Source organism: Tsukamurella sp. M9C, assembly GCF_020169415.1.
Taxonomy (GTDB): Bacteria; Actinomycetota; Actinomycetes; order Mycobacteriales; family Mycobacteriaceae; genus Tsukamurella.
Genome location: NZ_JAIULG010000001.1, coordinates 1 through 57671, shown reverse-complemented (window position 1 = coordinate 57671; position 57671 = coordinate 1). Strand labels below are relative to the sequence as shown.

Here is a 57671-nt window from a genome sequence, read left to right as displayed (position 1 = left end):
CTCGATCTCGACCCGGATGCCGGTGAGCATCGGCAGCGTGTCGTCCTTGCCGGCGGCGATCGCGACCTGCGCGATCGCCTCGGCGAAGGTGCCGCGCTCGATGGCGCCTGTCTGCTGCGGCAGCTCGGGCAGCTGCGGGTAGTCCTCGACGGGCATCGTCGGCAGCGAGAACTTCGCGCTACCGCAGGTGATCGCGACGCGGGTGGTGTCGAGCTGCACGTCGACGGGCTTGTTCGGCAGCGCCTTCGTGATGTCCGCGAGCAGGCGGCCGGAGACGAGGGCCTGGCCCTCGTCGGCGACCTCGGCGCCGACGCGCACCTGCGCGGAGACCTCGTAGTCGAATCCCGACACGGTCAGGCCGTCGTCACCCGCGGTGAGCAGGACGCCGCCGAGCACCGGCACCGGTGGGCGCGAGGGCAGGCTGCGCGCCACCCACGCGACGGATTCGGCGAACTCCTCGTGCGGGACGCGAAACTTCATGCCGACGGGGCCTTTCGGTGGGGGTCGTTCGGGGACGGCGTGGCGGGCACGACCGTGAGGTCTTCGATGCTATAGGAGCCGGAGTGATCCGGTGGCGTTCAGGTGGCCGCTGGCGCGAACTACCGGTTCGGGCCGGCGGAGTCCGCCGGACCTTCACTGCGCCTCTTTTCAGAAGAAGTATCTAGGGAAGAAATATGTCATCGTCATAAGGCCTGTGGAGGATGTGGAAACTCGCCGTCCGCGCAGCGCGGGTGGCGTGTCGGGGTGTTGACGACGCGCCGCAGCGATTGTGGAACTACATCCGTGTGATTGGTGAGGAACGCCGCCTGTGGAAACCTGTGGATGAACTCTCCCCAGGTCACTCCTGGGATTTCGGGGATCTATCCACAGGCTGTGTGCAGTACTGGTGAGTAACTCACAGTTCTCCGGCCGCCGCCCGGCGCGTACGGTGTGACCATGGGATATCCGGATCCGCAGCGCCCGGGAGAGCACCCCGGCGGCCAGAACTACCCCGTCGGCCCCGCCGCGCAGAATGTGCCGACACCGACACGCGAATACGAGCGCCCCGGTGACGGACCGGTAGATCCGGGCGCACCGCAGGGCCCGCAGGCACCCGTCGGAGGCCCGGTGGGGCCCGCCGGGCCGGGGCCGCAGGAGCCGCCCACGCAGCAGTACGACGGTGGCTATCAGCTCGGCTACGCGCCGGGCGCGCCCGGCGCGTACGGGGATCAGTACGGCCAGTACGGCGCGCAGCCGCCGCAGGGTCCTCCCCCGGGCCCCGGCGGCCCGGGCGGTGGTTCGGGCGGCGACGGTGACGGCTCGGGCGGCAACCGGAAGCTGCTGTGGATCGCCGCGGCGGCGGTGGCCTTCGCGCTCGTTCTCGCGGTGATCGTCGCGCTCGTGGCGACCAGCGGCGGCCCGTCGAACACGACGGCCTCGTCCGAGACGCCGACCGCTCCCCCGACCACGACCACCACGAGCACCAAGCCCGGCGGCATCACGCTGCCCAGCGGCGTCCCGTCGGGCATCTCGATCCCGCCCATCTTCGGCGGCGGCTCGAGCACGGGGCCCGACGCCCGTCAGTGGCGGGTGGAGGTCACGGGCAGCGGCTCGGCGCAGCTCGTCACGGTGGGCGTGCCGGATACGGGTCTCTTCGGTACGCAGCCGCTCCCGTGGTCGAAGGCGTTCACCTCGGACGCGCCGCTGGTCACGGTGACGGTCCTCGGTTACACCGGCGACGTCGGCTGCTCGATCACCCGCAACGGCAAGGTCGTCTCCGAGGAGAGCAGTACCGACGGCTCGGGCGGACCGCTGATCTGCACGGCGGGTCGTTCGTAGGCGCGCCGCCGATGTGATCGCGGGTCGGGCGCCGACGGGCGCCGGCCCGCGGTGGCGTTCGACTACTGGCTGCGGCGCTTGATGCGCGTGGTGAGTTCCTGCACCTGGTCGTAGACCCGGCGCCGCTCCGGCATCTCCTTGCGGATCTTCCGCTCGGCGTACATGACCGTGGTGTGGTCGCGGTCGAAGATCTGCCCGATCTTCGGCAGCGAAAGCTCGGTCAGCTCGCGGCACAGGTACATGGCGATCTGCCGCGCGTGCGTCACGGCCCGCGCGCGCTCGATGCCCTTGAGGTCCGCGACCGAGATCTCGAAGTACTCCGCCACCACGGAAAGGATGGTGCTGGAGGAGATCTCGATGGTCGTGGTGTCGGGCACCAGGTCGCGGAGCACCATCTCGGCGAGCTCGTACGTCACGTCGGTCTGGGTCAGCGAGGCGAACGCCGTGACGCGGATCAGCGCGCCCTCGAGCTCGCGGATGTTCCGGTCGATGCGTGTCGCGATGAGCTCCAGCACGTCCGGCGGCACGTGGATCCGCTCCATCTGCGCCTTCTTGAGCAGGATCGCCATGCGGATCTCCAGCTCGGGCGGCTGGACGTCGGTGATCAGGCCCCACTCGAACCGCGTGCGCAGCCGGTCCTCCAGTGTCGCCAGCTGTTTCGGCGGGCGGTCGGAGGAGACCACGATCTGCTTGTTCGCGTTGTGCAGGGTGTTGAAGGTGTGGAAGAACTCCTCCTGGATACCCAGCTTCCCCTCGAGGAACTGGATGTCGTCGACCAGGAGGATGTCCACGTCGCGGTACCGCTGCTTGAACTGGACCTGCCGGTCGTCCTTGAGCGAGTTGATGAAGTCGTTCGTGAACTCCTCCGTGGACACGTACTTCACGCGCATCCCGGGGAACAGGCGGCGGGCGTAGTGGCCGGCGGCGTGCAGCAGGTGGGTCTTGCCGAGCCCGGACTCGCCCCAGATGAAGAGGGGGTTGTACGCACGGGCCGGGGCCTCGGCGACGGCGAAGGCGGCGGCGTGCGCGAACCGGTTCGAGGCGCCGATGACGAAGGTCTCGAAGGTGTACTTCTGGTTCAGGCTCGAGCCGGACGATCCGGTCATCGCCGTGCCGTTGGTCGCCGGGCCCGTCATCGGCGGGGGCAGGTGGACCGACGGTGACGGTGCGCCGGGCGCCCCCGCCGCGATCTCACTGACGGGAACGGTGAGGTCCGCCGTACTCGGGCCGGAGGGGCCCTCGTCCACCGCGACTGCGACGGGGGCGGGCGGCGCGGCCGGCGGCGTGGCGTCGGGCGAGATGCGCACGCCGAGCTCCACGTCCTGCCCCAGCCGGGTCGAGAGCGCCGCCACGAGCGGCTCGCGGAGGCTGCGCTCGATCGCGTCCTTCATGAGCTGGGAGGGCACCGCCACGAGCGCGAAGCCCTCGGTCAGGGTCAGCGGCTGGACCAGCTTGAGCCAGGCCTTCTCCTGCTTGGTGAGGGTGCGGTCGGTGTTGTCTCCGCAGAGTTCGTCGACCACGGCGGTCCACGTCTCGATCAGCGGATCGACGGTCATCAGGTCCTCCACACCGGGTTTGAAAGCCTTCGGTCTCCGGCTTCCGACCGGCGTTCTCGTTCGCACGTTCACACGTTCCATGTCGGGCTGTGCATAACAGCACCCCGCCCGACCTGCGGATGAACTGTACTCCACAGGTTCATCCACAGGTGTGGAGGACTGCGGGTACAGGTGTTGTCAGCCGTTGGCTTCGGCTGGGAACGACGAGGTCGTAGAACTGCGGGTCAGTGCTCCGGTCGAACCGGATTACGGTGCAGCACCGAGCCCGCTACACGCCCGGTGCCCTTCGGCCCGAAGCTGCCGTGCTCGGGGTCCACGGGGTGCCGCGGCCGTGCTCAGCAATCGCATTCGGCAAAGTTAACAGAGTGGAGCGCGGTCCTCAACACAACGCACATTCCCGCAGGATGCGGTGGGATGTCGGAGGCGCTCGGCGTGTCGCCGCGGACGGATTGTGAGGCTCGTCACGCCGTCCCGCGTGCCTCGGTTTGACCTTGTCAGTGGGGATAAGTAGTCTTGACCGGTCTGTGCGCACACCGATTCCTCGGGCGAGTTCGACCTCAAGTCGAGCTTCACGTGCCGCCGAAGATTTCCGTCCACCGAACGGCGGCGCATGAGCGCCGCCCATTGAACAAGGAGTGTCACCGTGGCCAAGGGCAAGCGGACGTTCCAGCCGAACAACCGTCGCCGCGCGCGGGTGCACGGCTTCCGTCTCCGTATGCGCACCCGTGCCGGGCGCGCGATCGTCGCTTCGCGTCGGACCAAGGGCCGCGCGAAGCTGACGGCCTGATTTCCCCTCTCGCGTAGCGCCACCGCGTACCGGTCCGCCCGGTCGCGGTGGCGCTGCTGCAAAGGCGATGGAGAAGGCAGACCACTGACGTGCTACCCGCCCGCTACCGCATGAGTTCGTCGCGCGACTTCGCCGCGGCGGTCAAAGGCGGTAGGCGTGTGGGCCGCCGCTCCATCGTGGTGCACGTGGCGACATCGACGAAGACGAGCCCGGTCCCCGCTTCCGAGGGGGGACCGGGCCTCGTCGTGTCCACGGACGATCCGGTGACGCCGGCGCCGAGGGTGGGCCTGGTCGTCTCGAAAGCCGTGGGCAACGCGGTGATTCGGCATTCCGTCGCGCGCCGGCTGCGCGCCGCCGCCGCCTCCGTGGCCGGCGAGCTGGACGACGGGGCCCTCGTCGTGATCCGCGCGCTGCGTGCTGCGGCGGACGACGACGCGAACGAGCTGACCGCACAACTGCGTTCGGGCCTGACGAAGCTGGGTGCGCTGTGACCGCGGCCCCACGTACGAGCGCCGGGAGCACGCTGCGCGCTGTGCCCCGGCGGGCATTGATCTCTCTGGTGCAGCTGTACCGGACATGGATCTCCCCCGTGCGGCCGCCGACGTGCCGATTCACTCCCACCTGCAGCGAGTATGCGGTGGAGGCGCTTTCGGCGCACGGCGCCGTCAAGGGCGTGTACCTCAGTACCATTCGCCTGCTCAAGTGCGGGCCGTGGCACCGCGGCGGTTGGGACCCCGTCCCGGAATAGCCGCCGCCGCCAGCGGCTTCCACCCCCCGATGCGCGAATCACCGCGCCCACGAACCTGTTCGAAATAGATCGGCAAGGAGCACAGCCCCGTGTCAAGTTTCAATCCGATGTCCTTGGACTACGTGTACTACCCGGTGTCGGGCATCATGTGGGTCTGGCACAAGGTCTTCTCCATCGTGCCCGGCCTCGGCCCCGATAGCGGGATCACGTGGGCCCTCTCCGTGATCTTCCTGGTGCTCACCCTGCGCGCCATCCTGTACAAGCCCTTCGTCCGGCAGATCAAGACGACCAGGCAGATGCAGGAGTTCCAGCCGCAGATGCAGGCGCTGCGGAAGAAGTACGGCAAGGACCGGCAGAAGCTGGCCCTGGAGATGCAGAAGCTCCAGAAGGAGCACGGCTTCAACCCGCTGCTCGGCTGCCTCCCCGCGCTGTTGCAGGTGCCGGTGTTCATCGGCCTGTTCCACGTGCTGCGCTCGTTCAACCGGATGAGTGGCGGTACCGCGCAGATGTTCGGCTCGCCGGACATGAACGCGTACGAGACCCGGCACACGGCGAACTACTTCTTCTCCGCGACCGACGTGCAGAGCTTCCTCGATGCGCGCCTCTTCGGCGTGCCGCTGTCCTCGTACGTCCAGGAGCCCGTCGCGCAGTTCCAGGCCTTCATGCCCGTGGGTCCGGACCTCGCGTACATCGAGCCGAACTTCCAGAAGTGGTGGATCATCGCGCTCTCGGTGCCGCTGATGATCGTCGCGGCCCTCGCCACCCACTTCAACTCGCGCGCGTCGATCGCCCGCCAGCCCGTCGCCTCGCTGGACAACCCGCAGACGGCCATCATGAACCGCCTCATGCTGTGGGTCTTCCCCATCGGCGTCCTGGTCGGTGGCTTCTTCCTGCCCGTCGCCATCCTGATCTACTGGGTCACCCAGAACATCTGGACGTACTGCCAGCAGCACATCGTCTTCGGCAAGCTCGACAAGGAGGACGAGGAGAAGAAGCGGCTGGCACAGGAAAAGCGGGCCGAGAATGCCCCGAAGCCCGGTGCGAAGCCCAAGAAGGCCGGCACGGCGACGTCCCTCACCAAGGCCGCGGAGACGGTGTCCGACGACGCCGAGGACGCGGCGGAGGAGGCGGCACCGTCGAAGCCGACCCCCGGAGCCAAGCCGAAGCCCCAGCACCCCTCCGCCAATGCGCGGCAGCAGCAGCGCAACCAGCAGCAGCGCAATCGGAACAAGAAGCGCAAGCGCTGAGCGCGGCCCCACGAACCCCTGATGATCGAATTCCCAAGGAGTACCCATGCCTGACGACGTGACCGTCGAGGAGGAGCAGACCGTGACCGAGGCCATCGCCGAGGTCCCGGCCGAGAGCCCCGCCGACGAGAGCCCCGCGGACGAGGTCGACGAGCTGGTCGAGGAGGGCGAGATCGCCGCCGACTACCTCGAGCAGCTGCTCGACATCCTCGACTTCGACGGCGATATCGACCTCGACGTGGAGGGTGGCCGCGCCATCGTCGCGATCGACGGCGGCGAGGACCTGGCGAAGCTGGTCGGCCAGCGCGGCGAGGTGCTCGATGCCCTCCAGGAGCTGACCCGGCTCGCGGTGCAGCAGTCCACCGGTGACCGCAGCCGCTTGATGCTCGACGTCGCCGGGTGGCGCGCGGGCCGGCGCACCCGCCTCTCCGGCCTCGGCACCGAGATCGCGCAGCGGGTCGCGGAGTCCGGCGAGAAGGAGTCGCTCAAGCCGATGACGCCGTTCGAGCGCAAGATCGTCCACGACGCCGTCGCCAAGGTCGACGGTGTCCGCTCGGAGAGCGAGGGCGCGGAGCCGAACCGTCGCGTCGTGGTGCTGCCCAGCGCCTAGACTGGACGTAGGTGAACGATGGGTCCCGGGCCGTGCGCCTGGGGCCCATCGTCGTTTCCGGGCACGGATAGCCCGAAACTGGTGTGTGCGATTGTTACAAGAGAGGTTTCACGTGGAACGGCGCGACGAGGTGGCGGAGAACCCCGCCGACGACGAGGCGAGTGTGGACGCGCTGCCCCCCGCTCCCCCGGTCGCGCGGGAGGTCTTCGGCGATCGCCTCGGGCTCGCCGAGGAGTACGCCCGGGTGCTCGCGACCGACGGCGTCGTCCGCGGGCTGATCGGCCCGCGTGAGGTTCCGCGGCTCTGGGAGCGGCACGTGCTGAACTGCGCCGTGCTCGGCGAGCTGCTCGAGGCCGGCGAGACCCTCGTCGACATCGGGAGCGGCGCCGGCCTGCCCGGCGTGCCGGTGGCGATCGCCCGGCCGGACGTCGAGGTGATCCTCGTGGAGCCGCTGCTGCGCCGCGCCGTGTTCCTCGAGGAGTTCTGCGGGCCGCGGCTGCCGAACGTCCGCGTGGTCCGAGGTCGCGCCGAGGAGCGCTCCGTCGTCGAGGCGGTCGGCGGTGCGGACGCGGTGACGTCGCGCGCGGTGTCCGGCTTCCCCAAGCTAGCCCCGTGGTCCGCTCCCCTGCTCCGCGACGGCGGGCGGCTGCTCGCGCTCAAGGGCTCGCGCGCGGCGGAGGAGATCGAGGAGCACGGCGCGATCCTGACGAAGGCGGGTCTGCGCGATCCGGAGGTCGTGTTGTGCGGCGTCGGCATCGTCGATCCCGCGACCACCGTGGTGCGTGCCGTCCGTCGCGCGCCGGTGAAGAAGAAGCGTGCCAAGGCTCGACGCTAGCCCGAAACCGGACATTTACGGCGCGGTTTTCGCGCACCCGACCACCCACGGGCTGTTTCGACACGTGACACCAGCCGGATTCTGACGGCCCCACAGCGCGTCCCTCGGTGGCCTATTTGGCACGATCGTACGAGAAAATCGCCGTGGGACGATCGGCCGCGATGGGATCTGCGTCCTTTCACCCCCACTCCCCCGACACCGAGGTCACCGGTCTCGGCGCGAGTCCCCGCCGCGGGCGGGCCGGCGCCGGCTCCCCGTGAACCGCGACGGTGAGCCCGCGGCCGCTCGGGATCGGCCGGCCCGGTCGCGCCGCCGGGCCATCACCTGACCGTCTGACGGAGCGTCGAGCGGGCTCGTTCGTCGGCGAGCTGAGCCTCGATCCGGAGGCCCAGGCGGAGTTGAATGAGGGCGCGTCCGAGCACCGTCGGCTGTCATTCGCCGAGGGCGAGTCACTCGGGCGGCGTGCGACCGGAGAGGCTGCCGGGCGCCCGGGACCCTGCGGACGAGTCATCGGGTGCCCCGTCCTCGGTTCGGGAGTGGACGACTCGGGAGCCCGGCCGGGTCGGGGCCGCCGCAGCGGGCGCGTGAGTCCAGCGCCGAGACGGGATCTCCGGACAGTGACCGGACAGTGATCTCGACCCATCCCATCGGTCCGGCGGAGAAGCGCTGGTGCGCCGAGCGGCTCGAAGCGGAGCGCGTGCGGCGCCGTCCGCCGGGAGCCGCTCGCCCGATCGTCTCTCTCTGGGGGCGGGCCGCCCTGCCCCCGCGGTGAGTCGCCGCCTCGTTGGCGACGGCGGAGCCGGCGGTACTCGGGGTAGGCACGCCGCGTAGGGAGCGATCGGAACCGGGGTGCGGGCGGCGTGCAGCGGACGGCGCGGCGCAGCGCGAGGCGGCGCTGGGCGGTCCTGGGCGCGGCGGCGGACTCGTGCGGCGGGTAGGGCTGCTCCTTCCCCTGCCGATTTCGCCTGCCGACCGGGGGCGAGCCACAGAGTCCCTGGAATCGGCTGCGACGGCGGTCCAGGGTGAGACTTGCACGGCCCGTCGTGCGGTCGTTCCCGAGCCCACGGCGAGGAGGGACGAGCCGGATGCACACGCCGTTCCCCAAGGGCTACTCCCCGAACCGGCGCGGGCGGCCGAACGTGGGAAGCGGGATAGCGCTGCGCCGCGGTCGGTGGGCTCACGCGGCGGTCCGAATGGGTCGCGGAGTGGAGTAGGCGCCTGGCCGGCCGGTCTGCCCAGGTGTTGATGGCGGCGCTGGGTCGGGCTCTGCGGGCGTCGACTGGACCGGCACGACCCACAAGAAGTCGGCGGGCGAGGAGTTGTCCCGACGAATGAACCGGGGCCGCGCTCGCGGCATTGGCCGGAGAGCTCGCACCGCGGATCACCGCGCACCGGAGCGATTCGCGACTCGCTGTGTTTCACGTGGAACGGCAGACCCGTCGGCGTCCTCGCGAGGAGACATGGCCGACATCCGGTCGTGTGTGCGTGAGCGGCGCAGACGCTCGCGCGGACGAGGGCGCGTTTCACGTGGAACCGCAGACCTGTCGGCATCGGGCCCGCGGGAGACGTGGCCGCTATGCGGTCGTGCATGTGGGAGCGTCGCAGATACTCGCGCGGACGAGGCGGCGTTTCACGTGGAACGGGCGGAGACATGGTTCGGCGGACCGGCGTCGGGGTGGGGTACCGCGGAAAGCGCGAAGCGGAACGGGATGGGACGCCGACGAGGGGACTCGCGGGAACGGAGGACGGTGCGACGTGTGACGAGAACCGACGGCTTTGTGGGTGGGGTGAGGGAAGGCCGGCGCATCGCGGGACGGTGGGACACGGCGACGGTGCGCCGTGTGCGAGCAGGCTCCGGTGCACGGATGGACGGGCGCATCGGCTCACGTGGAACAGGCTGCCGGTCGGCGTGGCGTAGGTGCGTGAACGGTCGCGCTGATTCCGGTGCCAGAACAGATGGGCGGGACGTTTCACGTGGAACGCTCCCGATGGCGCGGCGTCGTCTCGCCGCCGAGGCGATGAGCACGGAACGGGCGCCCGTAGAGCGCAGCATTCGTGTGGCCGGATCGCCTGCCCCGGCGAGCGCCGCAGTGAGGAACGGAGTGACGGGCGGGCGGCGAGACACGAAAACGAGAAGTAGCCGGCGAGGTGCTGACACGGACGTGCGACGGCGGCATGAAGACCGTCCCGAGCGACACCGGCGCGGAGCGCACCGACTCTGCCGACCAAGAGACCGCCCTCGAGCCGTGCGCGCGCCTTGGACACGCCACCGGGCGCTCCTGTCGCGACGCGAGGCGACGCCGCGGCGGCCTGCGGATCGCGGGCGATGGCCGACGGCACGAAGCACAGACCGATGCCGGCGCGGGGACTGGACGATCGGGAGCGCGCAGTCCGCGGCGTTGACTCCGCGGCACGGGGCCGATCGACGCCGCGGGGTAGCGCGACGTGGCCGACGATGGGCACACCGCCGCTCTTGCCGGCGCCGTTCCTGACGTCGCCGTGGCGTCTGTTTCACGTGGAACGTCGACACCGTGTCTCGACTCGGCGGCGACCGCGGCGGGCCGGTCTTCGTCGAAGTGACGTACGGGACCCCGTCACCGCGGACCGGCTGGGCGCTCGCGCCGTCAGCCGAAGGCGGCGGGACGACCGAGCGGCGGTACACGCCGCGACGGCACCGGCCGGCCCGCTCCCCCGGATATGACGACGACGCCGCCGCCGCGACAAGAATCCGCGTCGACGCGCCCGGCGGGGTCATCGGGATCAGGCGTGCCACGTCGCTGGCGCCGAGGTGCCGGACACAGCCGTGCCGGCACCGTCGGCGGAGGGACGTGCGTCGACGACGTGGCGACGTTTCACGTGGAACCCCCGCGTGGCGACGGGCCGCGGACGGAACGGGTCGTCCTCGCGGAGGCCGGGCTGACGCACCCTCGCGGAGAAACTAGGATGGGGTCAACAGCTGAGGAGAGCGCGTGACTGATCACGAATCCGGCTTCGACGTTTCACGTGGAACCACTGAAGATGACACCCCCATCGCCGCGGCCGCCCGCCGTGCCAGCCAGGTCCTGACTCCCGGGGCGGCGGGCACCCTGCCCAAGCCGTTGGAGCGCCGCGTCCTGACGATCGCCAACCAGAAGGGCGGCGTCGGCAAGACGACCACCGCGGTGAACCTCGCCGCCGCGCTCGCGCTGCAGGGGTTGCGCGTCCTCGTCGTCGACCTGGACCCGCAGGGCAATGCGAGCACGGCGCTCGGCGTCGACCACCGCTCGGGCGTCCCGTCGACCTACGAGCTCCTGCTCGGCGAGACGACGCTGGAGGAGGCGATGGCGCAGAGCCCGCACTCCCCCAATCTCTTCTGCGTGCCCGCGACGATCGACCTCGCCGGCGCCGAGATCGAGCTCGTCAGCATGGTGGCCCGTGAGACCCGGCTGAAGAACGCGCTCAGCGTCGCGGCGGCGGAGGACATCGACTACGTCTTCATCGACTGCCCGCCGTCGCTGGGTCTCCTCACGGTCAACGCGCTCGTCGCGGCGAAGGAGGTGCTCATCCCGATCCAGTGCGAGTACTACGCGCTCGAGGGCGTGGGGCAGCTGCTCCGCAACATCGAGCTCGTGCAGTCGCACCTGAACAAGGACCTCCACGTCTCGACCGTGCTCCTCACGATGTACGACGCGCGCACCAAGCTCGCCGACCAGGTGGCCGCCGAGGTGCGCAACCACTTCGGCGAGCGGGTGCTCGGCGCGACGATCCCGCGCAGCGTCAAGGTCTCGGAGGCGCCCGGCTACGGCACGACGGTCCTCGACTACGACCCGGGCTCCCGCGGTGCGATGAGTTACCTCGACGCGGGCCGCGAGCTCGCCTTCCGCGGCGCCGGGCAGGCGGTGTAGTCATGGCCGCGCAGAAGAAGGGCGGCCTCGGCCGCGGACTCGCCGCACTCATCCCCACCGGCCCCGAGGAGGGCCCCCGGCTCGGCAACGCCGCAGCCGACGTCATCATCGGTGCGCGGCCGGCGACCCCGGCCCCGGAGGACCCGCGCGAGCGGCCCGCGCGGCAGGCCCGGCCCGCGACGGAGGAGCCGGCACCGTCGGACCTCGCGGAGTCCGGCGCCGTGTACCGGGAGATCCCCCCGGCGGCGATCCAGCCGAACCCGCAGCAGCCCCGTTCGGTCTTCGACGAGGAGGGGCTCGCCGAGCTCGTCCATTCGATCCGCGAGTTCGGGCTCATGCAGCCGATCGTGGTTCGCCCGCTCCCCCGGCCGCAGGGCGAGCTGCGCTACCAGCTCGTCATGGGCGAGCGGCGCTGGCGCGCCAGCCAGGAGGCGGGCCTCGCCGCCATCCCCGCGATCGTGCGTGAGACCGCCGACGGCGACATGCTCCGCGACGCGCTCCTCGAGAACATCCACCGGGTGCAGCTCAACCCCCTCGAGGAGGCGGCCGCCTACGCGCAGCTGCTCGAGGAGTTCGGCGTCACCCACGACGAGCTCGCCACCCGCCTCGGGCGCTCGCGGCCCGTCGTCACCAACACCATCCGGCTGCTGCGGCTGCCCGTCGCCGTGCAGCGCCGCGTCGCCGCCGGGGTGCTCTCGGCCGGTCACGCCCGGGCGCTCCTCGCCCTGGAGGCCGGCGCCGAGGCGCAGGACCTCCTCGCCGCGCGGATCGTCGCCGAGGGCCTGTCGGTGCGGGCCACCGAGGAGGCGGTCACCCTCGCGAACCGCGGCGACGGCACCGTCGTACCCGCGGCGCCCAAGCGTCCGCAGCCGGCCGACCCGGGCCTGCGCGAGGTGGCCGACCGGATCGCCGATCGCCTCGACACCAAGGTCACCGTCTCCATGGGGAAGCGGAAGGGCAGGATCGTCGTGGAGGTCGGCTCCGTCGACGATCTCGAGCGCATCGTCACCCTGCTCGCCGAGAAGTGACGCGGCATGGCGCTGACGATCGTCCCCCTCACCCTGGGCGGCTTCGACGACCTGCCGCGGCACATCCGCCGCTGCGTCTACTGGGAGGTCGCGCCGGACGGTGAGACCCTCACCGACACCGAGTTCGACAAAGAGGCGTGGCTGTCGATGCTCATGCTGGAGTGGGGCTCCTGCGGGCAGGTCGCGATCGACCACGCCGTCGACGGCACCGAACGGGTGGTGGGCGTGGCCTTCTACGCGCCGCCCCGCAGCGTTCCCCGGGTCGCCGACTTCCCCACCGCCCCCGTCAGCCCCGACGCGGTCCTGCTCACCTGGGCCGGCGCCGAACCGGGCATGGACGTGCGCGTCAAAGAGGAGCTGGTGACCGCCGTGTGCACCGACCTGGTGCGCCGCGGCGTCCGCGCGGTGGAGGCCTTCGCCCTGCTCACCCCCGTCGGGATGTTGACGGAAGACGTTGTGGCGCAGATCAATTGCGGTCCGTGCGGGTGCAAGACCCCGCCCCTGACCGACGCCGACTTCCTGGAGCAGATGGGCTTCGAGACCGTCGCGCCGCACCACCGCTTCCCGCGGCTGCGCCTCGAACTGTCCGAGGGGCTGGGCTGGAAGGCGGGCGTCGAGCACGCCCTGGAGCAGCTGTTGGCCGCCGGCGCCGCCGAAGCGGCCCTCAGGACCGCGCTGGAGGGCACGGGGGACGCCGCGGCACCCGTGGGGAGGGCCGGGGAGCGCTGACGCCGCACGGGGCCGCTCAGGCCCCGACGGTGCGCTCCCCCGTGCCGGGCGCGCGGGCGGCGGACCGTCAGGCCCGGTTCTCGGCGTTCTCCTCGAGCTCGAGGAGCTCGGCGAAGGTGTAGGTGCCGGTGGGGCGGTCGTTCTCGCCCAGCAGGTACAGGCGCTTGACCGCCACGAGGATGGCCTCGGCGATGGTGTCGCGCATCTGCGGCGAGGCCAGGACGGCCGCGTCGTGCGGGTTGGTGGTGTAGCCGATGTCGATCTGCACCGTGGGCATCCGCGTCAGGCGCACGATGTCCCAGGTGCGGCCGTGGTAGTGGCAGTCCGTGAGCGGCGTCCGCGCGACGATCTCGCGCTGGATGAAGCCGGCCAGGTTGCGGCCGATGTTGGAGCTGGCGCCGTGCGTGTTGCCGAAGTGGAACGAGGCCACGCCGTGGGCGCGGTCGTTGCGGTAGTGCGCGGTGCGCAGCGCGATCATCATGTCGGCGTCGAAGGTGTTCGCCGTGTACGCGCGGGTGCTGTCGTCGGCGTCCATGCCGCGCGGGCGCGACAGGTAGGTCTCCATGCCGGCGGCGGCCATGCGGCCCTCGAGCCGCGAGCCCAGGTCCCAGAGGATCTCCTCCTCCGTGATGGGCCGGCCGTCGGGCCCGCGCACGGCGACGCCGCGGTCGGGGCCGCCCAGGCCCGGATCGATGACGATGCGCTTGCCCGACAGCCGCGGGCCGGAGCTGCGGACGTGCTCCTCCTCGCGGATGGCGTGCGGCGAGCCGCCCGTCACCCGGGAGCCGAGGAAGGTCAGCGAGCGCAGCGTGGCGGGCCCGCAGATGCCGTCCGCGACGAGGCCGAACTCGCGCTGGTAGGCCGAGAGGCCCAGGTGGGTCTGCGGGCCGAAGAGGCCGTCGATCATGCCGGCGTAGAAGCCGAGGTTCTGCAGGCGCGCCTGCAGGGCCGCCACGTCGTCGCCCGACGGGGGCGCGGAGGCGATGTAGCTCAGCGTGCGCGCGCCCAGCTGGTAGGTGGACTCGCGGAGCGCCCGGTACGTGGCGGGGCCTACGACACCGTCGACCAGCAGGCCGCGCTGCTGCTGGAAGGCGCGGGTGGCGCGGTCCAAGCGGCGGTCGAAGACGGCCTCTGGGACGGTCCACCCGCCGACCACCAGGTCGGTGGGGGCCACGTAGTCCCGGAGGAAGCCCTGGTCGGCGAGGATGCCGCGGATCTCCGCCACGGCGCCACCGTGATCACCGAGGCTGATGCGTGGCATGGAGGACCCTTCGGTAGCTTCCTGCGGGCGGGCGGCCCGCAGGACGGGAAATCGAGTACACGATACGGCCTCGGGGCCCTCCGACCCAACGCGACGGCGCGTCACACCAGGCCGTCGAGCTCCTTGAGGATCGCCGACTTGCTCTTCGCACCCACCAGCTTGGCGGTCGGCTTGCCGCCCTGGAACAGCATCAGCGTGGGGATGCTGAGCACCTGGTAGTCGCGGGGCGCGGTGGGGTTCTGGTCGACCTCGATCTTCGCGAAGGTGACCTTGTCGCCGTGCTCGGCGGCGAGCTGCTCGAGCACGGGTGCGACCACCTTGCACGGGCCGCACCAGGTGGCCCAGAAGTCGACGAGGACGGGCTTCTCGGACTGCAGGACCTGCTCGATGAAGGTGTCGTCGGTGAGGGTGACGATCTCGGCCATGGCGGTACTCCTCGGTGCGGTTCTTCGGGGGACGGACTACTGGGCGACGGCGGCTTCGCGGTGATGCGCGAGCCAGCGCTCGGCGTCGATCGCGGCGGAACAGCCGCTGCCGGCCGCCGTGATGGCCTGGCGGTAGGTGTGGTCGACGAGGTCGCCCGAGGCGAAGACGCCGGGCACGCCGGTGGCGGTGCTACGGCCCTCGACCTGCACGTAACCCTCGTCGTCGACGGTGACCTGGCCCGCGACCAGCGCGGACCGGGGGTCGTGGCCGATGGCCACGAACAGGCCCGTGACCTCGAGCGTGGAGACGGCGCCCGTCACGGTGTTCTCGACGAGCAGCGACTCGACCGACTTCTCCCCCTGCACGGCGTTGACCTTGGCGTCGGTGAGGAAGCGGATCTTCTCGTTGTCGCGGGCGCGGTCGAGCATGATCTTCGAGGCGCGGAAGTTCTCGCTGCGGTGGATCAGCGTGACCGACTTGGCGAACTTGGTGAGGAAGATCGCCTCCTCCATCGCCGAATCGCCGCCGCCGACCACGGCGATGTCCTGGTCGCGGAAGAAGAAGCCGTCGCAGGTGGCGCAGGCGCTCACGCCGCGGCCGAGCAGGGCCTCCTCACCGGGAATGCCGAGGTAGCGGGCGGCGGCGCCCATCGCGAGGATCACGGCGCGGGCGCGGTAGGTGCCCTCGGCCGTGACGACCTCCTTGATCTCGCCGTCGAGCTGCACGGACTCCACGTCCTCCATGCGCAGATCGGCGCCGAAGCGGATGGCCTGCTCGCGCATCTCGTCCATGAGCTGCGGGCCCATGATGCCCTCGCGGAAGCCGGGGTAGTTCTCGACCTCGGTGGTGGTCATCAGCGCGCCGCCGAAGTTGGTGCCCTCGAACAGGATGGTGCTCAGCTCCGCGCGACCGGCGTAGACGCCCGCCGTGTATCCGGCCGGACCCGATCCGATGATGATCACGTCCGCGATATCGGTGCCCGCTGCAGTCATTACCCACCCAACCTGTTGAAGAAGCGCCCGGTCGTCCCGGGCCGACATGTGTGCCAACGGCGCCGGACCCGACAATGTTCCCGCGCCGCCTCCTCCCAGATTACGGCGTGGCCGCGCGGCCGGCCCCGCCACCGGTGAGGACGCGGTCGACCAGCACCGACGAGACCTCCCCCCGGGCGCACGACGGGGTCACCGCGAGCAGCCGCAGGTCGCCCAGCCTGCCGCCGGGCAGGAGCAGCACCGTCGCGCGGTCGTCCCGGACGTGGACGGGCCCCGCGCCGAGCAGGGTCCGCTGTGCAGCGGGCACGGACGCCGTGTCCAGGCAGCGGGCGAGCGCCGTAACGTCGGCGAAGGGACCGCGGTCGCCGCCCGGCGTCGCGGCCGCGAGGAGCACGCCGCTCTCGGGCTCGGCGGGCGCGTCCCGCACGGTGCTCAGGGCGACGGTGCCCGCCAGCACGCCGACGGCGGCCGCCGCGGCCGCCAGGGAGTACCGCAGCCGGCGACGCGGCAGGACCGGCGGCCGAGCGGCGCGGATCGCGGCCGAGATCCGGCGGTCCCCGAGCGGGGAGTCGGCGGTGAAACCGTCCGGCGCGGACCACTGCGCGAACGTGCGGTCGCGGTACTCCGCCAGCGCCGCGTCGAGCCGCGCCTCCTGTGCGCGACTGAGCGGCCGGTCGTCGTCCTCGCCGTCCGCCGGCGGTACTGCCTTCCCCATCGGAAACCTCCTCTCATGAATTGGACGCACCAGCCCGCCGATCGGTTCCCATCGATTTCAATACTTGTTGTGCGGCTGGCGAACGACCCGCACGCAGGGCCGGGAAACGGCCGGATCAGCGCAGCAGTCGCTCGAGCCGGACGCGGGCCCGGGCCCGGCGGCTCTTGACGGTGCCCGGCGCGACGCCGAGCTGCTCCGCGGCCTGCGTCACGGACAGCCCGTACATGTCGACGGCGACCACCGCGGCCCGCTGGTCCTCGGGCAGCATCCGCAGCGCGGCCTCGACCGAGAGGCGGCGGTCCAGTTCCTCCGCGCCGCGGCCCTCGTCCGAGGCGAGGCCGCTCAGGTCGTCGGGCATGGGCAGCGACGTGCGCACCTGATTGCGTCGCGCCCGGTCCAGGCACGCGTTGACCACGATGCGGTGCAGCCAGCTCCCCACCTTGCAGTCCCCGCGGAAGCTCGGCGAGAGCTGGAAGGCCCGCAGCATGGCGTCCTGCAGGCAGTCCTCGGCGTCGGTGTAGTCGCGGATGGTGCGTAGCGCCGTCGCCCGCAGCTGCCGGGCGTGCCGTTCGAAGAGCTCAGCGAAGGCGTCGCCGTCGCCGCGGGCGGCGTCGGCCAGCAGCTTCTCGTCGGAGACCGGGGCGTGCCCGGCGCCCGACGCGTGCCCGGCGCCCGCCGGGGCCGCGCACGCGGCGTCGTGCGGCGTATCGGTCACCGGATCCCCCGACCCGGCCGACCGCGAGATGGTGTTCCCCCACTCGGTCATGCACGGGATCGTAGAGGGGCCCGATACCGTTCCGAGACCATTTCTTTGCTATTCAATCTTCGACACGGAATACGCCGGCGGATTTGCGATAGCGCATGGGGCTCGCGGATTCCGTGTGAGCGGTATTACACTCGCGTCTAGGCCAGGTGGCGCACCCGTCGCTGTGGATTCTCCATTCACCGCGCGAGCTACTCAGGAGGCCTCTCATGGTCGATTCGTCACGTCCGTCCGCTCCCCTGCCGTCCTTCGGCTCTCCCGGCGCCGATGCCGCGGGTCCCGACGGCACCCGCATCGTGGACGCTGCCGTCGCCCGGGCGCAGCGATGGCTGCGCACCAGCCGCGGGCCGCGCCCGGCCGAGGTCGGCCGCCGGGAGGCCGCCGCCACCTCCAGTCTCGCGGCGCTGCTGCACGATCCGAGCGGCGTCGAGTTCACGATGGGCTTCGTCGACCAGGTGGCGCGCCCCGAGGACGACCGGGTCGCGGCGAAGGCGCTGCGGCGCCTCGTCTCCCCCGCCGCCGGTGGCGCGCCCGGGCGGGCCTTCATGAGCCCCGTCGACGCGGCGCTGCTCCGCGCGGGCACCGTCGCCGCGGGGATCGCACCGTCGATCGCGATGCCCGTCGCGCGGCTGCGGCTGCGACAGCTGGTGGGCCACTTGGTCTTCGATGCCGACGGCGACCACCTGCAGCGGCGCCTGCGCCGCGCCCGCGAGACGGGCGTGCGGCTCAACCTCAACCTGCTCGGCGAGGCCGTGCTGGGACAGGGCGAGGCCGATCGCCGGCTCGCCCGCACGCACGAGCTGCTCGCCGACCCGGCCGTGGACTACGTCTCCATCAAGGTCTCGTCCGTGGTCGCCCAGCTCGTCCCGTGGGATCTCGAGGGCAACCGCGACCGGATCGTCGAGCGGCTGCGGCCCCTGTACCGGACGGCCCGCGACGGCGGGAAGTTCGTCAACCTCGACATGGAGGAGTACAAGGACCTGCACCTGACGATCGAGGTGTTCACCGCCCTGCTCGACGAGCCCGAGTTCCGCTCCCTCACCGCCGGAATCGTGCTGCAGGCCTACCTCCCCGACGCCATGGGCGCCCTCGCCCGGCTCACCGACTTCGCGCGTCGCCGCGTCGCCGCAGGCGGCGCCCCGATCAAGGTGCGGCTGGTCAAGGGCGCCAACCTCGCCATGGAGCGGGTGGACGCCGAGGTGCACGACTGGCCGCTCGCCACGTACGGCAGCAAGGCCGACGTCGACGCGAACTACCTGCGCATGGTCGACACCGCGCTGCGCCCCGAGAACGCCGACGCGCTCCGCATCGGCGTCGCTTCGCAGAACCTCTTCTCCGTCGCCTACGCGGTGGAACTGGCGGAGCAGCGGGACGTGCAGCGCCAGTTGGACATCGAGATGCTGCAGGGCATGGCGCCCATGGAGGCCGCCGCCGTGCGCGCCGACGTCGGTTCGCTCATCCTCTACACCCCGGTGGTGCACTCCGGCGACTTCGACGTGGCGGTCAGCTACCTCGTGCGCCGGCTCGAGGAGAACGCCTCCAGCGACAACTTCCTGTACTCCATGTTCAGCCCCGACCCCGACGCGATCGCGCTGGAGGAGAGGCGTTTCCGCACCGCCTTCGCCCGACGTGCCGCCGTGCAGGACGGCCCGAACCGGGTGCAGGACCGCACGACCGCGACCGCGACCGGGATCACGGCTCCGGGCGACGGGCCGTTCGTCGGCGAGCCCGACACCGACCCCTCGACCCCCGCGAACCGGGCGTGGGCGCGCGCCGCCCTCGCGGCGCCGGACACCGTCGAACCGCCTGCGCGGGTGACGGATCCGGCTGCCGTCGACTCGGCCGTCGCGACCGCGCTGACGGCGCAACGGGCCTGGGCGGCGCTTCCCGCCGACGAGCGGGCGGCGCTGCTGCGCCGTGTCGCCGACGAGCTGTCGCGCCGCCGCGGCGAGCTGCTCACCGTCATGTCGTACGAGGCGGGAAAGACCGTCGCCGAGGCGGATCCGGAGATCTCGGAGGCCATCGACTTCGCCCGCTACTACGCGCAGAGCGCCCTCGAACTCCGCGACGACGAGGCGGCCTTCACCCCGCACCGCCTCGTCGTGGTCACCCCGCCGTGGAACTTCCCCGTCGCGATCCCCCTCGGCGGCGTGCTCGCGGCCCTCGCCGCCGGCGCCGCCGTGATCATCAAGCCGGCGCCGCAGGTGCTCCGCTGCGGGACCGCGGCGATCGCCGCCCTGCACGCCGCGGGCGTGCCCGCCGGCCTCGTGCAGCTCGTCAACGCCGACGAGGCGGATGCCGGGCGCCGCCTGGTCACCCATCCCGACGCGGACGCGGTGGTCCTCACCGGCGCGAGCGAGACGGCGGCGCTGTTCCGTGGCTGGCGGCCCGAGCTCGAGCTGCTCGCGGAGACCTCCGGCAAGAACGCGATGATCGTGACGCCCGCCGCAGACCCCGATCTGGCGGTGAACGACCTGGTGCGCAGCGCCTTCGGCCACGCCGGGCAGAAGTGCTCCGCCGCCTCGCTGGGGATCCTGGTCGGCAGCGTCGGTTCCTCGCAGCGGTTCCTCGGGCAGCTGCAGGACGCGGTCCGCACCCTCGTCGTGGGCGAGGGGCACGACCTCGGCACCACGGTGGGCCCGCTCATCGAACCCGCCTCGGGCAAGCTGCTGCGCGGGCTCACCGAGCCCGCCCCGGGCGAGCGCTGGCTGGTCGCACCGCGGCGGCTCGACGAGACCGGCCGGTTCTGGGCGCCCGGCGTGCTCGACGGCGTCGCCGAGGGCAGCTGGTTCCACACCACCGAGCTCTTCGGCCCGGTGCTCGGCATCATGCGCGCCGCGACGCTCGACGAGGCGCTGCGCCTGCAGAACTCCACCGGATACGGCCTCACGGCGGGCCTGCACAGCCTCGACCCCGACGAGATCGACCACTGGCGCGAGAAGGTGGAGGCGGGCAACCTCTACATCAACCGGCACATGACCGGCGCCATCGTGCAACGGCAGTCCTTCGGCGGCTGGAAGCGCTCCTCGATCGGCCCCGGCGCCAAGGCCGGCGGCCCCAACTACGTCGCCCAGTTCGGGCGCTGGGCCGACACGGCCGTGCCCGCGGCGCCCGAGGTCGCGCCCACCGTGTTCAGCGAGCGGATCATCGCCGGCGCCCGGGACCTGGCCCCGGACGACCTGGCTTGGCTGCACGCCGCCGCCGCGTCCGACGAGCGCGCCTGGGACGCCGAATTCGGCGTCGAGCACGATCCCACCGGCCTGGCGAGCGAGACGAACGTGTTCCGCTACCGGCCGCTCCCCCACCTGGAGGTGCGCGTGGGCGCCGGCGCCCGCCCCCGTGACCTGGTGCGGCTGCAGCTGGCCGCCGCCCGCACCGGGACCCGCCTCGACGTGACGGTGAGCCCTGAGGCCCCGGCGATGCCCTTCGAGGCGCCCGAGCACACCGCGCGGGACTACGCCGACGGCCTGGCCGGACGCGCCGAGCCCGTCCGGATCCGCCTGCTGGGCGCGCCGGAACCCGAGGTGGAGGCCGCGGCGGCGCAGCACGGCCACAGCGTGCTCCGCGGACCGGTGCTACTGTCCGGCCGGCGCGAACTGCTCAGCGTGCTGCGCGAGCAGGCGGTGAGCACCACCCGGCACCGGTACGGTCACCTCGCCGGCGGGACGGGCCACTAGGGCCCGGCCGCCGGGCGGCGGTCACCCCGTCCACACCCCCGAGCTGCCGCGGCGGTGGCTGTCCACGAGGTGATCGTCGACGATGCCGACCGCCTGCATCAGCGCGTACATGGTGGTGGGCCCCACGAACCGGAAGCCCCGGCGCCGCAGCTCCTTCGAGAGCGCCACCGACTCCGGGGACGTGGCGGCCACCTCCGCCATCGTGCGGGGCTCGGGGGTGCGCTCGGGCCGGAAGGACCACACCAGGTCGACGAGGCCGCCGTCCTCCCGCAGGGCGACCACGGCCCGGGCGTTGCCGATCGTGGCCTCGACCTTCTGCCGGTTCCGGATGATGCCGGCATCGGCCAGCAGGCGCTCGACGTCCCCCTCGTCGAACGCCGCCACCGCGTCGGGGTCGAAGTCCGCGAAGCCCGCGCGGAACGCCGGGCGCTTGCGCAGCACCGTCGCCCACGACAGGCCCGCCTGGAAGCCCTCCAGGGCGATCCGCTCGAAGAGCCCGCGCTCGTCGCGGATCGGCATGCCCCATTCGGTGTCGTAGTACTCGCGCAGCAGCCCGTCGGCCGCCCAGGCCGGCCGGGCCAGCCCGTCCTCGCCGATCACCACGCCGTCAGTCGGTTCCGTCATCTCGTCCCCCCTCGAATCGAGCGCGCCCGGCGGGCGCCGTCTCCGCACCGTAGAGCACCCCACCGACAAGTCCGCGACAAGCGCCCGTTCAGCACCATGGACGAGGATCCGGTCATGTCCGACAGTGCCGTGCCGCTCCGGCTCATCCGCGCCCGCTGGCGCCTGCTCGCGGCGGCGCAGCCCGTGCTCGCCGCGGCCGGAGCGCCGCTGCCCTTCCGCGTCACCGTCGACGGCGGGACGCGCGGCGTCGCCCGGTACGACTCCTCGTCGACGGCCGGCGCCACGCTGGCCTGGTTCGGGCCCGACCGGGCCGTGCTGTCCTGCGGCGACCTCGGCTGGCGCGTCCCGGGCGCACCGGGACCCGCGGAGCGCGTCGCCGGCGGACCGCCGTGGCTCGAACACGTCGCGGTGCTCGATCACCGGGTCTGTGCCGGCCGGTACGCCTGGACGGGGATCTGGGACGACGGTGCCTTCGCCGCCGAGGCTCCCCTGCCCGGCGCGCCTCTTCCCCCGGTCGGCACGTCCGCGGAGGTCGCGGCCGCGCTCGGCGGTCGCCTCGAGCACGACGAGGCGCTGCATCACCTGGTGCGGATGTGCGAGTACGAATGGCTCGACGCGCCGACGTGGTGGGCCGCCTTCGGCGAGCTCGCGCCGGAGCGCCTCCTCGACGAATCCTGGAGCGAGCTCAAGGAATCCGGCCTCACCCAGTGGACGGGCGACGGCCCGCGGTACGACGGGGTGCCCGGGCGGACTCCCGAGGAGGCGCGGGCCGCCGCCGCGGACCACGCCCGCTCCCGCGGGCTGCAGATCCCGGAGGACGTGCGCGTGGAAGCGGCCCTGCGCACGCGCACCGGTTGGCTCGTGCGGTTTCTCGACTACCGGGACGTGGGAACCGCTCGGCCGCTGGTGATCTCGATACCTGACGAGGGACCGGCGAGGGTCGAGGCCGCGACGGCCGACGCCGCGGACGTCAGGAGCCCTGGAACGACACCTGGTTGATGGTGGAGTACCAGTCGTTGCCGGACTGCTTGGTCAGCCCGGTGATCCAGACCAGCACGTAGCGGGCGCGCGGCGCCACGGAGCTGACGTGGAAGTCGTTGGAGCCCGGACGCAGCGAGCCGGACCACACCAGCGAGGTGTCGTCCAGCGACTTCACGGTGTCCTTCGTGGAGGTGCGGACCTCCACGGTGGTGCCCGCGCTGGGCGAGACGATGGTGCCGCGGGTGAGCGAGACGGCCTTGTCCAGCGTCACCAGGAAGCCGACGCCCTTCTTGAGATTGCCGAAGACCGGGCCGGCCTTGTAGGTGTCCGTCTTCCACGGCGGGTTCTTGCCGGTGAGCACGTTCGGCAGGTTGGTGGCCGAGTCCTTCGAGGAGGAGAAGTCCACGAGCGCGACATCGGTCGACTTCACCGGGGACCCGACGCCGGGAGCCGGTGCGGGAGCGGCGCTCTCGTTCGCCGTCGCGCTGGAGGTGTACAGCGAGCCCACGCCCGACTGGGTGTCCTTGCCGCCGGTGAGGCTGCTGATCAGCAGCGTGAGCCCGATGATCACGAGCAGCGCCACCGCGCACGCCGCGATGACCAGCAGCGGCACGTTCTTCTTGCCGCCCGAGACGCGCTGCAGCAGCGTCTGCTTCGACTGGATCCGCTTGGCCGGCGTGGGCTGCTGATCCAGCGGCACCGAGGGCTGCGCGGGGCGCGCGGCGGCCGCCGCCGGGGCCTGGCGCGGAGCCTCCCGGGGGGACTCCTCCCGCACGGGCGCGAGCAGGTCGGTCTTCACGTCCACCACGGAGGCCTGGTCCAGCAGCTGCTGCACGGTGGCGGCGGTGCGGATGCCCTGGCCGCCCTCGAGCGTGCGGGTCGCGACCGCGGAGATCTCGAACGGGATGTCGCGCTTGGCGTCCCGCGGCTCGACGGGGTTGCCGTTCGCGTCGGCGTCCGCCTGCTGGATCCCGGCGACGGTGCCCGTCCCGGTGGTCACGATGCGGCCCGTCGCGTCGTCGAGCGGCCACCGCTCGAGCAGCAGCGCGTAGAGGACGGCGCCGAGGCCGCGGACGTCCGACTCCTTCGAGGCGTCCGCGAGGGTGCCGGGGAAGGCCAGGAAGGCGTGCCCGTCCTGTGAGATGCGCACCCGGTCCGGGTGATCGATGGACAGTGCGGCGCCGGCGCGGTGCGCGCCCTCCGCCGCGCCCGCGAGGGCGCGCACGGCCTTCGCCGCGCCGATCGCGGACGGATGCGTGCCGGCCACGTCGGCCAGCGAGCTGCTGGGGATCCACTCGGCCACCACGATGCCGCCAGAGCTGCCGCGCACCACGTCGAGCACCCGCGCCAGGCCGTTGGAGTGCACGCGACCCAGGCGCAGGGTGCGGGAGAGGATGGACTGCGGGCCCTCACCGCGGAGGCTGATCTGTGCGCCGCGCTCGGGGACGGGCGCGGTCTGCTCCGAATCGACGAAGGTCAGGGCCACGTCGCGGTCGAGGTTGATGTCGCGCGCCTGCCAGAACTGCAGCCCGCGGATGCCGCCGAAGTGCTCGATGAGGCGGTACCGGCCGCCCGCGACGACCGCGCCCGGGATGAGCTCGGGACCGCGCGGGGCGTCGTCGTCCCACGCCACGGGATCGGCGGGCTCGGACGCCGCCGGAAGGCCCGCCTGCTGCTGGGACGGCAGTCGCATCTGACCGGTGCTGGGTGCCTCGTGGCCGGACATGCGTGCGGAGTCGTCCTCGGTCACTGCGAATGCTCCTCTTCTGCGGTATCGAAGGCCCGTGGTCGGTAGTTCTGCGCTCGCCCGCGGACGCCGGGGAACATGGCTTTGACCAGCATACGGGAGGCCGATGTCGTCGGCGATCCGCGGCAGCTGGGCGGTGATCTCCTCGCGCCGGAGGCTCGCGTAGGCCTCCAGCTCGTCGAGCCGCAGCTCCCGGGTGTCGGGGGCGCGGGAGGCCGCGCGCTCCGGCTCCGACGGTGCGCCCGGCCGCAGCGCCGGGACGAACCGGCCCGCGATGCGCCGCAGGGGTGCCAGGATCGCCAGCACGTCCGGTACTCGCCACAGGGCGAGCAGCGCGTAGATCAACGTCATGCAGAGGGTGCCTGCGATTGCAAGGTACAGCAGTGCGCCGGCGGGCCCGCTGCGATCGATCGCCTTGAGGACGGGCAGTCGCATGACGAGATAGATCGTCACGGTGACCAGAACGGACACCGTCGTGGTCTGGACCAGAGTGCGAGCGACATTCGTCAGGTGCAGCGGGCCGAGCGTCCGGCGCAGGAGGTACCAACCCATGATCGCGCCGGCGGTGTACGCCAGGCCGCGGGCGGTGCCGACGAACTCGACGATCCGATGGTCGTCCTCCACGAAGACCGGCACCAGGTACGACAGCCCGATCTGCACGGCGACGATCGCGATCACGATCCCCGTCGGGATCCACGCCCGCTCCTGGGCGTAGAAGACCCGCAGGTGGATGAGGACCATCGCGTAGGGGACCAGCACGAACGCCGAGAACGAGATCGCGGTGCCCAGGAAGTTGGCGTCGTCCTGGGAGAATTGACCGAAGTTGAACAGCGCCCGGCCGATGGAAGGTCCGAAGACCGTCATGAAGGCCACGATCGGGATCAACGCCACCATCGTGAGGCGCGTCGCCACGGAGAGGTCATCGAGTACCGCGTTGCGGTTGCCCTCGGCCGCGTTGCGCGACAGGCGCGGCATCACCGCGGTCAGCAAGGCCACGCCGATGACGCCGTACGGCAGCTGGAGCACCATCCACGCGTACTGATAGATCGCGGGGCCGCCGTCGGAGGCGTGGGAGAGGATCGGCGTGACGGCGTACCAGCCGACTTGCGAGATGAAGACGTAGGTGACGATCGCGATGCCCATGGTGCCGAAGTGCTTGAGCCGGGTGTCGACGCCCCAGCGCAGGCGGAGCTTGATTCCGGAGCGGCGCATGGCGGGGATCTGGATCAGTGCCTGCAGCACCACGCCCAGGGTGCTGCCGATGCCCAGGACGAGGAGCTTCGGCTGCCCCATCGCGGTCGGGTTCAGGGTCAGCTCGCCGGGCATGAGGTAGAAGGTCACCAGGGTGGCGATCTGCACCGTATTGCACGCCACCGGCGCCCACGCACCGGGTTTGAACTCGTCCCGCGTGTTGAGCATCGCCGTGAACAGCGCGGAGAGCCCGTAGAACATCAGCTGTGGCAGGAACATGATGACGAGCGCCTGCGTCAGGCCCTCGTCGACCTTGGAGCCCCCGACCAGCAGCCCCACCAGCACCGGGGACAGCGCCAGCGAGACGACCAGAGCGACGCCGAGGATCGTCAGAGAGAGCGTGAAGAGGCGCTCGAAGAAGGCCTGGCCGCGGTCCTTGTCCTCCATCTCCGCCCGGACCAGCACGGGGATCACCAGAGCGGTGAGGACCTGACCGAGGACGAGCTCGGAGACCTGCTGCGGCATCGCGTTGGCGATGCTGAACGCGGAGGCGACGGCCGGCCCGAGGATGGCCGCGAGCAGCACGGTGCGCAGGAAGCCGGTGATGCGCGAGGTGAGCGTGGCGACCGCGACCGAGCCGGTGGAACGCAGCAGGCTGGCTGTGCCGCCGCCGTCCTTCCCGCCGGCGGCGGGACTGCTGCTCGGCGGGATGTGCCGGGGCTCGGCGCGGCTCATGTGTCCTTCGGTTCCGGATTCTCGTGCGATGCGGTCGGTCGATGTGCAGCGTAACTGTTCGCGATCCGCTTCTCGTGCTCGTCCGCGGGGGGACGGTCCGCGTCCGCGGGGTCCGGCCGGCCGCGGAACCGGCGCCACAGGCGCCGCCCCGCGAGCAGGACCAGCAGGATTCCGACGCCGCACGTGATCCAGAACAGCGATTGGCCGTACGCATTGGAGTGCACGGACACGGAGATCGGATCGCCCAGCGGCATGTTGCTGCTCGACCGCAGCGTCAGCTGCACGGAGATCTGCCGCGAGTAGTCGACGGTGGTCGGCAGTTCGATCTGCCGCGTGCCGCGCGCCGGCAGCTCCTGCACCTCGGAGGCGTCGATCGTCACCCCCTGCGGGGCGGACCAGTCGATCACGGTGCGGATCGGCAGCGGCAGGTCGTTGCGCGCGACGATGAGTAGCGGCGACTTGTCCGAGGCCAGGGTGTACGCGCCGCCGGGGCTGACGAAGCGCACCGAGGCGAGCTGCGCCGACATCGACGCCCGCGCGGCCGTGAGCCGGATGGAGGCGTCACCGTCGACCGCCTGCCGCGACGGCGCCCAGCGCAGCGCGCGCACCGCGTCCTCCCGCAGCGGCGAGGTGTACATGCGGGGCGTGAGCGGGGTCTTCGGCAGCGGGAGGAGGGCGGCGCCGAGTTGGTCGACCTGCCGCACGTGGGCGGCGGCGGCCGTGACGATCCGGTCGGGGACCCGCGAGGCCGTCGTCTCGGGCGGCTGCCGCAGCGTCCAAGGCGCTGCGTTGCGCGCCGGGTCCCGCCCCGTCGACTGGGCGGAGGCGACCACGTCGCGGAACGTGCGGGGGCCCGCGAGGCCGGCCCCGAACTGCGCGGAGACGGCGTCGAGGACCGCGCGGGCGTCGTCGGGGCCCGCCGCCCACACCTGGGGCGGCACGATCAGCGTCGACCGGCCGGTCACGCGCGCGACGGGATCGGTGGCGGTGCTCGCGGCCCACCCGTCGGGCGGGGCGTAGCGCTGGGTCGGGTCGAGCGCGGCAGCGGTCACGGCGCCGACCGCGGCCTGCCGCCGCATGGCCGCCGACTCCTCGGACATGGTGAACGTCGAGGAGGTGGGCACGGTGCCCGTCGGGCCGGGCGCGACGCCGTCCTCGGCCCCGTCGGTGGTCCTCCCCATCGCGGCGAGCGCCGCGGAGACGCTCGGGTCGAAGACGGCCGCGCCGATGCCCTGGCCCACCGGGACGATGCCCGACGGGGTGCCGGCGCCGCGGTCCGGCGCCCGCACCGCGGTGGCGGAAACGACGGTGGCGGCGACGTCGGAAGCGCGGAGCTGCCGCGCACCGTCGGACAGGAGCACGCCGGAGGTGGGGATGGCGACGCCCCGCACGGACTGCACGCCGAGGATGGAGTCGATGACGTCGGACGGGGTGTCGAGGGCGGCGCGCTGCAGCGAGGGCTCGGCGGAGCGGCCGAGGGCCTCGAGGTCGACCTGGCCGAAGGGCAGCGCGACCACGCAGGAGTCGGCGGCGACGCGCCGCAGCTTCTCCAGCCAGGCGCTCGCCTCGTCGCTGCCGGTGCCGGCGGTGCTGGGGCCGCGCGGGTCGGCGGGATTGCGGGAGACGCGGTACGGCGCGGTCATGGCCTGGACGGTGACCAGCAGGTCGGGGTCGATCGCGAGGCAGGCGGCCGTCCGCAGGGCGGTGCGCCGCGGGTCGGGGCCGCGCGTCGCGTCCTCGTAGGCCGACAGCAGGCCGTCGAGCCGGCCGCCCTCGCCGAGCGACCCGGCGAGCGCGTCGTCCACGAGCCGCACCGGGGTGTCGCCGCCGCCGGGCACGCCGCCCGCGAGCTTCGGATTGTCGGCCAGCGGCCACAGCAGCGTGACCTGCGCGGGCGAGGTGGTGACGGCCTTGTCGACGCCGCCGGGGGTGTCGGCGCTCCCGTCGGGCAGGCCGAGGACGGGAAGCAGGGTCCGCGAGTCGTCGAGCCGCGCGGCGCCGCCGTACGCGGGCTTGCCGTTGAGATTGAGCAGCAGCGGGTAGACGCCCGGCCGGTCGATGCCGAGGGTGGCGCCGCGCGTCGTGGGCGAGGGCCGCACGGGGATGGCGACGTTGAAGGACGTCTTCTCCCCCGGTTTGAGGACCTTCGAGACCGGCTCGAACCGGCCCAGGGTGTCGTAGACGTTGTTGTCGGCCACCAGGTCGGAGCGCAGCTGCGCGGAGGTCGACACCGCCGGCGCCCGCTGGATCCGCAGGTCCAGGTCGCTCACGTCGCGGTCGCCGAAGTTCTCGACGGTGCCGCGCACCACCACCTCGTTCGGGGAGGTGTCGGTGATCCGCGAGGTGACCTCGTCGACGTTGATCCGTACGAACTGCGCGTCCGGAAGGCCGGCCCCGCTGGGCGCGGGCAGGCCGGTGATCGCGATCAGGAGCGTCAGCACGCACAGGAGGCGGGCCGACCGGGTCACGTCTGACCGCTCCCGCCACCACCGCCGCGGCGCCCGCGGGAGCGCCTCCCGCCGCGCCGGCGGCGGGGCTTCGGCGGATCGTTGCGGACGGCGTTGCGCTCGGCCGCGGCGCGCTCGTACGCCGTGGGCTCGCTGCGCGGGGCGGCGGCCAACCGGGTGGCCAGCTCGTCCGGGTCGGCGGTCAGGTCGTCGATGACGGTGCGCGCGGTGGCGACGAGTTTGCGCTCGTCGGAGTAGGTGAGCCGGGTCGGGAGCTCGGCCAGCGGCACCCACGCCACCTCGGAGACCTCGTAGTCCTCGGTCGAGAGGTCGCCGCTCTCCCAGGACAGCAGGAAGTGGTGCACCGTCTTGTGCACGCGGCGGCCCTCGACGGCGAACCAGTAGTCGATCTTGCCGATCGGCGCCAGTACGGAGCCGGTGAGGCCCGTCTCCTCGGCGACTTCGCGGATCGCGGTGAGCTCGGCGGTCTCGCCCGTCTCGATGTGCCCCTTCGGCAGCGACCACAGGGTGCGGCCCCGGCGGTCGACGCGCCCGATGAGCGCGGCCCGCAGCTCGTCGGCACCGTCGAGCCCGGCCACGACGAGGCCGCCCGCAGAGGTCTCGCGGACCGTGCGGATGCGCGGGTCGGGGCGGGCCCGCCCGGGCACGGGACGCTTGGCCTTGGACGTGGGGGTGCCCTGTTTACGGGCGGGCTTCGCGGCGGGGGCGGGCTCCGACGGTGCGCCGTCGGCCTCCGGTTTCGCCTGCTGATCGGTGACGGCCGAGAGCTGGCCGCGGCCGCGCCCGCGGCCCCCGCGGCGACGCCGACGCCGCGGTCGGGAGGGCGCTCCGCCCGCGGAGTCGCCGACGGGACCCGGGCGCTGCGGGCGGCCCGAGGAGTCGGCGGATTCGGCGGAGGTCACCCCCCGATGCTACTGGCCGGTTGCGCTCCCATACGCCACCGTCGCGTTTTCCCCCGGCAGTAGACTGGTCGGTCGTGACCGAAAGCTCTCCCGCCGGCCCGGCGGACGTGCGTGCCGAACGCCGCACCCGCCTGCTGGCGGCGGCGCACATCTCGCTGCGCGAATTGTCCGACGTCCTGGCCCCGCTGGGCGTCCGGTTCGCCGACGCGGGTCACGAGTTGTACCTCGTGGGCGGCTCCGTGCGCGACGCGCTGCTCGGCCGGCTGACGACCGATCTGGACTTCACCACCGACGCCCGCCCCGAGCAGGTCCAGGCGCTGCTGCGCGGCTGGGCCGACGCGATGTGGGACACCGGCATCGAGTTCGGCACCGTCAGCGCCGCCTTCGCCGACCAGCTGATCGAGATCACCACCTACCGCGCCGAGGCCTACGACCGGGTCACCCGCAACCCCGTCGTGAAGTTCGGCGAGAACCTGCGTGACGACCTGGTGCGCCGCGACTTCACCATCAACGCGATGGCCGTGCGCATCGGCCGCGACGGCGCCGAGGACTTCCAGGACCCGCTGAACGGCCTCGACGCGCTGCTCGCGGGCGAGATCGACACGCCGGCGACGCCCGAGGAATCGTTCTCGGACGATCCGCTGCGCATGCTCCGCGCCGCCCGCTTCGTCTCCCAGCTGGGCTTCTCCGTCGCCGAGCGGGTGCAGCGCGCCATGACCGACATGGCGCCCGAGCTCGACCGGATCACCGCCGAGCGGGTCCGGGCCGAGCTGGACAAGCTGATCCTGGGCGAGCACCCCGTCGACGGGATCGTGCTGCTCGTCGACACCGGGCTGGCCGAGCGCGTGATCCCGGAGATCCCGGGCATGAAGCTCGCGATCGACGAGCACCACCAGCACAAGGACGTCTTCTGGCACTCGATGACCGTGCTGCAGCAGGCCATCGACCTGGAGGAGTCCGACCCCGACCTGATCCTGCGCTGGGCCGCGCTGCTGCACGACATCGGCAAGCCCGACACCCGCCGGCACGAGCCGAACGGCGGCGTCTCCTTCCACCACCACGAGGTGGTGGGCGCGAAGATGGTCCGCAGGCGCATGCGGGCCCTGGCCTACCCGAAGGCCGTGACCGAGGACGTCGCCCAGTTGGTGTTCCTGCACCTGCGGTTCCACGGCTACGGCGACGGGCAGTGGACGGACTCGGCGGTCCGCCGCTACGTCACCGACGCGGGGCCGCTGCTCTCCCGCCTGCACAAGCTGGTCCGCGCCGACTGCACGACGCGCAACAAGCGGCGCGCCGCGCGGCTGCAGGCCACCTACGACGGGCTCGAGCGCCGCATCGACACCATCGCGGCGAAGGAGGACCTCGCGCGGGTCCGTCCCGACCTCGACGGCAACGCGATCATGGAACTGCTCGGGCTGCAGCCGGGACCGGACGTCGGCGCGGCGTGGAAGTTCCTCAAGGAGCTGCGCCTGGACCGCGGCCCCCTCGATCGCGACGAGGCCGAGGCCGAGCTGACGAAGTGGTGGGCCGAGCGCCAGGGCTCCTAGCGGGGCGCGGTGTACGGCGTGCGCGGTCCCGGGATCGCGGCGATCCGCTTGTCCAGCTCGCTCGGGAGCTTGGACAACGCCGACCATCCGCGCGGCTCGGGGTTGTCGACGGTGGCCTTGAGCACCGCTCCGTCCGTGGTGCGCACGGTGGCGGAGACGATCCAGCCGTCGAAGATCTGCGCCTTCCGGTCGTACTGCGGCTGATTCCGGAGCACGCGCTCGGTGATGGCGCGCAGGTCCGCGACATCGGCGGGCTTGCCCTGCAGCTGGACGAGCCGCGACCCGGGCGCGACGGCCTTGGTGATGATGCGTCCGTCGGCGTACACCGTGGTCCGCGGCGGGGCCTCGCTGGTCAGGAAGACCGTGGTCCGGACGTCGACGACCACCGTGTTCCCCGGCTTCGGCGCCGGCGTGGGCGCGGCGGTGGCGGGGCCCGTGGCGGTGATCAGCGACGTGGTGAGGAGGGTGGCCGCCGCGGCGGTCCGGACGGTCTTCCGCATGCGGCCAGCGTATCCGCCGCGCACAGGAAGCGAAAGATCTGATTCCTACTGCTGCAGATCGGTCGCGCCGTCCGCCGTCCCGTCGCCGTCGGTGTCGAAGAGCAGGACGTCGGGCGCACCGTCGGCGTCCGTGTCGGCGACGGCCTGCCGGGCCGGCTGCCCCGGTTCCGCGGGCACGGGCACGACCCGAACCGGCTTCTCGGGTCCGGGGGCCTGTGCGCCCGTGACGCCGGGGATGGGGCAGGCCGACGGTGCCGCCCGCGCCGGTGTTCCCGCTGCACCGGGCGTCCCGTCGGCACCGCCACCCGGCCCCGTCGACCCGGGTCCGGGGCCTGAGCCGGGCGCCGTCGTGGGCTGCGCCCAGCGGCCCGAGCCGTCGTCGCGGAAGGCTGCTTCGCGGGTCCCGTCGTCGTCGAGATCGAGCGCGGCCACGTCGGCCCGGCCGTCCCGGTCGAGATCGACCATGGCGTCGTCGATCCGGCCGTCCCCGTCGAAGTCGAGCAGGACGGACCCCTGCACCGCGGGCGAGGTCCAGCGGGTGACACCACGGTCTCCGTCGCCGAACCAGTACTCGATCAGTTCGTCCCCCATATCAATTGGACGCGCCGGCGGCCTCCGCGGTTCCCGTTCGTCGGTACAGGAGGACCACGACTCCCACGGCGACGGCGTACAGCAGTGCGCCGAAGGCGGCGAGCGGGCGGCAGACGCCGTCGAACGGGACCACCGCGGCCGCGAAGGCCACCGCGCCCACGAAGGTGACGTTGAACAGGGCGTCTTGGAAGGCGAAGACCTGGCCGCGGCGCTCGTCGGGGACGTCGAGCTGCATGGCCGCGTCGCCCGACAGTTTCACCACCTGACCCGCGAGGCCGAGCACCGCGGCGGCGACGACCAGCATCACGAAATTCAGGGAGAGCACCGTGAGCTGGGTGAGGCACGCGACGACGAGCGCCCCGACCACGGTGTTGCGGCGTCCCCACCGGGCCACCGCGAAGGGCGTGAACACGGCGGCCACGAACATGCCGAGCGCGGTCGCGCCGGCCATCGAGCCGAAACCGGCGAGGCCCAGGGTCCCGTCGGTGAAGTGGTGCCGGGTGAGCAGGAGCAGCATCATCGTGTTGAACCCGAAGACGGTGCGGTGCGCCCCCATGCCGGTCAGCGCCGCCGTGACCGACGGTGCGCGCCACGCCGCGAGGGCCCCGTGCGCGAGGCCGGCCGCGACGTCGCTGAGGGCGGTCGCGGGCTTCTCGTGCTTGCCGGAGACGTCGTGGTCGGGGCCGAGGACGCCCACGGGGAAGCGGGTGGAGAGCGCCGCGCCGAGGACCGCGACGAGCACGGCGACGGCGAGGACGCAGGCGCCGCCCCCGTCGTCGGAGCCGAAGATCGCCCGCAACCCGACGGCCGTGCTGGCGCCCACCGCGGTCGCGCCGGCTCCCATGGTCGTGGTCAGGGAGTTGATCGCGACGAGTTGCGGCCGGTCGACGACGTGCGGCAGCGCGGCGGAAAGGCCGGACGCCACGAAGCGGCCGGCGCCGCCGACGGCCAGCGCGACGACGAAGATCGCCGTCTCCCCCGCCCCCGACGCGAGCACCCCCGCGCACGCCGCGATGAGCAGCGCGCGCACCAGGTTGGCCACGATGAAGACGCGGCGCCGGTCCCAGCGGTCCAGCAGGGCGCCCGCGAAGGGCCCGATCACGGAGTACGGCAGCAGCAGCACGGCGAGGCCGGTGGCGATCGCGGCCGGGGTGGCGTTGCGCTCGGGGTTGAAGACGATGGCGGTGCCGAGCCCCGCCTGGAACAGGCCCTCCGCGTACTGGCTCAGGAGGCGGACGCCGAGCAGACGCAGCAGGTCGGGCAGGTCGCGGAAGGTCCGCCACGCCGGCTTCGCAGCGGCGGCGGGCGCATCCGTTCCGCTGGTCGTCACGGGTTACAGCGTATCGGCGCGGGCGCTTCCGCGTCGGCGGACCCCGATGGTGGTCGACGTGCGATGATGGGGATGTGGGTCCCGATCGTTCGAATGAGCCGACGCAGGGTGGCGCGTCCTCCGGCGAGTCCGGGAGCGCGGGCTTCGAGGTGTCGTCGGGCACGCTGCTGGTCGCTTCCCCGGAGCTTGTCGAGCCGACGTTCTCGCGCACCGTCGTCTACCTGATCGAGCACAACGAGTCGGGCAGCCTGGGCGTGGTCCTGAACCGACCCAGCGAGTCCGCGGTGCACGGGGTGCTCCCCCGGTGGCACGATCTGGCGGCCAAGCCGAAGGCGGTCTTCGTCGGCGGGCCGGTCAATCAGTCCGCGGCGCTGTGCCTGGGCGTGGTCAAGGCCGGCGTCGACGTGAACGGCATCCGCGGCCTGCAGCCCGTCACCGGCCGCGTGGTGCTCGTGGACCTCGACTCCGACGTGGAGATGATGGACGAGCTGCTCGACGGCGTGCGTGTCTTCGCCGGGTACAGCGGCTGGGGCATGGGGCAGCTCGACGATGAGCTCGAGCGCGACGACTGGATCCCCTGCGGATCCCTGCACACCGACGTACTGGTGCCCGCGCGGGTGGACCTGTGGGGCAGGGTGCTCCGCCGCCAGGGCCTGCCGACCGCGCTGCTCGCGACCCACCCGGTGGACGTCTCGGTCAACTGACGTCAGTCGCGCGGCGCCCGCTGTGACTCGATGATCCGCCACAGCGCGGATCGGCACACCTCGACGTCGTCCCCGAGGAGCCGGCCGAACTCCTCGTCCAGCGAGACGGACCGGCCGAGCATCGCCGCGGTCAGCTCCTCGCCCTCGGGCGTCAGCGTCAGGATGCGCGCGCGCCGGTCGTTCTCGTCGACGGTGCGCGCCACGTAGCCCCAGGCCACGAGCTCGTCGACGGTGGGCGCGACGGTCTGCTTGGTGGTTCCCAGGTGGGCCGCCACGTCGACGATCCGCACCGGTTCGGCGTCGATCAGCGCGAGCACCCGCATGTGCCCGGTGCGGAGGCGGGAATCGTGCTGATGGACCTCGTCGAGGAGCTGGTCGGCGACGATCGCGCCGACCCGGCGGGCGAGCAGGTGGATGCGCGCCCCGGGTCCCGGATCGACGATGGTCAGCGCATCGGTGGCGGATCTCCCCCTGGACATGATGGTCAGGTTAGCCGGACGATTGTCGGACTTGTCACTCCGACGTGCGTGACAACAGGTGTTGTCGTATCTTGGTCAGGTCGGACTGACCAAATAAGGAGCGACGAGATGACCGTCGTCAAGCGCGCACTCAGTGGGCATCCCCCGAGCCGCCTCCTGCTCGCCGGGCTCCTGGCGGTGGCGGCGTTCGTCCATCTGGCCCGGATCGGCTCGTTGCCCTGCGCCGCGGACGACGCGTCGTGCGCCGGCCTCGGCATCGTGTACCTGGTCCTCCTGGGCATGGTGCTGCTCGGTGAGCGATGGGGGTATCTCGCAGCGGCGATCTTCCCGTTGATCGGGCTGATACTGCTCGGCGACTACCGATCGTTCGCCTACTACGGGAATCCGATCGACGCGATGGACCCGGTGGTCGACCTCCTCGTCGTTCCGGTTGCCGTGTTCGTGATCCGGGCGACCATGCGGGAGGAGTGCTGCCGGTAGGCCGCGGGCCGCGCAGCTCGCTCGACCGGTCTGACAGCAGTAGTCGTCGTAGCATTCCGAGCACGGTCTTTCGGAAAGGAATCGGCGGATGGCAGTGGTCGACGGGTCACGTCCGCGCCCCCGGCTCGCGAGGGTGACGCTCGGCCTGCTGCTGACGGTCGTGACGGTGGCGCACGTGGCGCAAGCGCTCGAGTCCCCGGTGACGAACACGTCGGCCGGCTCCATCGGTGCGGCGCTGGCGTACGCCGTGATCGCCGTGTGCGTCTTCCTCGGGCGTCCGCTGGGATACATGGCGGCCGTTGGGCTTCCGCTGGCCGCGTTGTTCTACAGCGACCACGGCCTGTTCTCGGCCCGGACCCCGGTCGGGGTCCTGTACTCGGTGTTGTTCGCGGCCGTCATCCCGTTGGCCGCCTACCTCTGGTACCGATCGGCCGCCACTCCGAGAGGAGATTAGGCTAGTCTTACCTTCCTATTCGATGGAGGGTGTCATGAGGCGGTTCAACTCGGCGCTCGTCGCCGCGGTGGCGGTGGTCGGGCTGGTCACGACGGCGTGCGGTGGATCGGGCTCCGACGGTGCCGCCCCCGCGGCGAGCACCGTCACGATCACGCAGGTCAACGGGGTCACCGAGTTCCCCGTCGGCCCGACCCGCATCGTCGCCACCGGGTACTCGATCGACAACATCCTGGCCCTCGGCATCAAGCCCGTCGCCGTGGTGGAGGGCGGGCTGCCGCTGCCCGCGCCCTGGCACGGCAAACAGCTCGACGGCATCCCGATCATCAAGTCCCCGGACAAGAAGTCCATGCCGGTCGAGGAGATCGCGAAGTACCGCCCCGAGCTGTTCGCCGGCGACAACTACGTGGTCGACCGGCCCACCTTCGAGCGGCTGTCCGCCGTCACCAAGGTGCTGGGCGGCATCAGCGAGAACGGGACGAGCGCGGCCTGGGACGTCCAGCTCAAGGCCCTCGGTCAGATCCTGGGCAAGCAGGACGCCGTCACGAAGATCCTCGCGGACGACAAGGCCCGGTTCGCCGCCGTCCGCGAGCGGCATCCGGGACTGCGGGGAAAGTCGGCGGTCCTCGCGCAGTACATCGCCGCGTCGAGCACGTTCAACTTCGTCTCCTCCGCCGCCGACCCGACGAACACCATGTTCGCCGAGCTGGGGATGACCCTCCCGAAGGCGATCAAGGACAACCCGCGCTTCGCCGTCGGTGCGGGCCAGCAGGGCGGCCGGACCCCGGTCTCCTTGGAGCTGCTCCCCCAGATCGCCTCGAACCTCATGGTGATCTACCCGAACGGCGCCACCGCGGCGGATCTGCAGCGCCTGCCCGGCTACGCGGGCCTGCCGCAGGTGACCTCGGGCGCCACCCAGGTGGTGGACCTGCAGACCGTGATCGCGCTGAACCAGCCCACCCCGCTGAGTCGCGAATGGATCCTGCCGCAGCTGGAGCCGCTCCTCGTCAACGCGGCGCAGCAGCAGGCGGTGGCATGATGCGGCGCCTCGCGGCGGCCGTCGCGGCGCTCGCCCTGCTCGCGGGCTGCGGATCGGGCACGACGGAGCCGGCGGCACCGTCGGCCTCGACGGTGTCGATCGCCCAGGCCAACGGCACCATCGACTATCCCGTGGGCGCGAAGCGGATCGTGGCGCAGGGCTATGCGATCGACAACGTGCTGGCCCTGGGCATCAAGCCGGTCGCGATCGTGCAGCTGACCCAGCCGCTACCCGCCGCGTGGCAGCGCGAGCTGCTCAAGGACGTGCCGGTGATCAAGGCGCCCGGCGCCACGAGCCTGCCGGCCGAGGAGATCGCCAAGTACCAGCCGGACCTGTTCGTCGGCGACCACCGGGTGGTCAAGGGCGAGAACTTCGCCGCGGTCAGCGGCGTGACCAAGGTCCTCGGCGGCATCGCCGCCACGGGCCCGGACTCCGGCTGGAACGCCCAGCTCCTCGCCCTCGGCCGGATCGTCGGCAAGGAGGACGAGGCGAAGCGGGTGATCGCGGCCGATCACGACCTGGTGACGGGATTCGCGAACCGGTACCCGGGCCTACAGGGGAAGACGGGGTTCGTGGCGCAGTACGCGGCCGCGGCGTCCAGCTTCAACGTGATCGCGAGCCCGCAGGACCCGACGAACCTGTTCCTCGGGGAGCTGGGGCTGACGGTGCCGAAGGCGATCCGCGACGAGCCGCGATTCGTCAACCCCGCGACCCGCGGCATGGTCTCGCTGGAGCTGCTCCCCCGCGTGGGCGCCAACGTCATGGCGATCTACCCCAACGGCGCGACGGGCGAGGACCTGCTGCGGCTGCCCGGCTACTCGGCGTTGCCGCAGGTGCAACGCGGCACCGCCGTGGTCGCGGACCTGGACCTCACCTACTCGGTCTACCAGCCCACGTCGCTGAGCCGGGCCTGGTTCCTGCAGACGATGGAGCCGACCCTCGCGAAGGTCGCGGAGCAGCCGCTCGTGGAGTGACGGGCGGATCCGCAGCGGCTCAGTCGAGACCGAAGTGGCTGGAGACCTCGGAGATCGTGTACTCGTTCCGGAGCTTGCAGGCGGAGTTCTGGTTCGCGAAGAAGCCGGGCTTCCAGAAGGCCTCGGCGCGGGGCACAGCCGTGAGCCATCGAACGGGGACGACCCATTCGCGCTGGTCCTGGTCGTCGTCGCGTTCCGGGAACACGTAGGTGCCCTGCAGCGCCAATGACGAGAGGGGCACCTCGGAGCCGTCGTGGTCGACGACGGCGTCCTCGAACGGCCGGGCGGGCGCGAGGACCTCACCGACGGCGACGTAGCCCGACTTGGGGATGTGGGTGAGGACGCGGGCGCCGACGGGCAGTTGCCGCATCGTGCGGGAGAACCACTCGCCGCCGCCCGCGGAGACGAACCCGTGCGTCCGCGCATCGTCCCAGCTGCGCCCGCCCGCCTCCTCGCCGAAGCTCACGTACCAGTCGTGGCCGTTCCACGCCGCCTGCTTCTTCGCCGCGGACGCCGCCCCGCTGCGGGTCGCGGTGACGCTCGCATCGTCGATGAGCCAGGTGCGGGCCAGGTACTCGCGGTCACCGTCGGCGAAGTAGTCGAGCAGGAGCACGTTGATCGGCACCTGGTAACCGCCCGACAGGTACGCCACCAGTCGTTCGGTCGCGTCGTCCATGTCGCTGGCGACGACGATCAGCTGGTGCCGGGTGTTCAGGTCGTCGGGCGCGCCGTCGCCGAAGACCTCGGCGAAGGCCTCGTCGAAGGAGGCCGCGCCGCCGGTACGCCGCTGGTAGTCGTCGAAGATCGCACGGACCTCGGTATTCTCCAGATCCTGGACCCACGAGGCGTAGTCGAGGACCTGCGCCACGACGTCCCGGGGTGTGCGGTCGCGCTTGAGCTCGATGACCACCACGTCGCCGTCGGCGTTGACGCCGAGCAGGTCGATGAACTTCCCGTACTTGGTGGGAACCTGGCGTCCGATCAGGAGGATCGGCTGGCCGAGCACGTCGGTCTGCGTCTCGATGATGTCCTCGAGGCGCGATTCGAGGGCCAGCTTCGCCGGCTGCACTCGCCGCGGCTCCCCGTCGATCCGCCACATCGCGATCTTCGTCCCCACTCGCCCCACCCCGATCGTCGGCTGCTTCTCGGGCAGCGTACGCGGCGCGACGGGGCGGCGGACCGATCAGGCCGACACGGTCTCCGGCTCCAGCTCGCGCCCGTACTTCGCGGCCAACCAGGCGCACATCATCAGCTGGACCTGGTGGAAGATCATCAGCGGCAGCACCAGCAGGCCGACGGGCTGTCCGGCGAACAGGACGGCCGCCATCGGCAGGCCGGTGGCCATGGACTTCTTGGTGCCGCAGAACTGGATCGCGATCATGTCGGCGCGGTCGAAGCCGAGCTTCTCGGCGGTGTTCCGCGTGAGCCACAGCATCATTACGACGAGCACGACGGACAGCACGATCAGCTGCACCACGCCCACCCAGGAGACCTGGCTCCAGATGTGTTCGCGCATGCCGGCGGAGAAGGCGGAGTAGACCACGAGCACGATCGAGCCGCGGTCGACGTACTTCAGTGCGGCCGCGTGCTTCGCCACGAACTCCCCCACCCACGGCCGCAGCAGCTGGCCGAGGATGAAGGGCAGCAGCAGCTGCAGGCACAGGTCGACGATCGAGCTGCTGTGGAACTGCACCTCGCCGGTGGTCGCCATCAGCGCGAGCACCAGCAGCGGCGTGATGAAGACGCCGAGCAGGTTGGAGACCGAGGCGCTGACGATCGCGCCCGGCACGTTGCCGCCCGCGATCGAGGTGAAGGCGATCGACGACTGCACCGTCGACGGCAGCAGCGTCAGGAACAGCACGCCCGCGTACAGCTCAGGCCGCAGGAGCACCTCCGGCGCGAACCGCAGCAGCACCCCGATGATCGGGAAGACCACGAAGGTGAAGCCCAGGATCACCACGTGCAGGCGCCAGTGCTTGAGGCCGGCCAGCGCCTCCATCGGGTGGATCCGCGCCCCGTACAGGAAGAACAGGACCGCGATCGCGACGGTGACGGCACCGTCGACCACGGGGACCGCGCGCCCCTCCGCCGGGAACAGGGCCGCGAGGCCGACGGCGGCGAAGATCGCGAGGATGAAGCCGTCGATCGAGAGCTTGCCGAGGAGGTTCCGCATCGGCTAGGCGGGCCGCGCCTCGTGGTCGCACATACCCTTGAGGGCACACGCGCCGCAGCCGCCGGTCACGCCGCAATCCGCCGAGGGGTCGTCCGACGGTGCCTCGTCGTCGGCGCTGCAGCAGGTGGCCTCGGGCATCTGCAGGCGCGCCTGGATCGACGCGGCCCGCGCGCCCTGCAGCGCGCCGAAACCGGCGAGGAACAGGCCAGCGACTACGGCGACGACGATCGCGACGTACGACCAGGGCGCGTCCATCGCGAGGCCGATGAGGGCGCCGCCGCCGAAGATGACGCCCGCGGCCACGAGACCGGGCCCGGCGACGCGGTTCGCGGTGCGCCAGAGCAGCGGGTCGGAGAGGGTCTGTTCGGTGCGGACCCCCACGACGCCGTTCTCCGGGAGGCGGCCGGCGAGCCCGGCGCCGCCGACGACGACGGCCGCCGCGGCGGCCAGGGCGAGGATCACAACCAGCACGAACACGATCTCTAGTTTAGAGACCTGTGCAAATCGCGTTCATGCAGGTGTTTGCGGGGCCGACCAGGACCGTCTCTAAGCTGGTGGGGTGACGCAGAACGTTGAACAGACTCCCTCGGCCGGCCCCGCCCACCGGTACACGGCCGAGCTCGCGGGCGCCATCGAGCAGCGGTGGCGCGATCAGTGGCGCGACGGCGGCGTCTTCAACGCCCCGAACCCCGTCGGCCCGCTGGCGGTTTCCGACGGTGCGCTGCCCCCCGAGAAGCTGTTCATCCTCGACATGTTCCCGTACCCCTCCGGCGCGGGCCTGCACGTCGGCCACCCGCTCGGCTTCATCGCGACGGACGTCTTCGGGCGCTACCACCGGATGAACGGCGCCAACGTCCTGCACACGATGGGCTTCGACGCCTTCGGCCTGCCCGCCGAGCAGTACGCGGTGCAAACCGGCACGCACCCGCGCGTGACCACCGAGAAGAACATCGAGCGGTACCTGGAGCAGATCGGCTCGCTGGGCCTCGCCCACGACGAGCGCCGCCGCGTCTCCACCACGGACCCGGAGTTCTACCACTGGACGCAGTGGATCTTCCTGCAGATCTACAACGCCTGGTACGACGCCGCCCAGGACCGCGCGCGACCGATCGCCGAGCTGGAGGCCGAGTTCGCCTCCGGCGCCCGGGCTCTGGACGACGGCCGGGAGTGGTCGGGCCTGACGGTGGCCGAGCGCGCCGCCGTGCTCGACGATCACCGCCTGGTCTACGAGAGCAACTCGCTGGTGAACTGGTGCCCCGGGCTGGGCACCGTGCTCGCCAACGAGGAGGTCACCGCCGACGGTCGCAGCGAACGCGGCAACTTCCCCGTGTACCGCAAGCAGCTGCGGCAGTGGATGATGCGGATCACCGCGTACTCGGACCGCCTGATCGACGACCTGGACGTGCTGGACTGGCCCGAGAAGGTCAAGTCCATGCAGCGCAACTGGATCGGCCGCAGCCGCGGCGCCCGCGTGGCCTTCACCGCCGTCGGCGAGCGGATCGAGGTCTTCACCACCCGCCCCGACACCCTGTTCGGCGCCACCTACATGGTGCTCTCCCCCGAGCATCCGCTGGTCGACCGGCTGACCGCCGACGCCTGGCCCGCCGGGGCGGACGAGCGGTGGACCGGCGGCGCCGGTTCCCCCGCCGAGGCCGTGGCCGCATACCGCGCGTCGATCGCCGCCAAGTCCGACCTGGAGCGCCAGGAGGGCAAGGAGAAGACGGGCGTCTTCCTGGGCACCTTCGCGGTGAACCCGCTGAGCGGCACCGAGATCCCCGTCTTCATCGGCGACTACGTGCTCATGGGCTACGGCACCGGCGCCATCATGGCCGTCCCCGGCCACGACGTGCGCGACCACGAGTTCGCGACCAAGTTCGGCCTGCCCATCGTCGAGGTGGTGGGTAGCGAGGCCGGCGTCGCCGACGAGGCCTACATCGGCGAGGGACCCGCCGTGAACTCGGCGAACGCCGACCTGGACATCAACGGCCTCGGCGTCGCGGAGGCGAAGGCCGCCGTCATCGCGTACCTGGAGAAGACCGGTGCGGGCCGGGGCACCGTGCAGTACAAGCTGCGCGACTGGCTGTTCGCGCGCCAGCGGTACTGGGGCGAGCCCTTCCCCATCGTCTTCGACGCCGACGGTGCGCCGCACGCCCTGCCGGAATCCCAGCTGGCCGTGCTGCTTCCGGAGGTCGAGGACTACGCGCCCGTCGCCTTCGATCCGGAGGACTCGGACTCGCAGCCCTCTCCCCCGCTGGCGAAGGCCACCGACTGGCTGAACGTCGAGCTGGACCTCGGCGACGGACTGCAGGACTACACCCGCGACGCGAACGTCATGCCGCAGTGGGCCGGTAGTTCCTGGTACCAGCTGCGCTACGTGGACCCCACGAACGCGGAGGCGTTCTGCGCCAAGGAGAACGAGGCCTACTGGATGGGCCCGCGGCCCGAGGTCAACGGCGCGGGCGATCCCGGCGGCGTGGACCTGTACGTCGGCGGCGTCGAGCACGCCGTGCTGCACCTGCTGTACGCGCGCTTCTGGCACAAGGTGCTCTTCGACCTGGGCTACGTCACCTCGCGTGAGCCGTACCGGAAGCTGTTCAACCAGGGCATGATCCAGGCCTTCGCCTACACCGATTCCCGCGGCGTCTACGTGCCGGCGGAGGACGTCGTGGAGCGCGACGGGAAGTTCTTCCTGGGCGAGCAGGAGGTGAACCGCGAGTACGGCAAGATGGGCAAGTCCCTGAAGAACTCCGTCGCTCCGGACGACATCGCCCGCGACTACGGCGCCGACACCCTGCGCGTCTACGAGATGTCCATGGGTCCGCTGGACCAGGACCGCGCCTGGGCGACCAAGGACGTCGTGGGCGCGCAGCGCTTCCTGCAGCGCGCCTGGCGCGCGGTGGTCGACGAGGAGACCGGCGTCGTTCGCGTCACCGACGAGACGCCGGCCGACGACTCGATGCGCGTGCTGCACAAGACGATCGCCGGTGTCCGCGAGGACTATTCGGAGATGCGCGACAACACCGCCATCGCCAAGCTGATCGAGCTGACCAACCACCTCACCAAGGCGTACCCCGGCGGCGCGCCGCGCTCGCTCGCCGAGCCGCTGACGCTGATGCTCGCGCCCGTCGCCCCGCACATCGCGGAGGAGCTGTGGAGCCGGCTGGGCCACGCCGAGTCGCTGGCGCACGGCCCCTTCCCCGTGGCCGAGGGTCAGTGGCTGGTACAGGACACCGTCGAGATCCCGGTGCAGGTCAAGGGTAAGGTCCGCTCGCGGATCACCGTGGGCGCCGACGCCTCCGACGAGGCCCTCGAGGCCGCCGCCCTGGCGGACCCGAGGATCGCCGAGCTGCTCGACGGCGCGCCGCGCAAGGTGATCGTCGTCTCCGGCAAGCTCGTCAACATCGTTCCGTAACAGAGGAGTCCGGGCATGAGTTCTCTCGCCGAGCAACTCATGGCCGGCCCTCGCGGTCGGCAGGTGTGCGTGGAGACGCCGTCCTTCACGGATCCTGCCCTTACCCGAGCACGATTCGAGCTGCGTCATCACCTGGACCCGGGGCCGACCGTCCGGCTCCGGATCGGCGACGGGGACGATGAGCCGATCGATGTGAGTGCGGAGATGATCGCGCTGAAAGAGGCTTTGGCGTCGGTCTGCGACGTCGAGGAGCATTTTGTGCACCTCGCACTCGAGACTGCGGTCGAGCAGGCCATGTACTGGCAGGAACCCGAAGGCGCGCAAATTCTGGCGGCGAGACCGGAGATCGCGCCCGAGATCAATGGAATCGCCGATCTCATCGCGAAGTCTCCGATCGCACAGTGGTGGACGGATCCGATGGCTGCGGATCAGTTCCAGGTGCGCAGGGAGGGCTGGCGCGAAGGAGCTCGGCTGCCAGCGGGATCCGTCCTCACGACGTGGGCCGAGGACACCAGATCCGAGGAGGCACGGGCGGCGGTGGAACGCCCGAGCGATCCGCGTGCGGCCTACAGCGCGATCTGGTGGTCCTGTCCGCCGCACCAGCTGATTCAGACGTGTTCGGCGCAGGCGTGCGTCCCCACCGGTCTGTACCTGGTGGAGGACGGGCTAGGCGAGACTCGGGCGACGGTGCACGGCGTCAGTGGCGCCGGCCGGGTACTCGAGATCGATTCCGCAGCGGTGTGGGCGGATCTCTGTCGTGAGTATCCGCTGGAGGTGACCGCCTCGAAGCGCCACGACTGGTACCGCACCACCGGCCTCGCGGACACCCGCTGGGTCATGCCGGACTGGGCGTCGGTGGCGCAGGTGTACGACGCGGCGCACCTGCAGGTCGGGGCGTATCTGGCGGCGAGCGGCACCGCGATCGAGGTGGAGCCGGGGGTGCACTCGGTGATCGCGGGGTGGGCGCCGGGCGACACCTTCTGGCTCACGGATGTCGTCGAAGTGGAACCTCGCGGCCGGATCTTCGTCAAGGATCGGGACGACGATCTGTGGCACGCGGAGGAGGAGAACCCGTGATCGGATCCGTGGCGGACCTCGCGACCGAGGAGCGGCGCAGTCTGCTCGAACTCGTGGAGGGCTTCACGGAAGCGCAGTGGAGTGCGCCCAGCCTGTGTCCGGGGTGGAGCGTCCGGGACGTGGTGCTGCACCACATCAGCTACGACCTGCTCGCAGGGCGGGAGACGCTGCAGCGCATGGTCACCGGCCGCGCGCATCCTGGCAGTTCTTCGAACGATACACGCCTCGCGGAGCTCGCCGGGCTCACCACCGGCGACGTCGTGTCCGCCCTCCGCGCACACCAGCGGCCCACGGGACTGACCTCCGGCTTCGGGTGCCGTATCTCCTTGCTGGACGGCATGATCCACCAGCAGGACGTCCGCCGACCGCTGAACCTGCCGCGGACGATCCCCGGGGAGCGCATCCGGCCGGCGCTGAACTTCGCACTCTGGGCGCCGCCGGTGCGGGGCGCGCTCCGGGGCAGGGGAGTGCGCCTCGTCGCCGACGACCTCGACTGGTCCTTCGGCCGCGGGCCCGAGGTCCGCGGCACGGCCGAGGCGCTGCTGCTCGCTATGGGCGGCCGCACCGTCGTCCTGGAGGAGTTGACCGGGCCGGGCCTGGGTCGATTCACCCGAAACCTGGGAGCCCTCGGTACGCGCTGAGCCCGCCCCGTGCGGACGTGCCCCTGCACGGAGCCGACGGCCCCGATGTGCTGACCCGCCGTGCGCTCCGCCGGCGCGGCTGAACAGTCGCCGAATGTCACCTCGGGTCATGCCACGACAGCGAGCTGGCACGGCGGATCCTCGCGCCAATGGTTGTCGGCGTCGTGGTCGGAGAGCAGGTCCTCCAGCAGCGGAGGGCCATTCGGCCCGTCCAGCATCGCGGCGATGTCGTCGTGGATGGTGCCCACGAAGTCACGGTAGAGGGCGCGTTCGTCCTGCGCGCGCCACTCGTCGGCGTACTGCTGGTGCCGTTGGCGGTGGTGTTCCTGCGCCAGCCGGTAGAGCTCCTCCGCGTGGTGCGAGTGGTTCACGCGGTACTCGCCGGTGGGATCGCCGGTGCGGCGCCACCCGGTGCGGCCGGCGTACTCGTCGCCCTCGGGCAGCGTGACGGTCTCGAATCCGCGGCGCACCTCGTCGTCACTGGGGACCACCTTGCCGTGGTGGGCATCGCAGGCCAGGGTCAGCACCGTGACGTCGGTGGCGCCCCCGTCGCGCCACTCGGTCTTGTGGTGCACCTGGCAGCGGGTGGCCGGCGCATCGCACCGTGGTGCGCTGCAGCCCTTCTCGGATCCGTAGAGGGCGATGCGCTGGTCCGCGGACGCCAGGCGCTTCTCGCGGCCGAGGTACAGCGGGCGCGACGCGACATCCAGCAGCAGAACGTACTTGGGGTTGGCGCCCATCATCCGAAGCGCGTCCTCGACGGGTAGCCGACCACCGGTGGCGGTGGTGGCGATGCCGGTCTCGGACTCGAGCTGATCGATCCCCAGGGTGATGATCGGGACGCACGGCATCCCGCGGTGCTGCCCGAGCGCACCCGAGCCGATCACGATCCGGAGTGCCGCGACGAACGCGTCGTGGTTGCGTTGCACGGCGCTTCGTCGATCCCGCTTCGCCGCTTCGGCGACGGCCTCTGCATCGTCGATGTCGACGGGGTGCTCCGCGTCCGCCGGGTTGTTCACGCCGGGGCGGGCGAGCTTCTCCAGCATCGTGTCCATCAGCGCGCGGGCCTCCGGTGAGAGCACCCCGCCGAGCGCTGACATGAGGTCGTCGCCTTGCTTGCCGACGGTCAACTCGCGCTTGCGGGCGACGTCCTCCGCGGAGGGTTCGGCACCGTCGGGGTCGAGGAGCTCGTACGCACGCCGGCCGAGGAGTACGACGTCCTCCGGCGTGCACCCGCCGACGGCGGCGGTGACCAGCATGTCCTCCAGATCGTGCAGGTCGGGATGGGAGAGCTTGGGGGAGCAGGTGTCGAAGGCCTTCTCGATCGCCAGGGCGTGCCGTTCGGACAGCGTGCCCGCGCGCTGGGCGGCGGCGACGAGGGGCAGGCGCGGCTCGGGAGCGTGCCCGCGTTCCTGCCGCGGCGCGCGCGAACGGGCGCCGCGGATCCGGTCCCGTGCCTCGACGCCCGCCAGGCGCAGCTGATCGACCAGGAGTTCCTTGGCGCCCGTGTAGCCGAGCTGGGCCGGCAGGTCCTGCTCGATGGCCACCTCGGTGAGCCAGTGCTGGCTGCTGGGGACCGTGCGCGCGGCGCGCTCGAGGCGCCGGAGGCTGCCGAGGACCTCCTGCGAGGACAGCATGACGGGGTTCATCGCGGCCAAGCGGTCGGCGGCCTGTTCGAAGGAGGCGAGCGCATCGAGATAGTCAGCCGCAGTGCCGGAATCGATCATGAGCCGCCTCCCTTCGCTACTGCAATTCTACGCTCGTGTGCGAGAGAGGGCAATAGTCTCGAACATGTTTCCGGCGGGGCAGCGATGCCTTAGCCTGGAGTCCTCGGATGAGGGGAGCGCCGGATGCGCCTGATCGACGATGCGGAGCGCCGCGCTCGCATGGCCCGCCGCCACGCCCTCGCGCCGCAGCATCGCACCGATTCCGTGCTGGACGCGGTGCGCGCCGTCGGCGTCCTGCACGCCACGGAGCCGGCGACGCCGTACCTGTCGGTGCACGCGCGGATGCACGACTTCGCCCGTGACGAGTACGAGCGCGAACTCTGGGAGGAGCGCTCGCTCGTCAAGCAGCTCGCCATGCGCCGCACCATGTTCGTCTTCCCGCGCGATCTGTACGGCCCCGCGCTGAGCGGCCCGTCGGACCGCGTCGCGGCCCAGGAGCACGCGAAGATCGCCAAGGACGCGGTCCGCGGCGGCATCGCCGACGACGGCGAGGCCTGGCTCGCACAGGCGCGCGCCGCGGTCCTCGACGCCCTCCGCGGCTGCGAGCTCAGCGCCGTGCGGCTTCGCGAGCAGGTGCCCGAGCTCGACGGCAAGGTGATGATGTCGGAGGGCAAGAAGTACGGCGGCGAGATGCACTTGGCGCCCAGGGTTCTCACCTGGCTCGGCGCGGCGGGGGCGCTGGTGCGTGGGCACAACGAGAGCCACTGGCGGGTGAACCGGAACCAGTGGTCCCGCGCCGACGAGTGGCTCGGCGGGCCGGCCGAGCGCATCGATCCGGCGGAGGCCTACGCGATTCTGGTACGCGAGTACCTGCGTGCCTTCGGCCCGGTCACGGAGACGGACGTGGTGTGGTGGTTCGGCGCCACCAAGACGGCGATCCGCGCCGCGCTCGCCGAGATCGGCGCGGTCCACGTGCGATTGGAGCGCGACGGCACCGGCTGGGTGCTGCCGGAGGACGTGGATCCCGTGGCGCCGGTGGAGCCGTGGGCCGCGCTCCTGCCCGCACTGGATCCCACGCCGATGGGCTGGAAGGAGCGCGCCTTCTATCTCGATCCCGGGTTCGCCGCCGCGATCTACGACAGCGCCGGCAACGCGGGCACAACGGCGTGGTGGGAAGGCCGCGTCGTCGGGGCCTACGTCCAGGACGACGAGGGCGCCGTCGGGCTGGTCCTCGCGCCCGGCACGCCCCGCGCGGCGCGGAAGGCCCTCGACGCGGAGGCCGCTCGGCTGCAGGACTGGCTGGCGGGGGAGCGGGTGAACTCGCTCTACAAGTCCCCGATCACGCTGCCCGCGTACCGGTCCTGATCAGCAGGCGACGCCTGATCAGCGCACGACGGCGATCGCCAGGCCGTCCCAGCCCTTGATCCCGACGGTCTGCAGCGCGGTGGCGTCCAGCCGCGGGTCGGAGCCGAGGCGCTCGAGGGCGCCGCGGATGCCGTCGGCGTCCGGCCCCTCGTCCTGCAGGCGACGCACCACGTTGTCGAGAACGATGACGGTGCCCGGAACACTCAGCCGCAGAGCCCAATCCAGGTAGGCGCGGTTGTTGGCCTTGTCGGCGTCGATGAAGACGAGATCGAACGGGCCCTCGAGGAAGGGCAGGGTGTCGAGCGCGGCACCGACCTTGATGTCGACGCGGTCGCCCAGCCCGGTCTCGTCGAGGCTGGCCCGCGCGACCGCGGCGTGCTCGGGCGAGAACTCCAGGGTGACGACCGACCCCGACGGCACGACGGCCCGGGCCAGCCAGGCGGTGCTGTAGCCGCCGAGGGTGCCGATCTCGAGGATCCGGTCGGCGCGCGCGATGGACGCGAGCAGGTAGAGGAACTTGCCCTGCGTCGCGGAGACGGCGATGTCCGGCAGGCCGCCCGCGGCCTGCGCGGCGCGGATCGGTTCGAACGCGGCCGCGTCGACGGCGACCGTCCGCTCGAGGTAGTCGTCCGTCTCGGCCCAGGACTCGCTGCTCACCGTCCCGACCCTACGCCCATCGGCGAACCCCGGCCACGGGGATCAGCGGGGCCGGAGCACGATCTCCGTGGGGTGCGCGTCGCCGGGGGTCGCGATCGCCTGAACGACGGCGCGGGCGACGCTCTCCGGGCGGAGCAGGCCCTCGGTCGCGTACTCGCGCCCCTCGGCGGCGAAGATGCCCTGCTGCATCTCCGTGTCGATCCGCCCGGGGAAGACGCTGGTCACGCGCAGCGCGGGCTCCTCCGCGCGGAGCGCCTCGGCGAAGGAGGTGAGTCCGAACTTGCTGGCCGCGTAGGCCGACCAGCCGGGGTTGGCGCGCTTGCCGGCGCCCGAGTTGATCAGCACGACGTGGCCGCCGGCGGCGCGGAGGGCCGGCAGCAGGGCGCGGGTGAGCTCGACGACCGCGAGCAGGTTGACCTCGAACATCTCCCGCCAGTCGGCGGCGGACGTGTCCTCGATCCGCCCGATGCGGCCGACGCCGGCGTTGTGCACGAGCACGTCGAGCCGGTCGATCGGTGCGACGAGTTCCCGGACCGCGGAATGATCGGTGAGGTCGGCCGGAAACGCTGCGGCATCGTCGAACTCGGCGACGAGGCCGTCCAGCGCGGGGGAGGGGCGGCCGCCGAGCAGGAGCCGGTGCGTGCCGCCGAGCCCGCGCGCGATGTGCGCGCCGAGCCCGCGGGAGGCGCCGGTGACGAGGGCGAGGGGGCGGGCGTCGTCGGTCATGCGGTCACGCTACCGAAGGCCCCGGGTACGGGAGAACCCCGGTCGAATCCTGGGGATCCGCCGGGGTTCTCGGGTCTGGGACGAGCGCTCAGAACTCCGCGTCGCCGACGAGGGCGGCCTCGGCCGGGACCTCGTGGGAGTCGGCGTCCTTGCCGCGCACCTGGGTCAGGACCACGGCGGCCACGACGCAGGCGATCGCGCCGATGTAGAACGGGGCGGCGGGGCTGCCGAACCAGTTCGCGAAGTGCGCCACGAAGGTCGCGGCGAGGGCGCCGCCGGCCCAGCGCAGGAAGTTGTAGCCGGCGCTGGCGACGGGGCGGGGCGCGTCGGCGATCGACATCGCGGTGCCCGTGAACAGGGTGTTCAGCACGCCCGACGGGATGCCGGACAGCACGACGACGGTGACGACCACCGCGACGTTCTCGTGGCCGATGGCGGCGACCACCAGCAGCACGCCGTAGACCAGCACGGCCACGATGGAGCCGGTGCGCTCGCCGAGGGCGGCGGCGACCTTCGGCGCGAGCCACACGCCGCTCACGGCGACCAGCAGGCCCCAGCCGACGAACACGGCGCCGACGAAGTACGCGCTCTGGTGCAGCACGAACGGCGACCAGGCGAGGATGGTGAAGAAGGCGGCGGTGTAGAACGCGGAGCCGAGTCCGGTGAGGAACAGGCCGCGCTGGCGCAGCGCCTTGAGCGGGGCCAGCGGCGAGACGGTGCCCTCACGCTGCCGCTTCTCCTTCGCCTCGGCCGCATCGGGCTTCAGCATCGTCGCGCACAGCACGGCGCCGATCAGCATGAGGACGGCGGTGCCGGCGAACGGTCCGCGCCAGGAGACGCCGCCGAGGACGGCGCCGAGCAGCGGCCCGACGGCCAGGCCCACGCCGAGCGCGGCCTCGTAGAGCAGGATCGCGCCCTGCTGGCCGCCGGTGGCGGCGGCGACGATCACGGCCAGGGCGGTCGCGATGAACAGCGCGTTGCCGAGGCCCCAGATGGCGCGCCACGCGACGAGGGCGCCGATCGAATTCGCCAGGGCGCAGGCCCCGGCGGCGATCACGATGAGCAGCAGGCCCGCGATGACGGTGCGCTTCGCGCCGAACATCGAGGTGAACCAGCCGATGAACAGCATGGCGACCACCTGGACGCCGAGGTAGGACGAGAACAGCAGGGTGGTCTGGCTGGGCGTCGCGTGCAGGGAGTCGGCGATGGACACCAGGATCGGGTCGACGAGGCCGATGCCCATGAAGGCGATCACCGCGGCGAAGGCCGTGACCCACACCGCCTTGGGCTGATGGGACAGGGTGTCGCGCAGGCTGGGGTGCGCGTGCTCTGTCTGGGTTCGTTCGGCGGTGGTCGTCATCGCAGCTCCTCTCGGGTTACTACGAAATTCTAACTATTACCTCGTGTAAAGAACAAGTCGGTGTGATCGATTCCTCAGTCGCCGTCGCGGTAGCGGTCGATGAGCTTGTTGAGCGCGGGCACCGCCAGGTCCAGGTTCCGGCGGTCCTCGTCCGTCAGCTCGTGCAGGTGCTCGGCGAGGACAGCGTTGCGCGCCGCGATGAGCTCCGAGGTGAGCTGCTCGCCGTGCTCGGAGAGCTGCACCACGACCGCGCGCCCGTCGTCCGGGTCGGGGGTGCGCTGCGCCAGTCCCAGGCGCTCGAGCCCGTCGACGGCGCTCGTCGCGGAGGGCAGCCGGATCCGCAGGAACCGCGCCAGCTCACCCATCCGCACGGGGCCGAGGCGCAGCAGGCTCTGCAGCGCGGACTGCTGCGCCGGGGTCAGATCCGGTCCCGGCGTGTTGCGCCGCATGAGGAAGTGGAGCTGCAGCAAGGGGGATCGCAGTCGCGCGGCGAGGTCGTCCACCTCGGCGTCGGAGGGCGGGGTCGACGGTGCGCCGGGCGCATCGGACACGGAATTCATGCCCCGATACTAGGCACAAATCCGACGGTGCCGGGCCGCCCGTGGGCGAGCCCGGCACCGTCGGACCGGAGGAGCGAGGGGTTACGACCCGATGTTCCCCGACTTCTTCCACACCGCGACCACCGACGGACGGGGCTGGCTGGAACCGCCGTCGGGCCAGTGCGAGGTGGGCTTGTCGGCGGTGGCGTCGTCCGTCTCGCCCGGGTGCTGCACGGCGACGAGCACGCGGTTGTCGCGCACGACGGGGCCGCAGGTCTCGGCGCCGAAGGGCACCGTGAGGAACTGCTTGGTCAGGCCACGGTCCTTGCCCTCCAGGACGACACCGAACAGGCCGTCGTTGCTGTCGAAGGTGGCGTTGGTGCCGTCCGTCGAGATCCACAGGTTGCCGTGGGAGTCGAAGGTGACGTTGTCGGGGCAGCTGATCCGCGAGACCTTGGTCTTGTCGAAGCCGCCGTAGTAGGTGTCGGCGGCGGCGGGGTCACCGCACACCAGCAGCAGGTCCCAGGAGAACTCGGTGCCCGTGTGGTTGTCGGTGATCTCGAGCAGCTGACCGCTCTTGTTCTTCACGCGCGGGTTCGGCGTGTCGATGCCGGCCTTGCCCTCGGTGCCGCGGTCGCTGTTGTTGGTCAGCGCGCAGTAGATCTTGCCGGTCTTGGGGTTCGGCTCGATGTCCTCGGGGCGGTCCATCTTGGTGGCGCCCACCTTGTCGCCCGCGACGCGGGTCCACAGCGCCACGTTCTCGGCCGGCATGCCGTCGACGTGCGACTCGGCGCTGCCGTCGGCCTTGGTGGTGAGCAGCGGGATCCACTTGCCGGTGCCCTTGTAGCCGCCCTCGGGGACCTTGCCGTTCTCCACCTGCTGGCCCTCGAACTTGGCGACGTACAGCGTGCCCTCGTCGAGGATCCGCATGTTCGACTCCATGGCCGCGGCGCCCTTGCCCGGCTGGATCTTCCGCGAGCTGATGAACTTGTAGATGTACTCGAACTTCGAGTCGTCGCCGCAGTAGGTGACGACCTCGCCGGTGGGCGTGACGTAGATGTTGCCGCCCTCGCGCTTCATCCGGCCCACGGCCGAGTGCTTGATCGGCGTCGACTTCGGGTCGTGCGGGTTGACCTCCACGAGGTAGCCGAAGCGGTTGATCTCGTTGGGCTCCTTGGACAGATCGAACCGGTCCTCGTACTTCATCCAGTGGTGGGCGTCCTCGTCCTTGCCCACGCCGTAGCGCTTCCAGCCCTCCTTGAGGCCGTCCAGCGGCGGCTTGTCGGTGCCGGAGAAGTAGTTGGTGTAGTTCTCCTCGCCGGAGATCATGGTGCCCCACGGCGTGATGCCGCCCGAGCAGTTCGCGATGGTGCCCAGCACGCGGGTGCCGGTGGGGTCCGCGGCGGTGCGGGTGAAGAAGGTGCCCGCGGCGGGGCCGCGCAGCTCGAACTCCGTCGACGCGGTGATGCGCCGGTTGTACTCGCCCAGAACGGGAGTCAGCTTGCCCGAGCCGGGCTCGCCCTTGACCTCGACCACGGTGATGCCGTGCGCGGCCATCTCGACCCGCACCTGGTTCTCGGTGGGATCGCCCTCCTTGTAGCCCTTGAACATCGCGGTGCCGGTCGTGTACTCCTGGTTGCACACCATGAGGAAGGTGTCCGGCTTGCCGTCCACGGCGATGAGATCCGTGAAGTCGTTGTTGAAGCCGAACTGCTGCGCCTGCGCCTCGGGGGTCTGGTTGTCGAAGTCGAACTGCGGCGCGCCCGGGATCACCGGATCGCCCCAGCGGATGACGACGGCCTGCTCGTAGCCCTCGGGCACCGTGACGGCGTCGGCCTTGTTCGGGGTGATGGCGTTGAAGTTCAGGCCGGGGGCGTTCACGTTCTCCGACGGTGCGCCGTTCCCCGCGGCCGCGCTGGAGGAGGCGCCCGCGCCGGTGGAACCGTTGTCGCCGCACGCCGCGAGGACGGTGACCGCGCCCGCGCCCAGCGCCGCCACGCCCGCGCCGCGCAGCACGGTGCGCCGGGTGATGTCGCCGAAGTAGTCGTTGTCCGACTGGTTGTCGTGCTCGCGGAAGCACTGGTTGCCGCACTTGTACTTGCAGGTCGTGTGCGAGCGGGCCGACTTACCGTCGTGATCGGTGAGCAGGCGCAGGTTGGGCAGGCGCATGGGGTCTCCCTGAGGCTGAGGGCTGAGCGGGATCTGTGTGGCTGAATCCCGGTCAATGTGTCAGGGCGACGTGAGCGTCAGGGAAAGTCGCGGTAACGGAAGCCCAAAGTACATTTAGGTACCCACAGGAAATAGCCCGAGCGAGTCGGCGCCGAACCCTCGGCGGTCAGTGGCCGCCGGCGGTGAGGTGGCGGTCCGCGAAGGCGTCCAGGGCGGCCTCGGTGCCCTCGTAGGGCTCGCCGTCGCGGGGCCAGTGCAGGATCACGTCGGTGAAGCCGAGCTCCGCGGCGCGGCCCACGGCGTCGTCGGCGGCGCCGGGTGAGCTCAGGGAGTACGTGCCGCCGGAGTCGATCGACAGGTAGCGGTCGACGGTGCCCCGGTCGCGCCCCGCCGCGTCCAGCGCGTCGTCGAGCCGCTTCGACAGCCTGGCGACGCGGGACCACCAGGCGTCGCCGCCGTCACCGTCGGGCCCGGTGGTGACCCAGCCCTGCCCCTGCTCGGCCACGAGGCGCAGCCCCTTCGGGCCGTTCGCCGCGAGCACGAAGGGCATGCGCGGCGCCTGCGCGGGCTCCCCGACCATGCGCGCGCCGACGGCGCGGTATAGCGGACCGTCGAAGGAGATCGGGCCCTCCTGCTCGAACCGGAGCAGCACGTCGAGGTCGCGGGTGAACTCGACGAAGCGCTCGTGCCGCTCGCGCGGGGTGAGCTCGGGCTGCCCGAGGACGAAGGCGTCGAATCCGGTGCCGCCGGAGCCGATCCCCAGCAGCAGGCGGCCGCCGGCGATCTCGTCGACGCCGGCCAGGTCCTTCGCGAACGGGACGGGGTGGCGGAAGTTGGGGGAGGTGACGAAGGTGCCCAGCCGGATCCGCTCCGTGGCGGTGGCCGCCGCGGTGAGCAGCGGGACCGTCGCGCCCCAGGGCTGATCGGCGAGGGTGCGCCACGACAGGTGGTCGTAGGTCCACGCGTGATCGAAGCCCAGCGCCTCCGCCTTGCGCCAGCGCCGACGCGCCTCGGGCCACGGGTACTGGGGCAGGATCACCACTCCGAATCGCACGCTTCCACCCTACGACTCGTGACCGTTACACACGACCTCGCGCGTTCGAGTCGTGCGATCGCGTGCTGGGACCTAGTGTTTTCACGTTCGGCCGAACCGGCCACGTCCTTGAGAAGGGATACATCCATGTCCACACCGGTACCCGCCGCGCCGAAATCCGGCGTCCGCGAGTTCACGACCCGCGCCGTCATCCTCGGCGGCATCATCACGCTCGTCTTCACCGCGGCCAACGCCTACCTGGGCCTGAAGGTCGGCCTGACCTTCGCCACGTCGATCCCGGCGGCCGTGATCTCGATGGCGCTGCTGCGCTACTTCGCGAACCACTCCATCGTCGAGAACAACATCGTCCAGACGATCGCCTCGGCCGCGGGCACCCTCTCGGCCATCGTCTTCATCCTCCCCGGCCTCGTGATGATCGGGTGGTGGGCGAACTTCCCGTACTGGACCACCACGCTCGTCTGCCTGATCGGCGGCGTCCTGGGCGTCATGTACTCGATCCCGCTGCGGAGGGCCCTGGTCACGGGCTCGGACCTGCCCTTCCCCGAGGGCGTCGCCGCGGCCGAGGTGCTCAAGGTCGGCGACACCGCGGAGGGCGCGAACGAGAACAAGCGCGGTCTGATGGTCATCGTCGTCGGCTCGCTGGCGGCCGCGGGCTACGCGCTGCTGGCCAAGATGAAGATCGTCGCCGAGGGCCTGTCGACCACGCTCCGGATCGGCAACGGCGGCACCCTGTTCGTGCCGGGCCTGTCCTTCGCGCTCATCGGCGTCGGCCACCTGGTCGGCGTGACCGTCGGCTTCGCGATGATCGTCGGCCTCGTCATCTCCTACTTCGTGCTGCTGCCGATGTGGACCGCCGGCGATCTCCCGGACACGGGCAGCATCACCAAGGTCATCTCGACCGCGTTCAGCACCGAGGTCCGCCTCATCGGCGCCGGCGCGATCGCCATCGCCGCCGTGTGGACCCTGATCAAGATCCTCGGCCCGGTGCTGCGCGGCATCGCCGATTCGATCGCGTCCTCCCGCAAGCGCCGCGAGGGCGAGCTCGTCGACATCACCGAGCGCGACATGCCCTTCCCGTACGTGGCGGGCATCGTGATCGCCTCCCTCGTGCCGATCGGTGTGCTGCTGTGGACCTTCACCAGCGGCACCGCGCTCGAGGGCCAGGCCGGCGGCATCATCACCCTGAGCATCGTCTACATCCTGGTCCTCGGCCTCGTGGTCGCGTCCGTCTGCGGCTACATGGCCGGCCTCATCGGCGCGTCCAACAGCCCCGTCTCCGGCGTCGGCATCCTCGTCGTGCTGTCCGCGGCGCTGCTGATCCGCGCGGTCTGGGGCCCGTCGGAGGGCGACACCGCGAACGCGTTGGTCGCGTACACGCTGTTCACCGCGGCGATCATCTTCAGCATCGCCACCATCTCCAACGACAACCTGCAGGACCTCAAGACGGGTCAGCTCGTCGGCGCGACGCCGTGGAAGCAGCAGGTGGCGCTCGTGATCGGCGTGGCCTTCGGCTCCGCGATCATCCCGCCGGTGCTCGACCTGCTGCAGGAGGGCTTCGGCTTCGTCGGTGCACCGGGCGCGGGCGAGAGCGCCCTTGCGGCGCCGCAGGCCTCGCTGCTGTCGAGCCTGTCGAAGGGCGTCTTCGGCGGCGATCTCGACTGGGGCCTCATCGGCCTCGGCGCGATCATCGGCGCCGTCGTCATCCTCATCGACGAGGTGCTGTCCCGGACCTCGAAGTTCCGCCTGCCGCCGCTGGCCGTGGGCATGGGCATGTACCTGCCGATGAGCGTGACGCTGATGATCCCCGTCGGCGCCCTGCTGGGCTACTTCTACAACCGCTGGGCGGACGGCTCCGCGACCGGTGAGGCCGCCGAGGGGCGCAAGCGCCTGGGCACGCTGCTGGCGACCGGCCTGATCGTGGGCGAGTCGCTGTTCGGCGTGATCTACGCGGGCATCGTCGTCGCCACCGACAAGGACGAGCCGCTGGCGCTGCCCTTCATCGGCGAGGGCTGGCTGCACTGGGGCGAGGCGCTGGGCGTCGTGCTGTTCGCGGCGATCTGCGTCGCGCTGTACGCCCGCACCAAGAAGGTCGCCGCGGAACCCGTGTAGTCCTAGCGGTTCCGGCGTGTGTGGGATCGTGTCCGCTGAGCGGGCACGATCCCACGCTCGTTCTCAGCCGAGGAAGGGCGCGAGCTGCGGGATCGCGTCCCGGGGGGTCTTGGCGTTGATGCACTCGCCGATCGCCTGCAGCTTCCACTCCCCGCCCTGACGGGTGATCGTGCACATGACGATCCCTGTGTACGGCATGCCGCCGGCCAGCGCGAACCGCGCCAGCTCGACGCCGGTGGTCGAGTCCACGAGCCGGCAGTAGGCGTTGTCGACCTGGTCGAAGCGCTGCCCCTGGTACGAGCTCACGATGAAGACGAGCGAGGTGACCTGCGGCGTCACCGCGGGCAGGTCCACGTTGACCACCTCGTCGTCGCCGTCGCCCGCGCCGGTGAGGTTGTCGCCCAGGTGCTGGATCGAGCCGTCCTTCGACCGCAGCTGGCCGAAGTACACCACGTCCACCGGCTGCTGCCCGGCGAAGAGCACGACCGAGGCGTCCAGGTCGATGTCCTTGGCCTTCGAGCCGAACAGGCCCTGCTTGCGCACCGGGTCCCAGCCGAGGCCCATCGCGATCCGCGTCAGCTGGACGCCGCCGTCCTTGCGCAGCACCACCTTCTGGCCCTTGGTGAGGTCGACGCGCTTGTTCTTGGTCAGGCTGATCTCGCCCGACCCGGCCGCCGGCTGCTGGCCCGCGAGCTGTGCCGTCGGCGTGAAGGGCTGCTGCGCCGGCGGCTGCGGGGCCGGGTTCTGCTGCGGCGCGGGGGTGTTGAAGTAGTCGATCGGGGCGCTGCCCGCCGGGGCCGACGGTGCCGTCCCGCTCGCGAAGTAGTCGATCGGCTGGCCGGATGCCGCGGGCGGCTGGTTCTGCGCCGGCGGGGCCGGGTTCGACGGTGCCTGCGGCGCGGG

49 protein-coding genes (1 of these 49 running past the window's edge) are annotated in these 57671 nt (G+C 71.5%); 23 read left to right on the top strand and 26 right to left on the bottom strand.

What is annotated here, in order from left to right:
* Nucleotides 1–480, bottom strand: partial view of a DNA polymerase III subunit beta gene (gene dnaN / locus LB823_RS00245; protein WP_224644770.1) — the 5' end (the start) only. Its footprint begins 684 nt before the window's first position; 480 of the gene's 1164 nt are visible here — the first part of the coding sequence; the start codon lies at nt 478–480; its stop codon lies off the left edge, out of view.
* 456 nt (nt 481–936) lie between these two features.
* Here dnaN and LB823_RS00240 point away from each other — a divergent pair, with 456 nt between their 5' ends.
* The gene (locus tag LB823_RS00240) at nt 937–1818 is read left to right on the top strand and encodes a hypothetical protein (RefSeq protein ID WP_224644769.1); all 882 of its coding nucleotides are present in this window, start codon (nt 937–939) and stop codon (nt 1816–1818) included.
* Between the two features lie 62 nt (nt 1819–1880).
* Here the strand turns inward: LB823_RS00240 and dnaA are convergent, their stop codons facing one another.
* Entirely contained in the window at nt 1881–3374 is a 1494-nt protein-coding gene (gene dnaA, locus LB823_RS00235; RefSeq protein WP_224644768.1) for a chromosomal replication initiator protein DnaA, read from the bottom strand.
* Nucleotides 3375–4017: 643 nt separating this feature from the next.
* Here dnaA and rpmH point away from each other — a divergent pair.
* From rpmH to LB823_RS00190, 9 genes are all read left to right on the top strand, one after another.
* On the top strand, nt 4018–4161 hold the full coding sequence (gene rpmH, locus LB823_RS00230; RefSeq protein WP_224644767.1) for a 50S ribosomal protein L34: 144 nt from the start codon (nt 4018–4020) through the stop codon (nt 4159–4161).
* A gap of 110 nt (nt 4162–4271) precedes the next feature.
* Nucleotides 4272–4652 carry a ribonuclease P protein component gene (gene rnpA, locus LB823_RS00225; RefSeq protein ID WP_374201258.1) on the top strand — a complete coding sequence of 127 codons (381 nt, stop codon included), beginning with the start codon at nt 4272–4274 and terminating at the stop codon, nt 4650–4652.
* Complete coding sequence (yidD, locus tag LB823_RS00220; RefSeq protein WP_224644766.1) at nt 4649–4909, top strand: membrane protein insertion efficiency factor YidD; 261 nt, start codon at nt 4649–4651, stop codon at nt 4907–4909. Before rnpA ends, yidD begins: the two co-directional genes overlap by 4 nt.
* 107 nt (nt 4910–5016) lie before the next feature.
* A complete protein-coding gene (gene yidC / locus LB823_RS00215; protein ID WP_224644765.1) occupies nt 5017–6156 on the top strand; it encodes a membrane protein insertase YidC in 1140 nt (379 codons plus the stop codon).
* Nucleotides 6157–6202: 46 nt separating this feature from the next.
* Entirely contained in the window at nt 6203–6766 is a 564-nt protein-coding gene (locus LB823_RS00210) for a R3H domain-containing nucleic acid-binding protein (protein ID WP_224644764.1), read from the top strand.
* A gap of 163 nt (nt 6767–6929) precedes the next feature.
* Nucleotides 6930–7601, top strand: a complete 672-nt coding sequence (rsmG, locus tag LB823_RS00205; protein WP_224644946.1) for a 16S rRNA (guanine(527)-N(7))-methyltransferase RsmG — start codon at nt 6930–6932, stop codon at nt 7599–7601.
* A 2969-nt stretch (nt 7602–10570) separates the two neighbouring features.
* Complete coding sequence (locus LB823_RS00200) at nt 10571–11485, top strand: ParA family protein (protein ID WP_224644763.1); 915 nt, start codon at nt 10571–10573, stop codon at nt 11483–11485.
* A 2-nt stretch (nt 11486–11487) separates the two neighbouring features.
* Complete coding sequence (locus LB823_RS00195; protein ID WP_224644762.1) at nt 11488–12513, top strand: ParB/RepB/Spo0J family partition protein; 1026 nt, start codon at nt 11488–11490, stop codon at nt 12511–12513.
* A 6-nt stretch (nt 12514–12519) separates the two neighbouring features.
* A complete protein-coding gene (locus LB823_RS00190; RefSeq protein ID WP_224644761.1) occupies nt 12520–13242 on the top strand; it encodes an acetyltransferase in 723 nt (240 codons plus the stop codon).
* A gap of 67 nt (nt 13243–13309) precedes the next feature.
* On the opposite strand, the gene LB823_RS00185 is transcribed toward LB823_RS00190, so the two are convergent.
* The 5 genes from LB823_RS00185 to sigM form a co-directional block, all read right to left on the bottom strand.
* Entirely contained in the window at nt 13310–14503 is a 1194-nt protein-coding gene (locus LB823_RS00185) for an N-acetylmuramoyl-L-alanine amidase (RefSeq protein WP_224644760.1), read from the bottom strand.
* Nucleotides 14504–14604: 101 nt separating this feature from the next.
* Nucleotides 14605–14928, bottom strand: a complete 324-nt coding sequence (gene trxA / locus LB823_RS00180; protein WP_224644759.1) for a thioredoxin — start codon at nt 14926–14928, stop codon at nt 14605–14607.
* A gap of 36 nt (nt 14929–14964) precedes the next feature.
* Complete coding sequence (gene trxB / locus LB823_RS00175; protein WP_224644758.1) at nt 14965–15921, bottom strand: thioredoxin-disulfide reductase; 957 nt, start codon at nt 15919–15921, stop codon at nt 14965–14967.
* A 100-nt stretch (nt 15922–16021) separates the two neighbouring features.
* A complete protein-coding gene (locus tag LB823_RS00170; protein WP_224644757.1) occupies nt 16022–16636 on the bottom strand; it encodes a hypothetical protein in 615 nt (204 codons plus the stop codon).
* 115 nt (nt 16637–16751) lie between these two features.
* On the bottom strand, nt 16752–17402 hold the full coding sequence (gene sigM / locus LB823_RS00165) for an RNA polymerase sigma factor SigM (protein ID WP_224644756.1): 651 nt from the start codon (nt 17400–17402) through the stop codon (nt 16752–16754).
* 206 nt (nt 17403–17608) lie between these two features.
* On the opposite strand from sigM, the gene LB823_RS00160 reads away from it, so the two are divergent.
* Entirely contained in the window at nt 17609–21076 is a 3468-nt protein-coding gene (locus tag LB823_RS00160) for a bifunctional proline dehydrogenase/L-glutamate gamma-semialdehyde dehydrogenase (protein WP_224644755.1), read from the top strand.
* A 21-nt stretch (nt 21077–21097) separates the two neighbouring features.
* Here LB823_RS00160 and LB823_RS00155 read toward each other — a convergent pair whose 3' ends face one another.
* The gene (locus LB823_RS00155) at nt 21098–21700 is read right to left on the bottom strand and encodes a DNA-3-methyladenine glycosylase I (RefSeq protein ID WP_224644754.1); all 603 of its coding nucleotides are present in this window, start codon (nt 21698–21700) and stop codon (nt 21098–21100) included.
* 114 nt (nt 21701–21814) lie between these two features.
* Here LB823_RS00155 and LB823_RS00150 point away from each other — a divergent pair, with 114 nt between their 5' ends.
* A complete protein-coding gene (locus tag LB823_RS00150; RefSeq protein ID WP_224644753.1) occupies nt 21815–22699 on the top strand; it encodes a hypothetical protein in 885 nt (294 codons plus the stop codon).
* Here LB823_RS00150 and LB823_RS00145 read toward each other — a convergent pair.
* Genes LB823_RS00145 through LB823_RS00135 form a run of 3 tightly spaced genes read right to left on the bottom strand, consistent with a single transcriptional unit; the run spans nt 22671 to nt 29724 of the window.
* Nucleotides 22671–26354: a murein biosynthesis integral membrane protein MurJ gene (locus tag LB823_RS00145; RefSeq protein ID WP_224644752.1), complete on the bottom strand. Its 3684-nt coding sequence runs from the start codon at nt 26352–26354 to the stop codon at nt 22671–22673. The two genes, LB823_RS00150 and LB823_RS00145, sit on opposite strands and share 29 nt — an antisense overlap.
* Nucleotides 26351–28822, bottom strand: a complete 2472-nt coding sequence (locus LB823_RS00140) for a glycoprotein (RefSeq protein WP_224644751.1) — start codon at nt 28820–28822, stop codon at nt 26351–26353. The genes LB823_RS00145 and LB823_RS00140 overlap by 4 nt, the downstream gene beginning before the upstream one ends.
* Nucleotides 28819–29724: an NUDIX hydrolase gene (locus LB823_RS00135; protein WP_224644750.1), complete on the bottom strand. Its 906-nt coding sequence runs from the start codon at nt 29722–29724 to the stop codon at nt 28819–28821. Before LB823_RS00135 ends, LB823_RS00140 begins: the two co-directional genes overlap by 4 nt.
* A gap of 74 nt (nt 29725–29798) precedes the next feature.
* Here LB823_RS00135 and LB823_RS00130 point away from each other — a divergent pair, with 74 nt between their 5' ends.
* Nucleotides 29799–31271 (top strand): CCA tRNA nucleotidyltransferase, encoded by a 1473-nt coding sequence (locus LB823_RS00130; RefSeq protein WP_224644749.1) that lies wholly within the window; start codon nt 29799–29801, stop codon nt 31269–31271.
* Here LB823_RS00130 and LB823_RS00125 read toward each other — a convergent pair.
* The 3 genes from LB823_RS00125 to LB823_RS00115 are packed head-to-tail and all read right to left on the bottom strand — an operon-like array spanning nt 31268 to nt 33692.
* Nucleotides 31268–31771, bottom strand: a complete 504-nt coding sequence (locus tag LB823_RS00125) for a hypothetical protein (RefSeq protein WP_224644748.1) — start codon at nt 31769–31771, stop codon at nt 31268–31270. The two genes, LB823_RS00130 and LB823_RS00125, sit on opposite strands and share 4 nt — an antisense overlap.
* Nucleotides 31772–31816: 45 nt before the next feature.
* A complete protein-coding gene (locus LB823_RS00120) occupies nt 31817–32362 on the bottom strand; it encodes a hypothetical protein (RefSeq protein ID WP_224644747.1) in 546 nt (181 codons plus the stop codon).
* 1 nt (nt 32363) lies between these two features.
* Complete coding sequence (locus LB823_RS00115) at nt 32364–33692, bottom strand: MFS transporter (RefSeq protein WP_224644746.1); 1329 nt, start codon at nt 33690–33692, stop codon at nt 32364–32366.
* A gap of 74 nt (nt 33693–33766) precedes the next feature.
* Between LB823_RS00115 and LB823_RS00110 the strand changes: the two genes are divergently transcribed.
* On the top strand, nt 33767–34396 hold the full coding sequence (locus LB823_RS00110; RefSeq protein ID WP_308011400.1) for a YqgE/AlgH family protein: 630 nt from the start codon (nt 33767–33769) through the stop codon (nt 34394–34396).
* A gap of 2 nt (nt 34397–34398) precedes the next feature.
* Here the strand turns inward: LB823_RS00110 and LB823_RS00105 are convergent, their stop codons facing one another.
* Nucleotides 34399–34875, bottom strand: a complete 477-nt coding sequence (locus tag LB823_RS00105; RefSeq protein ID WP_224644745.1) for a MarR family winged helix-turn-helix transcriptional regulator — start codon at nt 34873–34875, stop codon at nt 34399–34401.
* Nucleotides 34876–34983: 108 nt separating this feature from the next.
* Between LB823_RS00105 and LB823_RS00100 the strand changes: the two genes are divergently transcribed.
* From LB823_RS00100 to LB823_RS00085, 4 genes are all read left to right on the top strand, one after another.
* Nucleotides 34984–35355 carry a hypothetical protein gene (locus LB823_RS00100; RefSeq protein WP_224644744.1) on the top strand — a complete coding sequence of 124 codons (372 nt, stop codon included), beginning with the start codon at nt 34984–34986 and terminating at the stop codon, nt 35353–35355.
* 88 nt (nt 35356–35443) lie between these two features.
* The gene (locus LB823_RS00095; protein WP_224644743.1) at nt 35444–35809 is read left to right on the top strand and encodes a hypothetical protein; all 366 of its coding nucleotides are present in this window, start codon (nt 35444–35446) and stop codon (nt 35807–35809) included.
* 34 nt (nt 35810–35843) lie between these two features.
* Nucleotides 35844–36845: an ABC transporter substrate-binding protein gene (locus LB823_RS00090; protein ID WP_224644742.1), complete on the top strand. Its 1002-nt coding sequence runs from the start codon at nt 35844–35846 to the stop codon at nt 36843–36845.
* On the top strand, nt 36842–37819 hold the full coding sequence (locus tag LB823_RS00085; RefSeq protein WP_224644741.1) for an ABC transporter substrate-binding protein: 978 nt from the start codon (nt 36842–36844) through the stop codon (nt 37817–37819). The genes LB823_RS00090 and LB823_RS00085 overlap by 4 nt, the downstream gene beginning before the upstream one ends.
* 19 nt (nt 37820–37838) lie before the next feature.
* On the opposite strand, the gene LB823_RS00080 is transcribed toward LB823_RS00085, so the two are convergent.
* The 3 genes from LB823_RS00080 to LB823_RS00070 form a co-directional block, all read right to left on the bottom strand.
* On the bottom strand, nt 37839–38936 hold the full coding sequence (locus tag LB823_RS00080) for an endonuclease NucS domain-containing protein (protein WP_224644740.1): 1098 nt from the start codon (nt 38934–38936) through the stop codon (nt 37839–37841).
* 66 nt (nt 38937–39002) lie between these two features.
* Nucleotides 39003–39992, bottom strand: coding sequence for a bile acid:sodium symporter family protein (locus LB823_RS00075; RefSeq protein WP_224644739.1), 990 nt, complete (start codon nt 39990–39992; stop codon nt 39003–39005).
* A gap of 3 nt (nt 39993–39995) precedes the next feature.
* Nucleotides 39996–40469: an SdpI family protein gene (locus LB823_RS00070; RefSeq protein ID WP_224644738.1), complete on the bottom strand. Its 474-nt coding sequence runs from the start codon at nt 40467–40469 to the stop codon at nt 39996–39998.
* Nucleotides 40470–40551: 82 nt separating this feature from the next.
* Here LB823_RS00070 and leuS point away from each other — a divergent pair, with 82 nt between their 5' ends.
* The 3 genes from leuS to LB823_RS00055 are packed head-to-tail and all read left to right on the top strand — an operon-like array spanning nt 40552 to nt 45122.
* Nucleotides 40552–43404: a leucine--tRNA ligase gene (gene leuS / locus LB823_RS00065; protein WP_308011399.1), complete on the top strand. Its 2853-nt coding sequence runs from the start codon at nt 40552–40554 to the stop codon at nt 43402–43404.
* A gap of 15 nt (nt 43405–43419) precedes the next feature.
* Nucleotides 43420–44481: a hypothetical protein gene (locus LB823_RS00060; RefSeq protein ID WP_224644737.1), complete on the top strand. Its 1062-nt coding sequence runs from the start codon at nt 43420–43422 to the stop codon at nt 44479–44481.
* The gene (locus tag LB823_RS00055) at nt 44478–45122 is read left to right on the top strand and encodes a maleylpyruvate isomerase family mycothiol-dependent enzyme (protein WP_224644736.1); all 645 of its coding nucleotides are present in this window, start codon (nt 44478–44480) and stop codon (nt 45120–45122) included. The genes LB823_RS00060 and LB823_RS00055 overlap by 4 nt, the downstream gene beginning before the upstream one ends.
* 107 nt (nt 45123–45229) lie before the next feature.
* Here the strand turns inward: LB823_RS00055 and LB823_RS00050 are convergent, their stop codons facing one another.
* Entirely contained in the window at nt 45230–46849 is a 1620-nt protein-coding gene (locus LB823_RS00050) for an HNH endonuclease signature motif containing protein (protein ID WP_224644735.1), read from the bottom strand.
* Nucleotides 46850–46972: 123 nt separating this feature from the next.
* On the opposite strand from LB823_RS00050, the gene LB823_RS00045 reads away from it, so the two are divergent.
* Complete coding sequence (locus LB823_RS00045) at nt 46973–48154, top strand: winged helix DNA-binding domain-containing protein (protein WP_224644734.1); 1182 nt, start codon at nt 46973–46975, stop codon at nt 48152–48154.
* 18 nt (nt 48155–48172) lie between these two features.
* On the opposite strand, the gene LB823_RS00040 is transcribed toward LB823_RS00045, so the two are convergent.
* From LB823_RS00040 to LB823_RS00015, 6 genes are all read right to left on the bottom strand, one after another.
* Nucleotides 48173–48811: an O-methyltransferase gene (locus LB823_RS00040; protein WP_224644733.1), complete on the bottom strand. Its 639-nt coding sequence runs from the start codon at nt 48809–48811 to the stop codon at nt 48173–48175.
* Nucleotides 48812–48853: 42 nt separating this feature from the next.
* Nucleotides 48854–49537: an SDR family oxidoreductase gene (locus tag LB823_RS00035; RefSeq protein ID WP_224644732.1), complete on the bottom strand. Its 684-nt coding sequence runs from the start codon at nt 49535–49537 to the stop codon at nt 48854–48856.
* A gap of 88 nt (nt 49538–49625) precedes the next feature.
* Nucleotides 49626–50897, bottom strand: a complete 1272-nt coding sequence (locus tag LB823_RS00030; RefSeq protein ID WP_224644731.1) for an MFS transporter — start codon at nt 50895–50897, stop codon at nt 49626–49628.
* 74 nt (nt 50898–50971) lie between these two features.
* Nucleotides 50972–51457 (bottom strand): MarR family winged helix-turn-helix transcriptional regulator, encoded by a 486-nt coding sequence (locus LB823_RS00025; protein ID WP_224644730.1) that lies wholly within the window; start codon nt 51455–51457, stop codon nt 50972–50974.
* Between the two features lie 81 nt (nt 51458–51538).
* Nucleotides 51539–53605 (bottom strand): PhoX family phosphatase, encoded by a 2067-nt coding sequence (locus LB823_RS00020; RefSeq protein WP_224644729.1) that lies wholly within the window; start codon nt 53603–53605, stop codon nt 51539–51541.
* Nucleotides 53606–53771: 166 nt separating this feature from the next.
* The gene (locus LB823_RS00015; protein ID WP_224644728.1) at nt 53772–54659 is read right to left on the bottom strand and encodes an LLM class flavin-dependent oxidoreductase; all 888 of its coding nucleotides are present in this window, start codon (nt 54657–54659) and stop codon (nt 53772–53774) included.
* Between the two features lie 126 nt (nt 54660–54785).
* Between LB823_RS00015 and LB823_RS00010 the strand changes: the two genes are divergently transcribed.
* The gene (locus LB823_RS00010) at nt 54786–56768 is read left to right on the top strand and encodes an OPT family oligopeptide transporter (protein WP_224644727.1); all 1983 of its coding nucleotides are present in this window, start codon (nt 54786–54788) and stop codon (nt 56766–56768) included.
* A gap of 63 nt (nt 56769–56831) precedes the next feature.
* Here LB823_RS00010 and LB823_RS00005 read toward each other — a convergent pair.
* Nucleotides 56832–57671: TerD family protein (locus LB823_RS00005; protein ID WP_224644726.1), on the bottom strand; the 840-nt coding region annotated here is incomplete at its 5' end.

Bases quoted from the DNA above. Each gene is read 5' to 3' on its own strand.
- yidC (WP_224644765.1), top strand. From the start codon at position 5,017: ATGTCCTTGGACTACGTGTACTACCCGGTGTCGGGCATCATGTGGGTC.
- LB823_RS00100 (WP_224644744.1), top strand. From the start codon at position 34,984: ATGACCGTCGTCAAGCGCGCACTCAGTGGGCATCCCCCGAGCCGCCTC.
- LB823_RS00150 (WP_224644753.1), top strand. From the start codon at position 21,815: ATGTCCGACAGTGCCGTGCCGCTCCGGCTCATCCGCGCCCGCTGGCGC.
- LB823_RS00075 (WP_224644739.1), bottom strand. From the start codon at position 39,992: ATGCGGAACCTCCTCGGCAAGCTCTCGATCGACGGCTTCATCCTCGCG.
- dnaA (WP_224644768.1), bottom strand. From the start codon at position 3,374: ATGACCGTCGATCCGCTGATCGAGACGTGGACCGCCGTGGTCGACGAA.
- LB823_RS00155 (WP_224644754.1), bottom strand. From the start codon at position 21,700: ATGACGGAACCGACTGACGGCGTGGTGATCGGCGAGGACGGGCTGGCC.
- trxB (WP_224644758.1), bottom strand. From the start codon at position 15,921: ATGACTGCAGCGGGCACCGATATCGCGGACGTGATCATCATCGGATCG.
- LB823_RS00145 (WP_224644752.1), bottom strand. From the start codon at position 26,354: ATGAGCCGCGCCGAGCCCCGGCACATCCCGCCGAGCAGCAGTCCCGCC.
- LB823_RS00010 (WP_224644727.1), top strand. From the start codon at position 54,786: ATGTCCACACCGGTACCCGCCGCGCCGAAATCCGGCGTCCGCGAGTTC.
- LB823_RS00125 (WP_224644748.1), bottom strand. From the start codon at position 31,771: ATGCGGAAGACCGTCCGGACCGCCGCGGCGGCCACCCTCCTCACCACG.
- LB823_RS00160 (WP_224644755.1), top strand. From the start codon at position 17,609: ATGGTCGATTCGTCACGTCCGTCCGCTCCCCTGCCGTCCTTCGGCTCT.
- LB823_RS00030 (WP_224644731.1), bottom strand. From the start codon at position 50,897: ATGACGACCACCGCCGAACGAACCCAGACAGAGCACGCGCACCCCAGC.
- sigM (WP_224644756.1), bottom strand. From the start codon at position 17,402: ATGACCGAGTGGGGGAACACCATCTCGCGGTCGGCCGGGTCGGGGGAT.
- LB823_RS00170 (WP_224644757.1), bottom strand. From the start codon at position 16,636: ATGGGGAAGGCAGTACCGCCGGCGGACGGCGAGGACGACGACCGGCCG.
- rnpA (WP_374201258.1), top strand. From the start codon at position 4,272: ATGAGTTCGTCGCGCGACTTCGCCGCGGCGGTCAAAGGCGGTAGGCGT.
- LB823_RS00090 (WP_224644742.1), top strand. From the start codon at position 35,844: ATGAGGCGGTTCAACTCGGCGCTCGTCGCCGCGGTGGCGGTGGTCGGG.
- LB823_RS00240 (WP_224644769.1), top strand. From the start codon at position 937: ATGGGATATCCGGATCCGCAGCGCCCGGGAGAGCACCCCGGCGGCCAG.
- LB823_RS00025 (WP_224644730.1), bottom strand. From the start codon at position 51,457: ATGAATTCCGTGTCCGATGCGCCCGGCGCACCGTCGACCCCGCCCTCC.
- LB823_RS00120 (WP_224644747.1), bottom strand. From the start codon at position 32,362: ATGGGGGACGAACTGATCGAGTACTGGTTCGGCGACGGAGACCGTGGT.
- LB823_RS00195 (WP_224644762.1), top strand. From the start codon at position 11,488: ATGGCCGCGCAGAAGAAGGGCGGCCTCGGCCGCGGACTCGCCGCACTC.
- LB823_RS00185 (WP_224644760.1), bottom strand. From the start codon at position 14,503: ATGCCACGCATCAGCCTCGGTGATCACGGTGGCGCCGTGGCGGAGATC.
- LB823_RS00060 (WP_224644737.1), top strand. From the start codon at position 43,420: ATGAGTTCTCTCGCCGAGCAACTCATGGCCGGCCCTCGCGGTCGGCAG.
- LB823_RS00210 (WP_224644764.1), top strand. From the start codon at position 6,203: ATGCCTGACGACGTGACCGTCGAGGAGGAGCAGACCGTGACCGAGGCC.
- LB823_RS00035 (WP_224644732.1), bottom strand. From the start codon at position 49,537: ATGACCGACGACGCCCGCCCCCTCGCCCTCGTCACCGGCGCCTCCCGC.
- LB823_RS00095 (WP_224644743.1), top strand. From the start codon at position 35,444: ATGGCAGTGGTCGACGGGTCACGTCCGCGCCCCCGGCTCGCGAGGGTG.
- LB823_RS00045 (WP_224644734.1), top strand. From the start codon at position 46,973: ATGCGCCTGATCGACGATGCGGAGCGCCGCGCTCGCATGGCCCGCCGC.
- LB823_RS00190 (WP_224644761.1), top strand. From the start codon at position 12,520: ATGGCGCTGACGATCGTCCCCCTCACCCTGGGCGGCTTCGACGACCTG.
- LB823_RS00085 (WP_224644741.1), top strand. From the start codon at position 36,842: ATGATGCGGCGCCTCGCGGCGGCCGTCGCGGCGCTCGCCCTGCTCGCG.
- LB823_RS00020 (WP_224644729.1), bottom strand. From the start codon at position 53,605: ATGCGCCTGCCCAACCTGCGCCTGCTCACCGATCACGACGGTAAGTCG.
- LB823_RS00105 (WP_224644745.1), bottom strand. From the start codon at position 34,875: ATGTCCAGGGGGAGATCCGCCACCGATGCGCTGACCATCGTCGATCCG.
- trxA (WP_224644759.1), bottom strand. From the start codon at position 14,928: ATGGCCGAGATCGTCACCCTCACCGACGACACCTTCATCGAGCAGGTC.
- LB823_RS00050 (WP_224644735.1), bottom strand. From the start codon at position 46,849: ATGATCGATTCCGGCACTGCGGCTGACTATCTCGATGCGCTCGCCTCC.